Genomic DNA, 51,156 nt, shown 5'->3' with positions numbered 1-51,156 from the left:
CCACATCGGCCGCGGAGCGCCGGGCGTGGTGGACGTGCGGGCCGGCGGACACCGGCTGGCGAATCAGTTCCCCTGCTTGGGGCCCTTCGGCATCTTCACGCCCTTGGGAATGGGGCCCTTGGGCATCTGCAGGGCCGGCGGCAGCGCCTTGAGGCGGTAACGCAGCTCCGCGACCTCGGCCTTGCCCAGGTTGCGCGGGAGCTTCAGCATCCGCTTCTGCAGATCGGCGATGGGGACCTGTCCCTCACCCCGTCCGACCTGCACGTCGTAGATGGGGGTGTGGTAGGCGACGCGCGCCACCCGCTTCTTCTCCGCGGCGATGAGCCCCTTCAGCCGCTGCGGGTCGCCCTCGCCCACCAGGACCACGCCCGGCCGGCCGACCGCGCGGTGCACGATGTCCATGCTGCGGTTGCCGTTCACCCCGGCGTCCACCGACCAGTCGCCGCGCATGTTCTCCAGGACCGCCATGCCCGCGCCGAGCTGACCGTCCAGCATCTGGTACTGGATGCGCTGTGCGCTGCGGGTGAAGAGCAGGAAACCGGCGATGAAGGCCACCGGGATGCCGAGCAGGATCCAGTACAGCCAGCTTCCGGTGATGACCGCGCCCAGAACGGCCAGCGCGAGCACCAGCACCGCGGCCCCGACCGCGAGCGGGATGCTCTTGGGGCTCTGCCGGTGCACGAGCTTCGCGACCATGCCGATCTGCTTGAGTCTGCCGGGGGACTTGGGGGCCTTGTCGGCGCCACCCCCGCCCTTGGCGCTGGTCGCCGGGGTGTTCTGGGAGTCCTTGGGCTGCTTCGCCATACCCCCAAGGATATGGTGAGCGGGAGAGCATACGTGAAACGGCAGCCGTGGGCTGCCGTTTCAGGTTCATTACGTTGTCATGCGCCGTGCCGGGCCGCCGGACGCCGCCGCCCGGACTCCGCGCAGGGTCAGGCCGGCGCCGCGACGCTCTCGGACCGCCGCTGCACCGCCTGCCGGTACAGCCGGCCGGCGCGGTAGGAGGAGCGCACCAGCGGCCCCGACATGACGCCGGCGAAGCCGATCTCCTCGGCCTCCTCCCGCAGCTCCACGAACTCCTCCGGCTTGACCCACCGGTCGATCGGGTGGTGCAGCTTGGACGGGCGCAGGTACTGGGTGATGGTGAGCAGGTCGCAGCCGGCCTCGTGCAGGTCGCGCATGGCCTGGCTGATCTCGTGCCGCTCCTCGCCCATGCCCAGGATCAGGTTGGACTTGGTGACCAGCCCGTCCTCGCGCGCCCGGGTGATGACCTCCAGCGACCGCTCGTACCGGAAACCCGGCCGGATCCGCTTGAAGATCCGCGGAACGGTCTCGATGTTGTGCGCGAGCACCTCCGGACGGGAACCGAACACCTCGGCGAGCTGGCCGGGATCGGCGTTGAAGTCCGGGATGAGCAGCTCCACGCCGGTGCCCGGGTTCAGCTCGTGGATCTTGCGGACCGTCTCGGCGTACAGCCACGCCCCGCCGTCGTCGAGGTCGTCGCGGGCCACGCCGGTGACGGTGGCGTACTTCAGGCCCATCGTGCGGACCGACTCGGCGACCTTCAGCGGCTCGCGGCGGTCCAGGGCGGTGGGCTTGCCCGTGGCGATCTGGCAGAAGTCACAGCGCCGGGTGCACTGGTCGCCGCCGATGAGGAACGTGGCCTCGCGGTCCTCCCAGCACTCGTAGATGTTCGGGCAGCCCGCCTCCTGGCACACCGTGTGCAGGCCCTCCCGGCGGACCAGCGAGTGCAGCTCGGTGTACTCCGGCCCCATCTTCGCCTTGATCTTGATCCACGGCGGCTTCTTCTCGACGGGGACCTGGCTATTGCGGGCCTCGACCCGCAGCAGCTTGCGGCCCTCTGGAGCGACGCTCAACGCCTTTCCTTTCCTCATCCCTCGTGGGGTGTTGTCCCGGGTGGCCTCCGTGGCGAGCGAACGGAGGACGTCGCCGGCCGCGGGTCACGCGGACGCCGCCGCCGGTTCCGGCAGCTCGGGGACGCCCTCGGTGCGCCGGTAGGCGGACGCGCCCAGCAGGTCGGCCAGGTGGCGCTCGGTGGGCGCGAGCACGTCGGCGACCCCGACTCGGCGGCCGAGTTCCCGGGACAGCGAGGTGGTCCCCGCGTCGGAGATCCCGCACGGCACGATCCGGTCGAACCACGACAGGTCATTGTCGCAGTTGACGGCGAACCCGTGCATCCCGACCCCGCGCGCGATCCGGCAGCCGATGGACGCGATCTTCCGCTCGATCAGCCCGCGTTCGGGGTCGGCCGCCAGCCACACGCCGGTCCGGCCCTCGACCCGGATGCCGGTCAGGCCGAACTCGGCGATCGTACGAATGATCGCCTCCTCCAGCATGCGCACGTAGGCGACGACGTCGATGGGGTCGCGCAGCCGCACGATCGGGTAGGCGGTGAGCTGCCCGGGCCCGTGCCAGGTGATCTTGCCGCCGCGGTCGATGTCGACCACGGGCGCGCCCGGATCGGTCTGCGGGCGGTCCCACGGGCCGGTGCGCTTGCCCGCGGTGTAGACGGGCTCGTGCTCCAGCAGGAGCACGGTGTCGGGTACGAGGCCGGCGACACGGCGCCGGTGCAACTCGCGCTGGAGGTCCCACCCCTCCTGGTACGGAACCGGGGCGGCGCCCAGCCAGGCGAAAACGAGATCACTCACGCGTTCCACCATACGCCCCGGAACCACCGCGGATGATGTCGGATAGTGCACCCCCCAACTCCGGGTGCCGGAAGGAATAACCCGCGTCCAGCAGGCGTTGCGGCACCGCCCGCTGGCTGGGCAGGAGCACCTCCGCGGCGAACTCGCCGAGCGCGGCCCGCAGCGCGTACCGCGGGGCCGTCAGCAGCGCCGGCCGCCGCACCGCGCGGCCGAGCGCCGTGGTGAAGTCCGCGTTGGTCACCGGCTCCGGCGCGCACACGTTGACCGGGCCGGTGATGTCGGGACGCTCCAGCAGGAACCGGATGGCGGCGACGTCGTCGGCGATGGAGATCCAGCTCAGGTACTGCCGGCCGTCACCGAGCCGCGCGCCCAGCCCCGCCCGGAAGAGCGGAAGCAGGGTGGCGAGCAGCCCGCCGGATCGGCTCAGCACGACGCCGCTGCGCAGGTGAGCCACCGAGACTCCGGCGCGCTCCGCCGGGCGCGTGGCGGCCTCCCAGTCGGCCACCAGGTCGGCGAGGAAGCCGGTGCCCCGCGGGCCGTCCTCGGTGAGCGTCCGGTCGCCGGCGTCGCCGTAGCGGCCCACCGCGGAGGCGGACAGCAACCGCGCGGGCGGCTCCGCCATCTGGCTGATAGCGGTGGCCAGCGTTCCGGTGCCGATGACCCGGCTGTCCCGGATCTCCGCCCGGCGCCGCCGGGTCCACCTGGCCGGGCCCAGGGGGCGCCCGGCCAGGTGCACCACGGCGTCCGTGCCCACGAGCCGGTCGGTGTCGACCTTCTCGCCGTAGGGGTCCCACCCCGCTTCCCCCGCGGTGCGCGGGCGGCGCCGCACCAGATGCAGCACCTCGTGGCCGTCGCGGGTGAGGGACTCGCTCAGGGCCGTGCCCATCAGCCCCGAGGCTCCGGTGATCGCGATCCTCATGCCCGGATGACTACCCGGACGGGCGCGCTTGGCACCCGGCCGCGGCGGATCGCGCCCGGGCCGCGGACCCGTTCACGGGCGCGGCGGGCGGCTGTGGCCGAGAAAACCGCGTGGATTCTCGGGAAACTGGTGCGCCCACCTCAGCCGGTGCATTACTGTGAGTGGTGGGCAACGAGCCGCGTGTAAGGGTTCTCCCCGCACCTGCGGGGATGTTCCGCGGTGTTGGAACCTCCGGCGGTCGTGTACCGCCGGAAACCGACCTTGGTGATGGGGATCATCAGGGGATGGTGATTGGTGGGGTGAAGAAAGGGGCGGTATCCGGCAACGGGTACCGCCCCCTCTTCGTGTCCGGGGACGTCGGCGTCGGACGGGCCGCTGATTCGCCTCGCCGGCTCCGTCGCGGGCGCCGGGCGCGGCGTGCCGTTCCCGGCACGAAAGACGCCCCCGGCCGGTCCGGTGGGACCTTCCGGGGGCGTGCGCGGGTGCGGACGGCGCCGCGGCGGCGACTAGGCCAGGCCGAGCTCCGCCTCGAACGCGCCCTCTTCCAGACGCGCCCGGACGTCGGTGAGGAAACGCGCCGCGTCGGCGCCGTCGATCAGCCGGTGGTCGTAGCTCAGCGACAGGTACGCCATCGACCGGACCGCGATGACCTCGCCGAGCTGCGGGTCGTCGACCACCACGGGCCGCTTCACCACGGCGCCGGTGCCGAGGATGGCGACCTGCGGCTGGTTGATGATCGGCGTCTCGAAGAGCGCGCCGGCGCTGCCCGTGTCGGTCAGCGTGAACGTGCCGCCGCTGAGCTCGTCGGGGTTGAGGCCGCCGGTGTGCGCCCGCTCGGAGAGGTCGGCCACCTTACGGGCGAGTCCGCCCAGGTTGAGGTCGCCGGCGTCCTTGATGACCGGGGCCAGCAGCCCGCGCTCGGTGTCCACCGCGATACCGAGGTTCTCGATGCTGTGGTAGGTGACCTCGCGCTTGGCGCTGTCGATGACGGCGTTCAGCTTCGGGTGCGCCTTCAGGGCCTCCACCGTGGCCAGGGCGAAGAACGGGAAGTAGGTCAGCTCCACGCCCTCGCGGGCGGCGAAGTCGGCCGCCGCCTGCTCGCGGAGCCGGGCGATGCGGGTGACGTCGACCTCGATCACCTGGGTGAGCTGGGCGGAGGTGTGCAGCGACTCCACCATCTGCTCGGCGATGGTCTGACGCAGCCGGCTCATCGCCTCGGTGCGGCCGCGGAGCTTGGTGTCGGCCGCGACCACCCGCGGTGCCGCCGGAGCCGCGGGCGCCGCGGCGGCCGGGGCGGCGGGCTGCTCGCGCAGCCGGCGGGCGGCCTCCTGGACGTCCTGCTTGCGGATGCGGCCGCCGACGCCGGTGCCCTTGACCGTGCTCAGGTCGACGCCGTGCTCGGCGGCGAGCTTGCGCACCAGTGGAGTGACGTAGGCCTCGGTGTCGGTGCCGCTGGCCTGGCCGGTGCCGCTCAGCGTTTCGACGTCCACCGGCGGGGTGGTGTCCTCGCGGCTGGGGCGGGCGACGGGTGCCGGGGCCGGCTCGGGCGCGGCCTGCGGCGCGGGCTCGGGGGCCGGGGGAGGAGCCGGGGCCGGAGCGGGCTCGGGCTCGGGCTCCGGCCGGGCGGCCTCGGCGGGCGCGGGCACTTCCTCGGCGGGGGCCTCCTCGGCGCCGCCGATGAGCGCGATCTCAGCGCCGACCTCAACGGTCTCGTCCTCGGCGACGAGGATCTTGGTCAGGACACCGGCGACCGGCGACGGGATCTCCGTGTCGACCTTGTCGGTCGAGACCTCAAGGAGCGGCTCGTCGACCTCGACGGTGTCGCCCTCCTTCTTCAGCCACTGGGTGACGGTGCCCTCAGTGACGCTTTCGCCCAGCGCGGGCATGGAAATGGAAGTCGGCATGAGTTCCTCTTAGATGTTTCAGCCCGAGCGGCTGCGGAGCGGGCGAGACGTGGGACGCTGAGAGCGCTTCTAGAACTGTATGTCCAGATCAAGCCGGAGGCGGCCGGCCGGGCGGGGGCCCGTCGCCGCCCGGACCGCGTCGCCAGCCCGATCGTGGGGCCGGCGGGGTGACCGCTCTCAGCGGGTGGACGGGGGCGGTCGGGGCCGGAGCGCGGCGCGGGCCGGCGGGCCCGGCCCACGCTCCGGCGAGCAGCGGCGCGGAGCAGGAGCCGGGCTCGCTCCGCGCCGCTGCTCACGTCAGTCGTGGACGTGCAGCGGCTTGCCGGCGAGCGCGAGGTGCGCCTCGCCCAGCGCCTCCGACTGGGTCGGGTGCGGGTGGATGAGCTGCGCCACCTCCGACGGCAGCGCCTCCCAGTTGTAGATCAGCTGCCCCTCGGCCACCAGCTCGCCGACCCGGCTGCCCACCATGTGCACGCCGAGCACGGGGCCGTCCTTCTGGGCGATGACCTTGACCGCGCCCTGCGTCTGGAGGATCTGGCTCTTGCCGTTGCCGCCCAGGTTGTAGGTCATCTCCTGGATCTCGTAGCCGCGCTCCTTGGCGACCTTGGAGGTGATGCCGACCGAGGCGACCTCGGGCTCGCAGTAGGTCACCCGCGGCACACCGTCGTAGTCGATGTTGACCGGGTTCAGGCCGGCGATGTGCTCGGCCACGAAGATGCCCTCGGCGAAGCCGACGTGCGCGAGCTGCAGGGTCGGGATGAGGTCGCCCACCGCGTAGATGTTGCCCACGCCCGTGTGCAGGTTCTCGTCGACCTGGACGAAGCCGCGCTCCAGCCGCAGGCCGGCCTCCTCGTAGCCGAGCCCCTCGGAGACCGGGCCACGGCCGACGGCGACCAGCAGCAGCTCCGCCTCAAGCGACTTGCCGTTCTTCAGGGTGACCGCGACCCCGCTGTCGGTGGTCTTCACGGTCTCGAACGGGGTGCCCAGCTCGTACTTGATGCCGCGCTTGCGGAACGCCCGCTCCAGCAGCTTGGAGCTGGACTCCTCCTCCACCGGGACGAGGTGCGGGAGCGCCTCCACGATGGTGACCTCGGCGCCGTAGGACCGCCACACACTGGCGAACTCGACACCGATGACGCCGCCGCCGAGCACGATGACCGACTCGGGCACCCGGTCCAGCTTCAGCGCGTCGTCGCTGGAGATGATCTTCTCGCCGTCCAGCTCCAGGCCGGGCAGCGTCTTCGGCTTGGAGCCGGTGGCCAGCAGGATGTTGCGGCCCTGGTAGACGGCGTCGCCGACCGTGATCCGGTCGGTGCCGGTCAGCCGGCCCTCACCCTCGACGATGGTGATGCCGCGGCTCTTGAGCAGACCGCCCAGGCCGCGGAACAGCCCGCCGATCACCTTGTCCTTGTACTTGTGCACCGCCGCCATGTCGATGCCCTCGAACGTGGCCTTCACGCCGAAGTTCTCGCTCTCCCGCGCGCTCTCCGCCACCTCGGCGGAGTGCAGCAGGGCCTTGGTCGGGATGCAGCCGCGGTGCAGGCAGGTGCCGCCGACCTTGTCTTTCTCGATCAGGGCGACGCTCAGGCCCAGCTCGGAGGCGCGAAGCGCGGCCGCGTAGCCGCCGCTGCCGCCGCCCAGGACGACGAGGTCGAAGGTGCCGCCGCTCTCACTCACGGGAAGGACACTCCTTGGTTTCGTTCGGTGGGTCAGCCTGGATACCGACGTGGTCGGATATCCGGACGGCCGGGCGGTTCGCACCCGGCCGTCGTCGTTCTTCAGTTGTCGGCGTAGGACTCGGCGATGCGCACCAGCGTGCGCGTCGCGGCCCCGGTGCCGCCCTTGGGGGTGTAGCCGTGCGGCTGGCCCTGGTTGAAGGCCGGCCCGGCGATGTCGAGGTGCGCCCAGCGGACGCCCTCCTCGATGAACTCGCGGAGGAACACCCCCGCGCTGAGCATGCCGCCCCACCGCTCACCGGCGACGTTGGCGATGTCGGCGACGGCGGAGTCCAGGCCCTTGCGCAGTTCGTCGGGGAGCGGCATCGGCCAGGCGGACTCGCCGGCCGCGCCGGCGGCGGCGAGCACCTGCTCGCGGACCTCGTCATCGTTGGCCATGACCGCGAACACCCGGGTGCCCAGGGCCACCAGCTGCGCGCCGGTGAGCGTGGCGACGTCCACGATGAGGTCGGGCCGGTCCTCGTGCGCCCGGACGAGTGCGTCGGCCATGACCAGGCGGCCCTCGGCGTCGGTGTTGAGCACCTCGACGGTCTTGCCGCCGTAGATGGTCAGGACGTCGGAGGGGCGCTGCGCGGTCCCGCTCGGCATGTTCTCGGCGATGGCGAGGTAGCCGACCACGTTGACCGCGGGGCGCAGCACCGCGATCGTGCGCAGTGCGGCCAGCACCGCCGCCGCGCCGCCCATGTCCGACTTCATCCAGTCCATGGAGGCGGCGGGCTTCAGCGAGAGGCCGCCGGAGTCGAAGGTGATCCCCTTGCCGACGAACGCGACGGTCCGGGTGGCGTCGGGGTGGGAGTAGGCGAGCCGGACCAGCCGGGGCGGGTTGGCGGAGCCCTGGCCGACCCCGATGATGCCGCCGTAGCCGCCCTCGGCGAGCGCCTGCTCGTCGAGCGTCAGCACGTCGATGCCGACGTCGCGGGCGACCTCCTCGGCGACGCCCGCCAGATCCTCGGGGTGCAGGTCGGCCGGCGCGGTGTTCACGAGGTCTCGCGCCAGGTTCACCGACTCGGCGAGGACCAGCGCACGCCGGGCCGCGTCGTCCGCGCCTTCGGCCGAGCTGACGACCGTCAGCGCGCTCGCCCGCGCCGTCTCGTCGGCGTCGGTGCGGTAGCGGTCGAAGGAGTAGTTGCCGAGCAGGGCGCCCAGCGCCACGGCGGTGACCTGGTCGGCGTTCTGTGCGGGAAGCGCCAGCGCGACCCGCGCCTTGCCCTCCAGCGCCCGCAACGCCGCTCCGGCCGCGCGGGCCAGCGCGTCGGAGGAGACGGCACCGCCGTCAGCGGGGGCGTCCCCCAGGCCGACCGCGACCACCACCGGCGCCGTGACGGTGCCGAGAGCGGGAACGGTGCGGACCTCTTCGAGGGCACCGCTCGCGCCCAGCAGCGCCAGCGTCCCGGCGAGTCCGCCGGAGAACGCCGAATCGACGTCGTGAGCGCCCGACGCGGGCTCCGGTCCGTCGGCTCCGGAGTGGTAGCCGACGACCACCGCGTCGGCGTCGAGCGAACTGGGGGATTCCGTAATGACTGACAGCGACGTGCTCACGAGGTCGATGCTAGTCCTTGTGACGTGCGGGCGGGCACGTGGCTCCCGCCGCGTGGCGGTATCCCCGCGTCGCCGGGGCGGGCGGGTGGACCGCAAAGGCGTGCGTCCGCGGCGCGCGGCAGAGCGGTGACCGGCCGCCGGGCCGTCCGCGCACCGGTGCCCGGACGACCTGCGGAATCGCCCGCCACGCCGAGCCGAAGCCGCGCCGCGCCCCCGGCAGCCGCCGCCCACCGGCGGCCGTGTCCCGGCCACCCGGTCCGGTCTCCGCGGACACCGAACCCAGGGCGTCGACGCCCCGGCCCCCAGGGGCGTTCCGGAATGTGAAGAAATGTGACGATGGCGACAAAACCGCAGGCGCCTCGCGCCCACCGGACCCGGTCCCGGCGGCGGAAAGTCGGTTGCCGCGCGGAACGGGGCCTGACTAACGTCGCGCCGTGAGCTACGAACACCCGTTGGCCTACCTGCTCGGGCTGGAGGGCATCGCCCTGCTGCGCGCGTTCGCCGGAGAGCACGACCGCGACTTCGTGGCGGCCCGGATCGCCGAAGTGCGCCGCCTGCTGGACGACCCCACGCTGGCCGGGACGGGCGTGGACGTCGACCGGGTCGACACGGTCGACGGATACCGGGTGTGGTCGCGGACCTACGACGACGGCCGCAACGGGGCGTTCGACATCGACGAGCCCCTGGTCACCGAGATCCTCGACGGCCTGCCGCCCGGCGTCGCCGTGGACGCCGCCTGCGGGACCGGCCGGTACGCGGCACTGCTCGCCGAGCGAGGCCACCGGGTCATCGGGGTGGACAGCTCACCCGAGATGCTCGCCCGGGCACGCGCGCGGGTTCCGGGCGGCCGGTTCCTCGTCGGTGACCTGCACCGGCTGCCGGTGGCCGATGCCGGCGCCGACCTCGTCGTGTGCGGCCTGGCGCTCACCCATCTCCCCGAGCTCGGCCCGGCGCTGGCGGAGTTCGCGCGGGTACTGCGCCCCGGCGGCCACCTGCTGATCGCCGACATGCACCCCGAACGGGTGCTGCGCAGCTCGATCCCGACCCTGCGCGACCGGGACGGCCGCCCTGGCCGGGTGGTCAGCCATCGCCACCTGGTCGGGGACTACCTGCGCGCCGCACTGGCGGCCGGCCTGCGGCTGCGCCGCTGCGAGGAGCCCGGGCTACCGCCGGCCCCGCCGCCGGAATCGCCGGGCCCGGCGCCGGCGCTCCGGACCACCGGGCCGTGGGAACTGTGGCCGTGGTCGCTGGCCGAACTGGTACCCGAGGCCGCACGCGCGGCCAACGCCGGGGTGCCGGTGCTCCTGGTCTGGCACTTCCAGGCCGAGGAGACCTGACCCCGGCCACCTCGGGTCCGCCCGCACACCGCCGACCCCGCGAAAGCGGCGCCGTGCCGCCACGGTGACCACCCGGCCCGCTCCGTCGCCACCGGGACCGGGCGAACAGGAGCGCGCCGCGACCGGCAGCCAGAGCGAGGGGACGCCGCGCTGTCGGGAGCCGACGGTGCACGTCCACGGGAGCCGGACGCGCGCCTCCGCGGTGAATTCATCACCGGTGTCCGTGGCACCCGCGGCCCGAGCGCGAAGGCGGCGGGGCACCGCGGCCAGTGGACCCTTGCCAGCGAATGGGACCCGCTCCGTCAGCCGCCCGGAGGCCGAGGGCGGGCCGGAGACCGTCCGGGCGTGCGTCCGTGCTCGTCCGCCGAATTTCGGGCCGTCGCCCACGACTCCCGGCGCATATGGCACGGGCGATCGTCGTCTCGGTCGCCGTCTGCGGGGCGGTACGGAAGAGAACGGTCCGGTCCCGCCCGTGCAGTGGCTGCGGGCTTCTGGTTCGCCGCTGGCTCGACTATGTCCGCGAGACGGAGCGGCCGACGGGGTCGGGGCTGGGATACCGGCCGGACCGGCGAAGAGGTGGTTCAGCCGCCGCGGTGGTGACCGTCAGCGTGACCACGGTCGCGGACTCAGGCGACCGCCTCGGACGTTGCCGATCACTCCGCCGAGACGGCACATGCGGAGCAGGCACCGGCGGCTGTCCTGGCGCGTCGCCCACGTTTCCCGGCGTGCCGCGGTGGCGGTGCCTCGTCCCAGCCCCCGACGCCGCCGGGCGGGGAGCGGGAACGCGCGGCGGATCCGGTCTGCGAAGGCGGTTACGGCGCCGAACCCGCTGCGAACTTGAGCGGACTTTTTCCCCGAACCCGTGGGGGCGGGAACGCCACGCGGCACGCACACACGAAGGACTCTGGAATGCGAACCTGCCAGCGATCCCTCGCCCTCAACCCGGCACGACCGGCTGATCAACGCACCCGTCAAACGCTAGGTGGTGGCTTACGGCCACTGAACAGCGCCCACCATTACCCATCAACGATCTAGCCTCAGTGCGACTCTGGGGGTGCGATGGTGTGCCCGTCCACCGCACCGTGGTGTCGCCATCGGGGGTGACCGTGATCGCGATCTCTGCCGGTCCGCCCTGTGGTCGCTCGGCGGACGGGAGCCGGCCAGAGGGCATCAGGATGCGCGTTGCTTCGCGCGTGGGACGAGGTTCGGGGCGTCGCCCACGTTCCCCGTGGTGAGCGGCAGCGACCTGCAGAGGAGTAAGGCAGCACAGGGCGCAGGCCCGGAGCGTGCAGGTGGGGACGCCTGCGAGCCCGGGCGTACCTGGGGCTGGGCGGTGGACGGCGGATCCGGGCAGGGCCTTCCGGTCGGGCCGGTGGCCGGTTCGTTCACAGCACCGCCGTGGTGGCCACCAGCGTCACCGTGGTCGCGGTCTCCGACAGCGCGCCCAGGACGTCGCCCGTCACTCCGCCCAGGCGGCGTACCGCGTGGCGGAGCAGCAGCACGGCGACCATCAGCCCGGCCGCCATCGCCGCCAGCAGGCCCGGACCGGCGAAGGCGATCGGCAGGACGGCCAGCGTGGCGACGACCGCGGCGCCGTGCGGCACCGTGCCGGCAACAAGGGCGCCCAGCCCCTCCGGGCGGGCCGCCGGGATCGTGGGGGTGCAGGACCAGGTGATCGCCAGCCGACCGGCCAGCACCGCCGCCACCACGCCGGCCGCCGCCGCGCCCGGTCCCGCGATCGCGAGCTGGCCCAGCGCCAGGACCTGGGCCAGCAGGGTCAGCACCAGCGTCACCACGCCGAACGGGCCGATGTCGGAGCGGCGCATCACCTCCAGGGCCCCCTCCGCCGGGCGGGCGCTGCCCAGGCCGTCGGCGAGGTCGGCCAGGCCGTCCAGGTGCAGGCCGCGAGTGAGCAGGGCCAGCGCCGCCACCGCGAGCAGCGCCGCCAGGTGCGCGGACAGCCCGCCCCACAGAGCCGCCGTCAGGACAAGGGCGGTGAGCAGGCCCAGCAGCCAGCCCACCAGTGGCGCCAGCACCATCGCCCGGCCGGCCGTCCGGCGGTCCACCCTGCCCACCCGGACCGGGAACACCGTCAGGGTGCCCACCGCCAGCCGCAGTCCGGGCAGCCGGTTCCCGGCGGTCGAGGTCACGGAAGCTGCAGGACGCGACCGGCCGTCACCAGTGCGACCTCCTCGGACTCCGCGGCGAGCAGCTGGTTCGTCCGGCCCAGCCAGTCGCGGAACATCCGGCCGCTGGCGGTCGCGGGAACCACCCCGGCCCCGACCTCGTTCGTCACCGCCACCACGTAGGCCGGGCAGTTGCGCCACGCCGCCACCAGTTCGGTGACGCGGCTCCACGCGACCTCCTCGGCGTCGGGCGGCGGGACGTCCTGCCACAGCCCGCAGTCCGCCATGACCCCGGTCAGCCAGGTGCCCACGCAGTCGAACAGCACCGCGCCCGTGGCCTCGGCGAGGACGGCGGCCACGTCGCCGGTCTCGATCGTGCTCCACCACCAGGGGCGGCGCTCCTGGTGGACCGCCACCCGTTTCGCCCATTCGGCGTCCCCGCCGGGCTGTGGCCCGGCGGCCAGATAGCTGACCTCCGGTTCGCCGAGCAGCCGCCGCTCGGCCTCGGTGGACTTGCCGGACCGCGCGCCGCCGGTGAGCAGTACCCGGTACGGACCGCGAATCCGCGGCGGCGGCCAGGTCGAGGGCGGGCACTGCAGTTCCTGGCCGTCCGACGGCGCGAGCACGCCCCACAGCCGGGCCCGCCGGGCGAACTCGGCCGGCGAGTGCACGCGATGGTCTCCGCCGAGCGCCACCACGGCGGTGGTGTTGCCCACCACTCCCGCGCGGCGCAGCGCGCCGATCGTCTCGGGCGACTCCACGACGTCCACGAGGGCCAGGTCTACCTCCCGCTCCGCAGCCGCTCGGGCTGGTCCCCGCTCCGCAGTCGCTTGGGCTGGTCCCCGCTCCGCAGTCGCTTGGGACTTTTCCCGCTCCGCAGCCGCTCGGGCTGACCCCCGCTCCGCAGCCGCTCGCGTTGGTCCCCGCTCCGCAGTGACGTCGGCCGGGCCGTGTGCCGCGGACGGGGCCGGGGTCCCCGGCACCGTGGAGGCGAACCCGGGCGGCGGGTCGGCCGCCGACGGCGCGGCGTAGAGCAGCCGCCCGCCGTCCGGGCCGTCCACCCGCAGTCCGAACGGGGTCTCGGTGACGATGTAGCCCGCCGGGACGCGTGCCGGTGCGACACCGGGCGCGGGCAGGGCGAACGCGTCGTCCACGGTCACCCGGACCGGCAGCCGGCGGGACTGCGTCGCGCGGTTGCAGGAGGCGCAGCGGCAGTGCGGAGCCGGCCAGCCCGCCGGACCGGCCGTCCCCGAGAGTCGGATGTGCACGCCCGCAAGGTATCAACTGCCAGCGCAGCGGCGGCCACCTGTGGTTAGGCTCGTGCTCGTTCGAGCCGGATGCGACGGAGGGTGATCCATGGCGTGGAGTTGGCGGTACGAGAGCGCCGAAGGGACCGTGCTGCGGGACGAGGCGCTGCCGGCGGAGCTGTTCTCCTCGCGCGGCGACGCCGAGAGCTGGCTGGGCGAGTTCTGGAAGGAACTGCGTGCGGGCGGGGCGGAGCAGGTTACGCTGCTGGAGAACGACGCCGCCGTGTACACGATGAGCCTCAGCGGGGCCGAGTAGCCGAAGGGCCGGAACCGCGCGCGGTTCCGGCCCGGGAACGCACGCACCGGGCCCGGCCGGTCCGTCGCCCCGTGGTCACCCGGCCGGTGCCGGTGTCACGGACGCTGCGCGGGGCTGACCGTGAGCGTGGGATCGCGCCGGACGCTGTCGCCGAGCACCTCGTCGATGCGCCGCAGCAGGTCGGCGTCGAGCCGGACGCCGGCCGCCCTGACGTTGTCGCGGACCTGCTCCGGCCGTGAGGCGCCGACGATGGCCGCCGAGACGTTGCCGTTCTGCAGCACCCACGCGATCGCGAGCTGGGCCATGGACAGTCCGGCCTCCTCGGCCAGCGGCCGCAGCTCCTGGACGCGCCGCACCGTCTCCTCGTCGTCCAGGAACCGGCCCATCACCTGGCGGCCGGTCTCGCCGCTGGCCCGCGAACCGGCCGGCGGCGTCTGGCCGGGCAGGTACTTGCCCGTGAGCAGCCCCTGGGCGATGGGCGACCACACGATCTGGCCGATGCCCTCGCGTTCCGAGACGGGGACGACCTCGGACTCGATGACCCGCCACAGCATGTTGTACTGCGGCTGGTTGGACACGATGCGGTCCAGCCCGAGCTCGTCGGCGATCTTCACCGCCCGCTCGATCTCCTCGGCACGCCACTCCGAGACGCCGACGTAGAGCACTTTGCCCTGCCGCACGAGGTCGTCGAACGCGCGGAGCGTCTCCTCCAGCGGCGTGTGGTGGTCGAACCGGTGCGCCTGGTAGAGGTCGAGGTAGTCGGTGCCCAGCCGCCGCAGCGACTCCTCGACGCCGCGGATGATGTGCTTGCGGGACAGGCCGCGGTCGTTGCGGCCCGGGCCCACGGGGGCGAACACCTTGGAGAAGATCTCCACACCGTCGCGCCGCTCGCCCTTGAGCGCCCGCCCCAGGACCTCCTCGGCGCGGCCCTCCGCGTAGACGTCGGCCGTGTCGAACGTGGTGACGCCCTCGTCGAGCGCGGCGCGCACGCAGGCGACCGCGGCCTCCTCCTCGACCTGGGAGCCGTGGGTGATCCAGTTGCCGTAGGCGATCTCGCTGACGACGAGTCCGCTGCGGCCGAGATGACGGAATTCCATGCCCGCAGGTTATGGCCGGGCCGTCGCACCGCACCACCGGAATGCCGTGGCCGTGCGGAACCTGGCCACGTGGCCGGGGGAAGGCGCGCCCCGCGACGCGCATCCGGCGCTGAGCGGAGCGGCAAGCTCAGCCCGAGCGGCGCGGCGTGGGGTCGTCGCCCGGCTTGAGGCGCGGTTTGGGCAGCCGCAGCCGGCGGATCTGGAGCTGGCGCATGGCCGCGTACATTCCGGCGCCGCGCACCGACTCGTTCGGGAAGTGCTGCGCGGCCTGCTTCTTCACCCGGGTGGCGGTGAAGGTGCCCTCGATCACGATCGAGGCCATCATCAGCGGCCACACGATGTAGGTCACGCCGAGCTGGAACTCGGGGAAGGGCAGGAAGAGCAGCACGATGATGGCCAGCGAGAAGTAGAGGAAGAACTCGCTGACGCTGCGCCGGGAGTCGACGTAGTCGCGGGCGAACGCGCGCACCGGACCCTGGTCCTGGGGGCGGAAGTACCGCTCGTCGCCCTTGGCGTACCCCTCGCGTTCGCGCTCGGCTTGCCGGCGCTGCCGTTCACGGTACTGCTTGTAGGCTTCCTTACGGGTCTGCGGCGCATTGAGCGGTCTGCGCAGATCCTTCTCCGCCTCCCGGCGTTTGGGGGTGGGCGTCCCCTTCTTGGGGGTGTACCCCCTGCGCTCGGCGGGGTCAGCGGTGTCAGGACCGGCAGGACCGGTCATGGCCGGCTCTTCGGATGCGGGAGCGGATCGACGTCGGAACACTCCTTCAGGGTAGCCGGTTTGCGCTTCATGGCGACCTGTCGCGGTAGCGCGTAGGGTTGGATAAAGCGCCCGCTGGGAACAGCCGATACGGACCGAGAAGGGGACGGCCGCGCCGATGAGCGTGTTTCAGCGACTTTCCATGATCTTCAAGTCCAAGGCGAACAAAGCCTTGGACTCCGTCGAGGATCCCCGAGAGACCCTCGACTACTCGTACCAGAAGCAGCTGGAACTGCTGCAGAAGGTCCGGCGGGGCGTGGCCGACGTCGCCACCTCCCGCAAGCGGGTGGAGCTGCAGATCCAGCAGCTGGAGCAGCAGTCCAGCAAGCTGGAGAACCAGAGCCGCGCCGCGCTCGGCCAGGGCCGCGAGGACCTCGCCCGCGAGGCCCTGACCCGCCGTTCCGGACTGCAGTCCCAGATCGACGGCCTGCGTCAGCAGCACGAGCAGCTGCAGGGCGAGGAGCAGAAGCTCACCCTCGCCGCCCAGCGCCTCCAGGCCAAGGTCGACTCCTTCCGTACCCGCAAGGAGACCATCAAGGCCACCTACACCGCCGCCCAGGCGCAGACCCAGATCAGCGAGGCCTTCTCCGGCATCTCCGAGGAGATGGGCGACGTCGGCCTCGCCATCCAGCGGGCCGAGGACAAGACCGCCGAGATGCAGGCCCGCGCCGGCGCGGTCGACGAACTGCTCGCGTCCGGCGCCCTGGACGACGTCTCGGGCGTGCAGAAGGACGACATCCAGGCCGAGCTGGACCGCATGGCCAGCACCAGCGGCGTCGAGCTGGAGCTGGAGCGACTGAAGAACGAGCTCGGGCAGGGCGGCGGCTCGACCACCCCCCAGATCGAGGGCGGCAGCACCGGCGCCACCGGCTCCGGCAACCAGGTGCAGCCCTACCGTCAGGGGGAGGGCGCGTGATCGTCCGGATCATGGGCGAGGGGCAACTCGACCTCACCGATGCCGACCTCGAACTGCTGAACGGCTTCGACGCCACCCTGGAGCGCGCCATCGAGGCGGGCGACGAGGCGCGGTTCCGCCAAGCGCTCACCGACCTGCTGGAGAAGGTGCGCAAGGACGGCAAGCCCCTGCCGGCCGACTCCCTCGAACCCTCGCAGTTCATCCTCCCGCACGCCGACGCCAGCATGGACGAGGTCCGCGCCATGCTCGGCGACGAGGGGCTCATCCCCGACGTCGGGTGACCGGCAGCGGCACCGCCGGTGTTCCCGCCGAAACGGGGCCACCGGCGCCACGTCCCGGGCGGCCGTACACGACAGCCGCCGTGCACCCCGGTGCACGGCGGCTGTGTGCGTATCGGCGCGGGCCGGTGCTCCACCACGCCCCGCCCGTTCCTCTTCCTCTCACCCGGCTCTCACCCGGTGCACCTAAGATCAGGAGAGGAAGCGCGAAAAGCGCGAAACGCCCAGGTGGCGGCGGGGGCACCGCCCCGGATCGTCCCCGGCCACCGCCCGGAACATCGGCGAAAGGCGCCCGCCGTGGCAGGATCCAAGTTCATTCCGGACCGCGGACTCACCACCCGTATGGTCCTGACGATGTCCCTGCTGGGCATCGTGTACGTCGCGTTCATCATCGCGCTCATCCTCGTCGGCCTGCACTGGGGGCTGGTCCTGCTCGTGGTCGGCGGCGTCGCCCTCGTGCAGTACTTCGCCTCGGACCGGATCGCCCTGTACTCCATGGGCGCCCGCGAGGTCGCCCCGGAGGAGGCGCCGGAACTGCACGCCGTCGTCGACCGGCTGTGCGCCATGGCCGACATGCCCAAGCCGCGGGTGGCCATCGCCGACACCGACGTGCCGAACGCCTTCGCCACCGGCCGCGACGAGAAGCGCGCCGTGGTGTGCGCGACCACCGGCATCCTGCGCCGCCTCGACCCGGTGGAGCTGGAGGCGGTGCTCGCGCACGAGCTGTCCCACGTGGCGCACCGCGACGTGATGGTGATGACCATCGCCGGATTCCTCGGGATCGTGGCCGGCTTCCTCACCCAGATGGGCCTGCGGTTCATGGCCTTCAGCGGGGGCGGCGGCAACCGGAACAACAACGGTCCGAGTCCCGCCGTGGTCGCGCTCGCGGTCGTCGTGGTCAGTGCGATCGTGTGGGCGCTCAGCTTCCTGCTCACCCGCATGCTGTCGCGTTACCGCGAACTCGCGGCCGACCGCGCCGCCGCCTACCTGACCGGCCGCCCCTCGGCGCTGGGCAGCGCGCTCACCAAGATCACCGGCGACATGGGCCGCATCCCGTCGCGGGATCTGCGTCAGGCCGAACCGTTCAACGCCTTCTTCTTCACTCCGGCGTTCTCGCGCAGCGGGTTCAGCCTCAGCCAGCTCTTCGCCACCCACCCGCCGGTGGAGCGGCGGCTGGCCCAGCTCGCCGACATCTCCCGCCGCCTCGGCCAGGGCTGACCTGCCCCGGCCGGCCGCGCCACCCAGGCCACGACAGGGAACACGAGAGGGAAGAGGACCGACGACGATGAGCTTTCTGCGGGCTCTGCTGGGCCGCTCCAAGCCGGTCAAGCCCGACCTGGACCGGCTGTTCGGCCTGCCGTCGGCGGCCGTCACCCTTCAGGCCACCGCCGGATTCCGGCCCACCGGAACCGGGTCGGTGGCGTTCCGCGCGGTCGAGGGCCAGGCGTTCGCGACGCTGCAGCGCGACATCACCGAGCTGCTGAACGCCGATGAGGGGCCCGCGGTGCAGCCGGTCACCGACGAGTACGGCTACACCTGGCTGGTGCTGCGCGCCGACCCCGCGAGCCCGTCGGGCACCGGCGATCTGGTCACCGACCTGCACGCGGTGAACTCCTCGCTGGAGTCGGCCGGGTACGGTCCCTCGCTGCTGTGCTCGCTCATCACCTTCCGCGACGGCGCCGACGGCACCGCCGACGCGGACGGCGGCGGCCGGTCGGTCGCCCTCGTGTACCTGTACAAGCGGGGCACCTTCTACCCCTTCGCCCCGCTCGGCGGGCAGCGGCGCGACACCGCCCTCGAACTGCAGATCGCGGCGGCCATCGGCGACGATCTCCAGATCGAGGCGGACAAGTCCCGCTGGTTCCCGGTGTACGGGGCGCCCGGTCTCACCGGGTGAGCCGCCGCGCCACGGGAACGGACGCCGACGCGCTCCCGCGCCTCCGCCGGGGTGCCGGTCGCCGGCCGGAATGTGGCGGCGTGCACACTGGACGCCGTGCGCATCGTTATCGCCCCTGACAAATTCGCCGGAACGCTGACCGCGATCGAGGCCGCCCGCGCCGTCGCCGACGGCTGGCGCTCGGCCGACCCGGACGCCGAGACCGAGCTCGTGCCGCTCTCCGACGGCGGGCCGGGCTTCGTCGAGGTCCTTCATGCCGCGCTCGGCGGCACCCTGGTCTCCCGCGAGGTGACCGGCCCGCTCGGCACCGCCGTCACGGCGCGGTACCTCCTCGACGGGGAGACCGCCTACCTGGAGAGCGCGCAGGCGTGCGGACTGCACCTCGTCCCGCCCGAGCTGCGCGACCCCGGCCGGACCACCAGCCGCGGCGTCGGAGAGCTGGTCGCCGCCGCGGTGGCCGACGGCGCGCGCACCGTGGTCATCGGCCTGGGCGGCAGCGTCACCAACGACGGGGGCGCCGGCATGCTCGCCGCGCTCGGCGCCACCCCGCGGGCCGGGTTGACGGGCGGCGCCGCACCCCTGGCCGCGCTCTCCGGCCCGGTGGACCTGGAACCGGCGCGCAGGGCCGTCGCGGGGGTCCGGCTGGTCGCCGCCACCGACGTGGACAACCCGCTGCTGGGCGAGCACGGCGCCAGCGCCGTGTTCGGCCCGCAGAAGGGCGCCGATCCGGAGCAGGTCCGGCGGCTGGACGCCGCGCTCGCGGCGTTCGCCGCCGCCACGGACCCCGCGGGTCCCGACGGCGGCCTGCGCGATGTCCCCGGCGCGGGCGCGGCCGGCGGTCTGGGGTACGGGCTGCTGCTGCTCGGCGGCACCGTGGAGTCGGGTGTGGCGCGGGTCCTGGCCGCGGTGGGCCTGGCCGGCCTGGCGGCCGCCGCCGACCTCGTGATCACGGGGGAGGGGTCCTTCGACTCCCAGTCGCTGCGCGGCAAGCTCCCGCACGGCGTCGCGCGTACCGCCGCCGCACACGGGGTGCCCTGCCTGGTGCTGGCCGGCCGGGTCGCGGTGGACCGCGACGAGGCCGCGGCGGCCGGTGTGACCGGCAGTTACGCGCTGATCGACTCCGCCGGGTCGGTGGAGGCGGCCCTCGCGCGCCCCGCTGAGGAACTGCGCGCGCTCGCCGCGGACGTGGCCCGTGGCTGGCGGGCCCGGCCCTGACCGGCGCCCCGGCGCGCGCCGCCCCCGCACGTGGCGGCGCGGCCGCGGACGACCTAACCTGGAGGACAGCACCATCGGCGTTCGCCGCCGACGGGCGCCGACCACGACCGGCGGGATTCGACCGGAATACTGCTGGAATGCGATGCGGCCCTCCGACGTTGGCCACATGTTGGAGGACACGTAGGTGTCAGCAGGTCGCCCCGGCGGCCGCCACCCCGTTTATGAGGAGCTTGCACATGACGGTTCAGAGCGAGGCCATCGCGCAGGGCGTCATCCTGACCGACGAGGCCGCCGCCAAGGTGAAGGCCCTGCTGGAGCAGGAGGGCCGCACCGACCTGCGGCTGCGCGTCGCCGTCCAGCCCGGCGGCTGCTCCGGCCTGCGCTACCAGCTGTTCTTCGACGAGCGCGAGCTCGACGGCGACCAGGTGTCGGAGTTCGGCGGCGTCGAGGTCGTCACCGACCGGATGAGCGCCCCCTACCTGATGGGCGCCACGATCGACTTCGTGGACACCATCGAGAAGCAGGGCTTCACCATCGACAACCCGAACGCGACCGGCTCCTGCGCCTGCGGCGACTCCTTCAACTGACGCACGGCAGCGCCGCGGCCCCGCCGGGGCCGGGGGCGCCGCTCAGGCCCGCCGGCTCCCGCCGCGCGGGCCTGCGCCGTTACGGGAGACCGGAAGCGGGTTCGCCACCGCTTCCGATCCTTGAGGTCGCGCTCGGTAGGCTTGGCAGCCTGTTCCGCTTCCGAGACCAAGGAGCCCTCCGCCGTGCGCATCGCGGTTACCGGATCCATCGCCACCGACCACCTGATGACCTTCGAGGGGCGGTTCGCCGAGCAGCTCATCGCCGACCAGCTGGAGCAGGTGTCGCTGTCGTTCCTGGTGGACGAGCTGGAGGTGCGGCGGGGCGGGGTCGCCGCCAACATCTCCTTCGCCCTCGGCCGCCTCGGCCTGCACCCGGTGCTGGTGGGCGCCGTCGGCGCCGACTTCGACGAGTACCGCTCGTGGCTGGAGCGGCACGGTGTGGACACGTCGGGGGTGCACGTCTCGGAGATCCGGCACACCGCACGCTTCGTCTGCACCACCGACCGTGACCACAACCAGATCGCCTCCTTCTACGCCGGTGCCATGGCGGAGGCGCGCAACATCGAGCTGTGGCCGCTCGCCGAGCGCAGCGGCGGATTCGACATCGTGCTGATCGGGGCGGACGACCCCGAGGGCATGCTGCGGCACAGCGACGAGTGCCGCGACCGCGGGATCCCCTTCGCCGCCGACCCCTCCCAGCAGCTCGCCCGCATGGGCGGACCGGAGGTCCGGCGGCTGATCGAGGACGCCGCCTACCTGTTCACCAACGAGTACGAGAAGGCGCTGGCCGAGCAGAAGACCGGCTGGAGCGAGGCGGAGGTCCTCGACCGGGTCGGGGTCCGGGTCACCACGCTCGGCGCCAAGGGCGTGCGCATCGACCGCCGGGGTGAGCCGCCGCTGCACGTCGAGGCCGCCACCGTGCGCACCAAGGTCGACCCCACCGGCGTGGGCGACGCGTTCCGCGCGGGCTTCCTGGCCGGCCTGGCCTGGAACCTGCCGCTGGAGCGGTGCGCGCAGGTCGGCAACGCGGTGGCCGCGCACTCCCTGGAGGTGGACGGCCCGCAGGAGTACCACCTCACCCGCGACTCACTGCTCGACCGGATCGAGATGTCGTACGGGGCCGAGGCCGCCGGCGAGGTCGCGCCGCATCTGTGATCGCGGACGGCGCCCACCGGCCCGGCGACCGGCGGGCCGGCGGGCGTCTCCGGTCGCGTTCGGCGCTTCAGCAGTGCGGGGCGCGGTGGGTGAGGAGTTCGTGCAGCGCCCGCTCCAGCTCGCAGGTGGAGCGGGCGGGACCGCTCCACGGCAGCCGGACGAGCACCGGCCGGTCCTGGTCGTAGGGGGCGACCCACAGCGTGAGGCCGTGGCGGTCGAGCTCCCACAGCCAGGCCGAACCGACCGGAGCCGCGGGGATCTCCCGCAGTACGGCGGTGAGATCGTCACGGTGGCGGTCGTTGACGTGGCCGATGATGCGCTCGGCGGCACTGGTGAGCGGATCGGGGGTGGTGTCGCGGAAGTCCGTGCCGTCGATCACGCCCGCGCTGTCGTAGGTCTCGTACAGCACCGTGGCCGGTTCGACCCGGGCCAGCAGTGGCGCGTCCCCCTCCACGGTTGTGGGATGATGATCGACTGCGGCGAGCAGCTCCTCGTCCGGGACGCGTTCCCAGACGGCGAGGGCTGCTTCGCGGCGCTCGCCGGTGGGGACGGCCGACACCCGGCCTTCGCACCACAGACGAGCGCGTACAGTAGGTGTCCGACCCACATGTCGCAGCGCGGACAGGCCGATTCCGACCATCAGGTCGGGCCGGCCGTGCCGGGCCGTCCGCAGTGCCGAGTGCAGCGGGCTGTCGGCCTGGAGCAGCAGTACCGCGCGACCGACGTGATCGACCGCCCCACGCACGCTGAAATGCGCGGTGGGATCGTCTGCCAACGCCGCCGTGGTGGGGGTCGCCGTGGCGGCAAGGGAACGCACCCGTTCGAGTTCGGACGGGCCGGGCTGTCGCATGACACCTCCTAGACTTAGGCAAGCCTTACCTAGGATTCCCGCTTTCGCAAGTGACTAACGACGGAGGACGTGAATGCGCTACACCGGACCGAAGGTGCGGTTGTCCCGGCGCGCCGGTACCCCGCTGACCCGTAAGGCGGTCAGCTACTTCGAGAAGCGGCCCTACCCCCCCGGCGAGCACGGCCGCCGTGTGCGTCGCTCCACCAGCGACTACGCCGTCCGGCAGGCCGAGAAGCAGAAGCTCCGCTGGTACTACGACCTGTCGGAGAAGCAGCTCGCCCGCGTCTACGAGACCGCCAAGAAGCGGCCGGGACGTACCGGTGAGGAGATGATCGCCGAGCTGGAGCTGCGCCTGGTGACGGTCGTGCTGCGCGCGGGCTTCGCGGCGTCGATCTACGCCGCGCGGCAGTTCATCAGCCACGGCCACATCACCGTGGACGGCAAGAAGGTCGACATCCCGTCGTACCAGGTCAAGCCGGGCCAGATCATCAGCGTCCGCGAGAAGTCGCGGAACATGGTGCCGTTCGTGGAGGCCGCCGAGGGCGTGCACGCGGACGACAAGATCGCCGGTTTCCTGGCCGTGAGCCACCAGGACCTCCGTATCGCGGTGGTCGACCGCCCCAAGCGTGAGCAGGTGCCGGTGCCCTTCGACGAGCAGCTCGTCGTCGAGTACTACGCGCGCTGACGCGCAGACACGAAGGCCGCGCGACCTCCTCGGTCGCGCGGCCCTTTTGCTGCTCCTTCCACCCGGCGCCGGCCGGAAGGCGGCCCGGCGCTGCCTCAGCGGTCCGTCAGTACATTCGCCGAATGTGGAACGCGCTGCCGTGCTGCAGCGGGACCTCGGCGACGAACTGCTGCATCTTCAGCCGGCACCACGACGGGATGTCGCTCTTGGCCGCGGGGTCGTCGGCGGTGACCGCGATCACCGAGCCGATCGGGACCTCCCGAAGCCGCCCGGCGAGCATGATGATCGGGATCGGGCACTTGCGGCCGATCGCGTCGATGGTCAGCACTGGCTGCTCCGGCACCGGAACTCCTTCTGCACTGGGCTCGTATCCCAATCTTTACCCACGTGGGCGGCTAACCGGCACCCGGTTAAGGGCGCCGTAAAACCAGCGGTAATCTCGCTGTAGCCCGCACCGGCGACCCGAGGCCGAGCGACATGGACCGGAGGCGAGCCGGCGGCGGGCTGGGCGACACGAACGCGATACCGCGCCGCCGCGGTGGTGGACCCGAGGTGGCCGCACGTCGGCGGCGCCGTGCTGACGGCTCGACCGTGCGGAGAACGCGGGACGCCGACTCGGCGGGGCGCCGTGCCCCGGCGTCCCCCGACCCGCGCGCCGCGCCCGCTCCGCCTGGACGGGCGGCCGGACAACACGCTCACCCCGGGCGCCCGCGACCGGGGGCGCGGGCGGTTCGCGCTAGTGTTTCCCGTTGACAAGCTTTGGATATACCACCCGCCCGCGCGCCGCGCGGGCGATCACCGCTGGGAAGGCAATCCGTGAGTCCGACCCGCCATAGGAATCGGCGCAACGCGCTGCGCCGATGGGCACCACGTGGCGCCGCGCTCGCCGCGTTGGGCATTGCCGCGACCGGCTGCGCGTCGAACGAGTTCACTCGTTTGGGTGTGCCGGAGCCGATCACCGAGCAGGCCGAGCGCGTGCTGGCGCTCTGGCAGGGTTCGTGGGTGGCGGCCTTCGCGGTCGGCATTCTCGTGTGGGGACTGATCATCTGGTCGGTCATCTTCCACCGCAAGCGCTCCGAGCAGCTCCCGCCGCAGGTGCGCTACAACCTGCCCATCGAGGCGCTGTACACCGTTCTGCCCATCGTCGTGATCGCGGTGCTGTTCTACTTCACCGCCCGGGACCAGACCTATCTGCTGGAGACCGACGAGCCGGCCGACGTCAACATCCACGTGAACGCCTTCCAGTGGAGCTGGCAGTTCGTTTACGAGGGTGAGGAGGACATCAACGGCCACGACGTCTCCGTCGCCGGTGTCCCCGGCGACGACCCGGAACTGGTCATCCCCAATGACAGCGTCGTCCACTTCGACCTGGAGTCGCCGGACGTCATCCACTCGTTCTGGATCCCGGCGTTCCTCTTCAAGATGGACGTCATCCCGGGGCACCCCAACGAGTTCCAGGTCCGGGTGAACCCCGACGTCGAGGGCACCTTCGCCGGTCGCTGCGCCGAGCTGTGCGGTGTCGACCACTCCCGCATGCTGTTCACCGTTCGGGTGGTCAGCCCCGAGGAGTACGAGGCCTGGATCGCGGAGCAGCGGCAGAACCCCGAGGCGCTGCCGGAGCCCGTTCCGGCCCAGCCCAGCCCGGCGGCCGAGGAGAGCCCGGCCGGACAGCCGGCCGGCTCGCCCTCCCCGGCGGCCGGTGAGGAGCCCGGCGCCGCGGATGAGGAGCGGACCGGTGGCGACACCGGCGCCTCCGCCACCGAGGCGGAGTCGGACGAGCAGGAGGCCCGGCAGCCTGACCAGGCGGAGCGGGCCGAAGAGGAGGCGGACCAGTCATGACGGCCATCGCCGAGAAAGCGGTGCGCCCGGCCGAGTCCGGGCCGACCCGCAAGGGCTCGATCATCGTCAACTGGCTGACGTCGACCGACCACAAGGTCATCGGGTACATGTACCTGATCACCTCGTTCGGTTTCTTCATCTTCGGCGGCATCCTCGCCCTGCTCATCCGCGCCGAGCTGTTCCTGCCCGGCATGCAGATGATGACGAACGAACAGTTCAACCAGCTGTTCACGATGCACGGCACGATCATGCTGCTGATGTTCGCGACGCCGCTGTTCGTCGGCTTCTCGAACATCATCATGCCGCTGCACATCGGGGCGCCCGACGTGGCGTTCCCCCGCATGAACCTGTTCGGGTACTACCTGTACCTGTTCGGCAGCCTCATCGCGGTGGCCGGGTTCCTCACCCCGGGCGGCGCGGCGAGCTTCGGCTGGTTCGCCTACACCCCGCTGTCCGACGCGGTCCGCTCGCCGGGCCTGGGCGGCGACCTGTGGATCCTGGGTCTGGTCGTCAGCGGTCTGGGCACGATCCTCGGTGCGGTCAACTTCATCACCACGGGCCTGTGCATGCGCGCGCCCGGTATGACGATGTTCCGCATGTCGATCTTCTCGTGGAACACGATGCTGACCAGCGTGCTGGTGCTCATCGCGTTCCCGGTGCTGACCGCCGCGCTGATCGCGCTGGCCGCCGACCGTATCGTGGGCACCCAGGTGTTCCTGCCCGAGCACGGCGGCGCCATCCTGTGGCAGCACCTGTTCTGGTTCTTCGGCCACCCCGAGGTGTACATCATCGCGCTGCCGTTCTTCGGTATCGCGACGGAGATCCTCCCGGTGTTCAGCCGCAAGCCGATCTTCGGCTACAAGAGCCTCGTCGGGGCGACCATCGCCATCGCCGGCCTGTCGGTCACCGTGTGGGCGCACCACATGTTCCCGACCGGCGCGGTGCTGCTGCCGTTCTTCTCGTTCATGACCTTCCTCATCGCGGTGCCCACCGGCGTGAAGTTCTTCAACTGGATCGGCACCATGTGGCGCGGACAGCTCGACTTCAAGTCCCCGCTGCTGTTCACCGTGGGCTTCATGGTGACCTTCCTGTTCGGCGGTCTGACGGGCGTGCTGCTGGCCTCGCCGCCGATCGACTTCCACGTCACCGACACCTACTTCGTGGTGGCGCACTTCCACTACGTGGTCTTCGGCACCGTGGTGTTCGCGATGTTCGCCGGCTTCTACTACTGGTGGCCGAAGTTCACCGGCAAGATGCTGAACGAGAAGCTGGCCAAGGCGCACTTCTGGCTGCTGTTCCTCGGTTTCCACGGCACGTTCCTGGTGCAGCACTGGCTGGGCGCGGCGGGCTTCCCGCGGCGGTACGCCGACTACTCCGCCGCGGACGGCTTCACCGGCATGAACCAGTTCTCCTCGATCTCGTCGTTCGTGCTGGGCGCCTCCACCCTGATCTTCTTCTGGAACGTGTGGATCACCCACAAGAACGCGCCCAAGGTCGAGGTCGACGACCCGTGGGGGTACGGCTGCTCGCTTGAGTGGGCGACCTCCTGCCCGCCGCCGCGGCACAACTTCACCTCGCTGCCGCGGATCCGGTCCGAGCGCCCGGCGTTCGACCTGCACCACCCGCACGCGGCCGCGCCCGGCGCGGTCCCGGCCACCGTCACCGGCGACAAGTAGGGGAGGAGGAGTTCCGGCATGAAGATGCAGGCGTATCTGTTCATGGGGGTCTCGACCTTCTTCGGGGTCTGTGCGGCGCTCTACGCCTACTGGGCGTGGGCGGTCGAGGGCCACATCGAGTGGACGGGCACCGTCGCGCTGGTGGTCTCCATCGCCTTCGGGTGGATGATCGGCTTCTGGCTGTGGCAGGCCGCCCGGCGCAGTGAGCGCCACCACGGCCTGGCTCCCGAGGAGCGGCTGGACGGCGAGATCAGCGAGAACGCCGGCGAGTACGGCTTCTTCAGCCCGCACAGCTGGTGGCCGCTGTTCGTTGCGGCGTCGGTGGCCTTCACGGCCGTCGGTGTGGCGATCGGCTGGTGGATGGTGTTCATCGGCGGGTTCGCCATCATCCTCACGGCCATCGGCTGGGTCTTCGAGTACTACCGCAAGGAGTTCCAGCACTGAGCTGACCCGACCACCGAGCGGTCTCTGTCCGTTTTAGCGACAGATTGACTGATCTGTGACCCCGGTTGGGCACCTTTTTCCACGGAGATCGGTGCCTTGCCGGGGTATTCTCATTTGGGCGGTCGAGACCTCTTGATGCAGGTCGTCCCCCTTGGTCGCTCCTGGCAGTGCTTGTGGTTCTTGTCGGTTTTCTCGGAACCTGCGTGCTCGGTTACGCGTCCAACCGGACCGAAACGCACTGGTCGAGCAGATGCTGGAGGTCGCACGCGTGAACGGCAGCGCATTCCCACCGTCGCTGCGCCGGATGGGTGTCGGACTGGCCGTGGGGGGCCTCCTCCTCGCCACGGCCTGCTCCGGTACCGGAGCCGACACCACTGGCGCCGAGGGCGGCGGCGACGCGGTCGAACTCCAGATCAGCCCTGAAGACGGCGCCGCCGAGGTGCGCCCCGACCTTCCCGTCACGGTGACCGCCACGAACGGCACGATCACCGACGTGAAGGTGGAGCAGACCGCACCCGAGGGCGCGGAGCCCGCCGCCGAGCAACCGGAGCGGTCACCGGAGGACGCCGCCGGCCTGGACGCCATCACCGGAAGCCTCAACGAGGACAAGACCGAGTGGGTCAGCGACTGGACCCTCACCCCCGGCAGCGAGGTCACCGTCACCGCGACGGCCGAGGACGCCGATGGCGAGACCACCGAGGTGGTCAGCTCCTTCTCGACGCTGCCGGCCACCGAGGGCCAGCGGCTGGAGCTCGCCTCGAACTTCCCGCTCAGCGACGAGACCGTCGGCGTCGGCATGCCCATCATCGTCAACTTCGACCTGCCGGTGCAGAACAAGGCCCAGGTCGAGGCGGCCATGGAGGTCGTCTCCGAGAAGCCGGCCGTGGGCGCCTGGAACTGGTTCGGCGACCAGACCGCGGTGTTCCGCACCGAGGAGTACTGGGAGCCCGACCAGAACGTCACGGTGAACCTGCACCTGGCCGGAGTGCCGGCCGCCGACGGCGTCTACGGCGTCGAGAACTACCAGATCGACTTCCAGATCGGCCGTGAGCAGATCACCACGGTCGACAACGACACGCACCAGGCGGTGGTCGAGAGCGGCGGCGAGACCGTCCGCGAGTTCCCGATCAGCAACGGCAACGGCTCCACCCGGGCCTACACCACCACCAGCGGCGTGCACCTGACCATGGAGAAGTACCAGCACCTGGTCATGGACTCGGCCACGGTGGGCATCCCCGAAGGCCACCCGGACTACTACAAGCTGGACGTCGACTACGCGGTCCGCTTCTCCAACAGCGGCGAGTTCCTGCACGCGGCCCCCTGGAACGGCTCGCTCGGCCAGGCCAACCTGAGCCACGGCTGCACCAACGCCAGTACCGAGGACGCCCGCTGGTTCTACGAGAACTCGCTCATGGGCGACCCGTACGTGGTGACCGGCACCGACCGCGAGCTGGAGGTCGACAACGGCTGGGGCTACTGGCAGCGCTCCTGGGATGAGTGGCTGGAGAACAGCGCCGTCGGGGAGCCGGACGCCACCGACGAGCCCGGCACCCCCGGCAGCCCGTTCGGCGCCGAGGCGGACGCCCAGGTGTCCCCGGCCGCGAGCTAGCCGCAGAGCCTCTCCCGCCCTTCACGGGAGTACATCCTACGGCCCCCCGGAGCGGACGCTCCGGGGGGCCGTCCGGTGTTCTGAGGTTCCGCGCGTCCCCGCCGTCCCGCGCGGGCGGACACCGGCGAGGGGGCGCGCCGGATGCCGCGCGGAGCGGCTCGGCGTCCCGTGCCGGCCGCCGACCCGAGGACGCCCGGGCCGTCTCTCCCGAGCGTCCGGTCCGGTACGGGGCCGTCTCCGGCCGGACGGCTCGCTCTCGCCGCCGCCGGGTCCCGCCCGCACCCGTCCCACGTCCACCGTGGACGACACGAAGGCCCGGAGCCCCATGCGGGGTCCGGGCCTTCGGTGAACGGTCCTGCACGGCGCTCAGCGCGCCGCTGCGGGCCGTCAGTGGGTCTTCGCGGGTTCGTGCTCGCCCTCGTCCGCCGCGGCCGTGCTGTGGCCGTGGTGGAGGTGGTGCCCGCTGTGCGGCCGGACGCCCTCGAAGGAGATGTTGTCCTTCGTGTACCAGTGCGCCAGGCGGTTGCGGAGGCGGCCCATGATGCTGCGGGCCTCCGGCGACTCCACGCCCTCCTCGTCGGCGGCCTCCACGTCGATCCGGGGCACCGGCTGCTTGCTCTGCAGCACGTGCACCGTCTCCGGGGACGACGTCTTGTGCACCTCGATGAACTCACCGCTGGGCAGCTGCTCGATGGTGCCGCTCTCGTAACCGTGCTCCAGCGTCTCGCGGTCCCGGCGCTGCAGGCCGAGGCAGATCCGCTTGGTGACGATGAACGCGACGATCGGCCCGGCGATGACGCTCACCCGGAAGATCCAGGTGGTCAGGTACAGGTTGATCGAGAACGTCTCCGAGAGGATGTCGTTGGAGCCGGCCAGCCAGAGCAGGCCGTACACCGTGGCCGCCGCGACGCCGAGCGCCGTGCGGGTCGGGGCGTTGCGCGGACGGTCCGCGACATTGTGGTGCGCCCGGTCGCGGGTGATCCACTGCTCGATCCACGGCCAGGCGATGAGCGCGATGGCCAGGACCCCGATGCTGCCCAGACCCGGAACCAGCACGCCGACCGGCACCGCGTACCCGGCGATGTCGAAGTCGAACCAGTTCGGGAAGATGCGCAGCGCGCCCTCCATGAAGCCCATGTACCAGTCGGGTTGCAGACCCGAGGTGATGGACGTCGGAGTGAAGGGCCCGAAGAGGTGGATCGGGTTGATCTGCACGAAAGCGCTGAGGCCCACGATGACCGCGAACGTGAAGAAGAAGAACCCGCCCGCCTTGACGGCGAACGCCGGGTACATGGGCGTGCCCACGACCTTCTTCTCCGTGCGCCCGGTCCCCGGGTACTGCGTGTGCTTCTGGTGCCACAGGATCATGAAGTGCGCCACGATCAGCGCCAGCAGGATGCCCGGGATCAGCAGAATGTGCAGCATGTACAGCCGCGGAATGATGTCCTCGCCGGGGAACTCCCCGCCGAACAGGAACATCATCACGTAGGTCCCGATGACCGGGATCGACAGGATCACACCCTGCAGAATGCGCACGCCCATGCCCGAGGGCAGGTCGTCCGGCAGCGAGTAGCCGAAGAGGCCCTCGACGAAGGACAGCACCAGGATGATGGCGCCGATGGTCCAGTTGATCTCCCGCGGCTTGCGGAAGGCACCGGTGAAGAACACCCGGAGCATGTGGACCGTCATGGACGCCACGAAGATCAGCGCCGCCCAGTGGTGGATCTGCCGCATGAGCAGGCCGCCGCGGACGTCGAACGTGATGTGCAGCGTCGAGGCGTACGCCTCGCTCATCAGCACGCCGTTCAGGCGCTCGTAGGAGCCGTCGTAGACGATCTCCGTCATGCTCGGCTTGAACCACAGGGTGAGGAACACCCCGGTGAGCAGCAGGATGATGAACGAGTAGAGCGCGATCTCGCCCAGCATGAACGACCAGTGGTTCGGGAAGACCTTGCGCAGGTTCTTCTCGCCCGTCTTGGACAGGTGGAACCGGTCGTCGATGAAGTTGCCGACCGCGCGCAGCGACTTGGGTGCCGGCGTGTCACTCATTGCTAGTCACCCTTCTCCGCGTCCCAGAACGTCGGACCGACGGCGCTGGAGAAGTCGCCGGCCGCGACGAGGTACCCCTCGTCGTCCACCCTCAGCGGCAGCTGGGGGAGCGGCCGGTGGGCCGGGCCGAAGACGACCTTGGCGCCGTTGGCGGCGTCGAACGTCGACTGGTGGCACGGGCACAGGATCCGGTGCGTGGTCCGCTCGTACAGCGCCGCCGGGCAGCCGACGTGCGTGCAGATCTTGGAATACGCGACGATCCCGTCGGCCGTCCAGGAGCGCTGCTCCTCGGTCATGTCCGGGCCGAACTCGTCCATCTTGATGAGCAGGACGACGGCCTTCGCCTGCTCGTTGAGGGTCAGCCCGTGGCCGTGCTCGCCCTCATGCGGCGCCTTGGGCAGCGCGGTGATCATGCCACCGGCGCGCTCCAGGTCGGTCACCCGGATCTCGCGGTCGGTGCCCTCGACCACCATCCGCATGCCCGACTCCCACATGGTGTGCTTGAGGCGGTCGCCGGGCAGCGGCCCGGTGTCGCGCAGCAGCACGATGGGGGCGAGGCCCAGCGGCAGCATGGCGGCGATCAGCGTCCGGCGCATCAGCGGGCGCCGGGTGAAGCCGCTCTCGTGCGCGCCCTTCATGAAGAAGTCGCTGAACGACGACTTCTCCTCGGGGGAGGAGGGGAGCTCGTCGTACGGCGTGGACACCTCATAGTGCGGCATCACCTGGCGGGCCCACACGGTCATGCCCGCACCGATGGCGAACAGCGACAGCGCGAGCGTGCCGCCCATGACCATGTTGGCGAGCTGCCCCGTGCCCGGGCTGGCGATCACCGGCTCCCCGTCCGACGGCGCGAACAGGAAGTAGCTCACCAGGAAGCCGACGCCGGAGACGAACGCGATCAGGAACCACAGCGCGGCGCCCTTCTCGCCTCTGCGCTGCTGCTCCTCGGTCCGCGGGTGCGTCTCCTCGGCGGGATACGGTCCGATGTGCCGGGGGTGGGTGGACGCCGACTCCGTGGCGGCCGACACCAGCGTGTCGCCGTCCCCGGTCGGGGTGCCGATGACACGGTCGCGGCCTTCCGCACCCGCCCCGGCGCCGTTGAGGTTGTTGTTATCAGTCATGGGCTCGCTGCTTCGCGGTGATCCAGATCGCGCACGCCACGATCAGGGTGAGGCCGACGGTCCAGCCGATGAACCCCTCGGCGACCTGCCCGATCCGGTCGAGGGCGAAGATGCCACCGGCGTTCGGTTCTGCCTGCAGGTCCTTCACGTACGCGATCAGGTCCCGCTTCTCGTCGGGGGTGATGGTGGTGTCGGTGAAGAACGGCATCGCACCGGGGCCGGTGAGCATGGCCTCGTAGAGCTGACGCGGGCTCGCGTCGTGCAGCTCGGGAGCCCAGCGCCCGTCCGTCAGCGCGCCGCCGGCGCCGGACCAGCTGTGGCAGTGCGCGCAGTTGGCCAGGTAGAGCTTCATACCGGCTTCGGTGTCGCCACCGGCGATGTACTCCTCATAGGCCGCGTCGTACCGTTCCCGGGCGGTCTCGTACTCCTCCTCGCTCTCGAAGTCGGAGCGCTGCGGAGCGGTCGCCGGCACGTTCGTCGGCACGGCCGGGCCCTCGCCGAAGGTGGCGACGTAGGCCGCCAGGTTGTCGATCTCCTCCTGGGTGAAGGGGGTCGGGCGCCGGGGCATCTGCGCGTCGGGGTTCATCGACGGCATGCGGCCGGTGCTCACCTGGAAGTCGACCGCCGCGGCACCCACGTTGGTCAGGTCGGGGCCGGTCGCGGTGCCGGCGCCCTGGGGGCCGTGGCAGCTGGCGCAGCTCTCGGTGAAGATCTGCCGTCCCTCGCGCAGATCCACATCAGGAGCGTCGGCGGCCACGGTCTGCGCCTGCGCCCGCTCCGCGGTGGGCGCCACGAAGGCGTAGCCCACCCCGACGAACGCCAGCGCGAGTATGACGACGACATACCCCGCCAGGGGATGCCGTCGCCGCGCGGTAATCCATTTCACGGTTTCCCCGTTCGGGTTACTGAAGGAAGTAGATGGTTGCGAACAAAGCGATCCAGACCACGTCAACGAAGTGCCAGTAGTAGGACACAACGATGGCGCTGGTCGCCTGCTGATGAGTGAAGCGCTTCGCGGCGTACGTGCGTCCCAGCATGATCAGGAACGCGATCAGACCACCGATCACGTGGAGGCCGTGGAAGCCCGTGGTGAGGTAGAACATCGAGCCGTAGGCGCTGGACTGCAGCGTCAGTCCCTCGTGCACGATCAGCTCGTAGTACTCATACGCCTGTCCCAGAACGAAGATCAGGCCCATGACGAACGAGATGAAGAACCACTTACGGAGCTTCCGCACGTCACCGCGTTCGGCCGCGATGACGCCGGCCTGGGCGGTGAAGCTGGAGGCCACGAGAATCACGGTGATGCCGAGCGCCCACGGCACGTTCAGGTGAACGTCCGGCCACTCGCCCAGGCTGGGATCGCCCTTGGTCACCGATCGGATGGTGTAGTACATCGCGAACAGCGCCGCAAAGAACATGAGCTCGTTGGCCAACCAGACGATGGTGCCAACGCTCACCAGGTCAGGTCGCTTCGCCGCACCATGTACTGGTGTCGGTCCTGTTTCTTGGTTCGCGGTTGCTGTCGCCACGGGAGCATTATTGCGGCATCTGACGAGGGTCGTTGCACGACCCCCCGTAACGCGCCGACCGGCCGCGCCCTCGGGCCGCCGGGAGGGGCGTCCCCGCCGGATCCGCCGTGACACCTTCGCGACCTGCCGGGACCCGTGCCGTGGGCCGGTCCCCGGTGGGACGCGGCGGTCCGCCGTTTCGGTCCGCCGCCCGTGCCACCGCGGCGGTGTGCGTTATGAGTTCGTGCCGCCGGGCCCGCAACGGGCGGACGGGGGCGGGTGCTTCCCCTCGGGGAGCGCTGCTGGCATCCTGTCGTGTCGGAACCGGCAAGGCAATAGGCTCGGAGTGTGGGCGATCCGGCCTGGTGCGGCCGGTGTGGAAACGATCGCGACTGGGTAGTTACTCGGCTCCCCGCGCGCGGGGATGATCCCAAGGACGGTTCACCATGGCGGACAGCGGTACCCGGCACACCCCCAAGATGCGCGTCCTCATCTACAGCGACAACGCCGCGGTTCGGGAGAACGTGCGGCTGTCCATCGGCCGGCGGCCCGCCGCCGACGTCCCCAAGGTGGAGTTCATCGAGTGCGCCACGGCCCCCGGTGCCGTCCGCCGCCTGGAGGAGGGCGACGTCGACGTCGCGATCCTGGACGGGGAGGCCACCCCGGCCGGCGGGATGGGCGTCTGCCGGCAGATCAAGGACGAGATCTACCAGTGCCCGCCGGTCCTGCTGCTCATCGGCCGGCGCGACGACGGGTGGCTGGCCACCTGGTCGCGGGCCGACAAGGTCGTGAGTCACCCGATCGACCCCGTGGCCCTGGCCGAGTCGCTCGCCGAGCTGATGCGCCAGCGCCGCGACCGGCTGGCCGTCACCGGCTGAGCCCCCGCCCGCTCCGCCCCGCCCCGCACCGCCGGTGGCGGGGCCCGAGGACCGACAGAACGCTGCTTCCCATGACGTGTGCACTCAGACCCGGCTCCGGCACGGTGTTCGCCGTTCCGGCCACGGAGGCTGTGCTTTCCGTTCCTACGGAGACGGAGTTGTCCGTTCCCGCCACGGAGGCGGGGTTCTCCGTTCCCGCCACGGAGGCTGTGCTTTCCGTTCCCGCCACGGAGGCTGTGAACACCGCCCGGTGGCCCGGACCGCGCGGCCGGTCCGGCGGCGCTCGCGCCCGATGGCGCCGGTGAGCCGTACGCCGACCCGTCCGACGCTGCGAGACCGCACACCCGAGGAAGCGAGACCCCTGACCGTGAACACCCCTGACCGCACCTGGTCCGCCCTGATCAGCGCCCTGCTGGCCGGCCGGTCGCTGACCGCCGCCGACACCCAGTGGGCCATGAACGAGATCATGTCCGGGTCGGCGTCCGACGTGCAGATCGCCGGATTCGCCGTGGCGATGCGCGCCAAGGGCGAGACCGCCGAGGAGGTCACCGGACTGGCGCGCGGCATGCTCGACAACGCCGTCCTGGTGTCCGTGCCCGGCCCGACCCTCGACATCGTTGGCACCGGCGGCGACCAGGCGCACACCGTGAACGTGTCGACCATGGCGGTCATCGTGGCCGCGGCCGCGGGCGCCCGTGTGGTCAAGCACGGTAACCGGGCCGCCTCCTCCTCGTGCGGCACCGCCGACGTGCTGGAGCGCCTGGGCGTGGTCATCGACCTGCCCCCGGAGCAGACCGCGCGGATGGTCGAGGAGGCCGGGGTCGCGTTCTGCTTCGCGCCGCTGTTCCACCCGGCGCTGCGGCACACCGGCCGGACCCGCCGCGAGCTGGCGGTGCCCACGGTCTTCAACTTCCTCGGCCCGCTCACCAACCCGGCCCGCCCGAGTGCGGCCGCCGTCGGGGTGTTCGACCCGCGCATGTGCGAGGTCGTCGCCGGGGTGTTCGCCGAGCGCGGCGACTCCGCGCTGGTGTTCCGCGGCGACGACGGCCTCGACGAGCTGACCACCACCACCACGTCGACCGTCTGGGTCGTGCACGACGGCGCGGTCCGGCGCGAGAGCCTGGATCCGGCGGTGCTCGGCATCGAGCGCGCCGCCCCCGACGCGCTGCGCGGCGGCGACGTGGAGTTCAACGCCGCAGTGGTGCGCGACTTCGTCGACGGCCGGCCCGGGCCGGTGCGCGACGCGGTGCTGCTGAACGCGGCCGCCGCCCTCGCCGCGGCCGACGGCATCAGCGGCCCGCTGGAGGAGGCGCTGGCCGCGGGTCACGCCCGCGCGGTCGACGCCGTCGACAGCGGCGCCGCCGCCGCCACGCTGCAGCGCTGGATCGAGACCAGTCAGGCGCTCGCCAAGCAGGCGTAGTGCGGCTCCGTCACGGGACCGACCGTGCCGCCGGCCGTGGCCGGCGGCACGCCGTTACGGTCAGAGACCCAGCGAGAACGCCGCCTCCAGGTCATGCCGCGAGTAGGTGTGGAAGGCGATGTGCGTGTCGGAGGACTGCACGCCCGGCACCCGGTTGACCCGGTTCGGGATCACATCGGCCAGCTCCTCGTGCCGGCGCACCCGCACCAGCGCGATCAGGTCCACCCCACCGGTCACCGAGTAGACCTCGCTGACCCCGTCGATCTCGGCGATCGCCTCGGCGACCTCGGGGATGCGGTGCACGTCGGCCTTGATGAGAACGATCGCGGTGATCACGGGGGCCTCCTGGCGTGGGCGGGGCGGCGCCGGTGCGGCCCGGGCGGTGCTCAGTGCACGTCGGAGAGCCGGGAGCCGGCGCGCCAGCGGATCCGGTAGATGAGCAGTCCGCCGACCACCCCGGCGACGAAACCGTACACGTGCGCCGCGTAGGCCGTCTGGGTCTGCTCGCCGGGGAAGAGGGTGAGACTGACGTACAGAAAATACTGGAGGACGAAGTAGGTGGCCACGAGCGTCCAGCCGGGGAGCCGCACCGGGATGACACCGAACACCAGGGTGATGACCCGGCTGCGGAACTGCACCACCAGGTACCCGCCGAGCACGCCCGAGATGGCCCCCGACGCCCCGACCAGCGGCACCGTGGCGTCGGCGCCCTGGGCGAGCGCGAACGCGTAGCAGGCCGCGATCCCGCAGACCACGTAGAAGGCGAGATAGCGGAACCGGCCGAGCCGGTCCTCCACGCACGGCCCGAACACGAACAGGTACACCATGTTGCTGAGCAGGTGCAGTGCGCCGCCGTGCAGGAACATCGAGGTGAACGCCGACAGCACGGGGATCTTGCCGAAGCCGGCCCCCTGGCACTGCGTGGCGTCGGGGAGCTGCTGGCCGGTGAGCAGCTCCGCCGGGACCGCCGCCCACCGCAGCAGGTACAGCTCGACCGCGCACGACCGCGCCAGCGGCTCGGCGCCGTACCACACCGCCATCTGCGACAGCGGCGAGAGCAGGTACACGCCGACGTTGACCGCGATGAGCAGGTAGGTGACGACCGGGACCCGGCGAACCGGGTAGTCGTCGCTGAGCGGGATGCCGGCCATCTGCCTCGCAGTCTCCGTGGGTCGTCGCGGTCGCCTGGGCGAAGCGGGATTCCGCCCGGCCCGCGGCTCACCGCCGCGCGGGAGCGGCCTCGCGGTCCCAGTCTGTCAGGTCGCGGTACCTGTCCGCACCGTCCACCGGGCAGGTCCACGGGGTGTCGAGGTCGATCAGCCGGACGCCGGGGGAGTCCAGCCAGCGCAGCACGCACTCCATCTCGGCCGCGCCCGCGCGTGGCGCCGGGCCGGGGCCGGGCGGGACCGTCTCGGCGGTGTCCACGAGCGCGCGGACGAAGGCGTGCGGGTCGGTGCCGGGGCGCATCAGCCCGGTGCCGGCCAGCCTGCCGTGCCGGACCACGCACACCTCCCACCCGGCCGCGCCGCGGCGGCCGGCGACCAGCTGCGGCAGCCGCGCCAGGGCGGTGAGCCGCTGGGCGCGCCCGGCGCCGGCGAGCAGGGCCGCCAGCCGGTCGCGGTGGGCGGCGGCCTCCTCGTAGCGCAGCTGCGCCGAGAGTTCGCGGATGTGCCCGGTGAGCGCCCGCACGACGGACGCGGTCTGGCCGGTCAGCGCCCGCTCGGCGCGCTCGGCGTGCGCGGCGTAGTCCTCGGGCGACTCGCGTCCCTCGCACGGCGCGCCGCACCGGCCCAGTTCGGCCAGCACGCAGGCCGTGACCGGCCGGCTCGGGGAGAACCGGTGCGTGCACTGCCGCAGCGGAACGACGTGGTGCAGGGCGTCGCGGGCCAGCTCCGCCTCGCGGGCCGACCGGAACGGCCCGGAGTAGGTGGCGCCGTCGTCGAGCACGCGGCGGACCAGCGCCAGCCGGGGGTAGCGTTCCCGGGTGAGCTTGAGCCAGACGGCCCGCCCCGGGTTGCGGGACCGGCGGTTGTACGGCGGCCGCCGCTCGGCGATCAGCCGCAGCTCGCGAACCTCCGCCTCCAGCTCGGTGCCACAGACGATGGGGGTCACCCGCTCGGCCAGGGCGATCATCTCCCGGACCCGGCCGCGGGTCTCCGACGCCGTGAAGTAGGACATCACCCGCCGCCGCAGGTTGCGGCTCTTGCCGACGTAGAGGGCATCGCCCCGGGCGTCCTCGAAGACGTAGACGCCCGGCCGCTCGGGCATGTCCTCGGCGAGCCGCCGCTTGCGGCGCTGCGCGGCCGTGGGCGCGGTGCGGAACGCGCGCAGCTCCTCCAGGGTGTCCACGCCGAACGAGCCGAGCCGCTCCAGGAGCGCGTGCAGCACCCCCACGGTGGCGCGGGCGTCGTCCAGTGCCCGGTGGGTGGGCTCGTCGGGCACCCCGAAGTGCCGGGCGAGCGTGCCCAGCTTGTGGTCGCGCACCTCGTCACGGGGGACCAGGCGGCGGGCCAGCGGCACCGTGTCGACGACCGGCGGGTTCGGCCAGGCGAAACCGTGCGCGGCGCAGACGGCCTTGAGGAAGCCGACGTCGAAGGGCGCGTTGTGGGCCACCAGCACCGTGCCGCGGTCCAGCCCGGCGAACTCGAGGAACGCCGGCAGCACCTGCTCGATGCGCGGCGCGGGCGCCACCATGGCCTGGGTGATGCCGGTCAGCAGCGTGATGAACGGCGGGATCGGGACGCCGGGGTTGACGAGCGTGCCGAACTCGCCGAGCACCTCGCCGCCGCGCACCCGGACGGCGCCGATCTCGGTGATGCCGGCGCCGTCCGCTCGCGACCCGGTGGTCTCCAGGTCGACGACGACGAACGTGGTGCCGGCCAGCGGGGTCCCCAGGTCGTCGAGGGAGCCCTGGAGGGGGAGTCGCTGCTGAGCCACCCGGCCAGCGTACGGTCCGGCCCCGACAGAGACGCGGGCCGGGTGCGGCCGTACGGCCGGTGCCGCCGCAGGTGGGCGGCCCCGGGACCGGCCGCGCGCTCCGGCGCGGGGGCCGGCCGGTATTCTGGCCCGAACACCGATCCGTCGCCGATGCTCCGCAATCGGACGCCGTCGTCCCGCTACGGGCACCGGGCGACTGTGCGCACGACTGTGAGGGAGCGGTGCATGGCGAAACCTGATTCCGCGGACCGCGCCGACGGCGCCGCCGACCGGATGTGGTGGCGCGCCCTCAACGACGCGAGCGCGGGGCGGGTCGTGCTGCCCGAGGTCGAGCCCCTGGTCCGAGAGCACCTGCGGTGGCACCCCCGGGCCGACGCGGCGCTGCTGCGGCGCGCCCACGCCGTGGCGCACCACCTGCACGACGGCCAGCTCCGCAAGTCGGGCGAGCCCTACATCACGCACCCCGTCGCCGTCGCGACGATCCTCGCCGAGCTGGGCATGGACACCGCCACCCTCGTCGCGGCGCTGCTGCACGACACGGTGGAGGACACCCCGTTCACCATCGGGCAGCTGCGCGCCGACTTCGGGCACGACGTCGCGGTGATGGTGGACGGGGTCACCAAGCTCGACCGGTCGATGTACGGCGAGGCGGCGGCGGGGGAGACGTTCCGCAAGATGGTCATCGCGGCCGCCGCCGACCTGCGCGTCCTGCTGATCAAACTCGCCGACCGGGTGCACAACCTGCGCACGCTCCGGTTCCAGCCGCCGCACAAGCAGCGCAGGATCGCGCAGGGCACCCGCGACCTGCTGATCCCGTTCGCCGAGCGGCTGGGCGTCTACCACCTCAAGCGGGAACTCGACGACCTGTGCTTCGAATTCCTGGAGCCCGAGGCGTACACGGCCACCGTGGCGGCCCGGGACGCGGCCCGCGCGCAGGACCGGTCCGAGCTGGACGACGTGGTCGAGCGGCTGCGGGCCGTCCTCGCCGAGTTCCGGGTCAGGGCCGACGTTCTCGTCAAGGAACGTCACCTGTACTCGATCCACACCTCGCGCGGCGGGGACCTCGCGGGACTGGACCCGTTCGCGATCTCCCGCATCTCGGTGGTGGTCCGTGGCGACGACTACCGCGACTGCTACATCGCCTTGGGCGCCATCCACGGGCTGTGGCGTCCGCTGCCGGCCCGGTTCAAGGACTTCATCGCCGTCCCGAAGTACAACCTGTACCGCGCGCTGCACACCGTCGTCGTGCACTCCGGCGGGCGGGTCTTCGACGTGCTGGTCCGTACCGCCGCGGAGTACCGCGTCTCGGAGTTCGGCCTGATCGCCTACGTCGCCGACGCCACCTCCGCCGACGGCCGCCGGGCGGTCACCCACCGCCCCGATCTGGAGTGGCTGCGCCGGCTCCTCGCCTGGCAGGGGCAGGCCGACGCCCAGGATCTGCTGGCCGGGGTGCGCACCGACCTGGGCCCGGACAGCATGGTGACGTTCACCCGGGAGGGCGACCTCGTCACCCTGCCGCAGGGCGCGACCCCGCTCGACTTCGCCTACACGGTGGCCCCCGAGCTCGGCGACGGCTACATGGGTGCCCTGGTGGACGGACGGCTGGTGTCGGTCTCCACCCCGCTGCGCGACGGCAGCAAGGTGGAGATACTGACCGGCGGCGACAGCGGCCCGTCGGAGTCGTGGCTGAGCTTCGTCAAGACGGGGCAGGCCAGGGTCGGCATCACCCGGCGGCTGGCCCGGCGCCGCCTGGAGGAGAGCGCGGCGGACGGGCGGGACCGGGTCGCGGCGGAGCTGCGCGACCGGGGCATCGACCTCATCGAAGTGGAGAGCAGCGGCGTGGCGACCGCGGTCGCCCGCAGGCTCGGCTACCCCGATCTGGACGCGCTATATGCGGCGGTCTGTGGCGGGAAGGTGGACTTCGACGGCCTCGTCGCCGCGCTCGTCGCCGCCTGAGCCCGGCCGCCGTCCGGTTCCGTCGCCGTCGCCCGCGGGCGGGCCCGTGAACGCCCGGTGAACACCGTCTTGGCCCGGCTCCGACGCCACGTGGAAAGATGGAAACGACCATGACGGTGCCGATCGGTGGACGCGGCGTGCGGTGGCCTCGGCGCCGGGATGCCGCGACGTAAGGAGTGGATGGCCGTGAGCTTGACCGCGCCCAGTGTGAGCCAGCGGTGGCGGTGCGCGCAGTGCGGGAACCTCACCCGGTTCGACGTCACCCGCACGCGGCGGTCCCGCGACTACGTGCACGTCGACCTCTCGGGTGAGCCGCGCGTCGAGGAGAGCGAGGCGCTCAGCGAGACGATCGAGGAGGTGCGGTGCCGCTGGTGCGGCAGCGTCGAGGCCGTCGAGGTCGTCGACCGGCCGGCAGCGGAACGATCCGCGCCCGCGGAAAGCGCGTGACGCGCCATGGCCTCCGACACCTCGGATTCCGGCGCGGCGCCCCGGCCCGGGGGCGACGGCGCCGCAGCGGCTGACGCGCCCGAGACCCGTGCCGAGCGGGCGGCCGAGCCGTCCGGCGCCACCGGCGAGGACGGGCAGGTGCTGACCCGGCCGCTGCCCGGCCCGGTGCGCGAGCGCGTCATCGAGTACGGCTCGGACGTGCTCGGCGGCCTGCCCATGGCCGAGCTGCCGTCCGCCCTGCGGCGCGTCGCCCGGTTCGAGCCGCGCCGCCGTGCCCGCCTCGCCGGGCCGCAGATCGCCGCGCAGCTGGAGACCGACGCCGACTTCCGCGGCCGGGTCGGCGACCGGGTCCGCCAGGTGTGGCCGGAGCTGGCCGACGGTCTGGGCAGCGGCGTGGTGCCGCCCGCGGCCGACCCGGTCACCGTGGCGGCGGCCGCGTACCTGCTCCGCCCGGCCGGCTGGCCGGACATCGTGGAGCAGGTGCACACCGAGCTGGCGGAGCGCGAGAGCGCCAGGGAGGCCGACGAGGCCGCCGAGGCGCTCGCCGACCTGCGCCGGCAGCTCGACGCCGCCAAGTCCGAGCACCGCGAGGAGGTGCTGCGGCTGCGCTCGCAACTGCGGGAGCACCGCAGCACCATCGCGGACCTCAGGCGGCGGGTGCACGCCGAGCGGCAGCGCGCCAAGGACGCCACCGAACGCGCCGAGCAGGCGATCGCGGAGGCGGCGGACCGCGGTTCCACGGCGGCCAACCAGGTCGGCGTCGTGGAGGCGGAGAACCGCCGGTTGCGCAACCGCCTTGCCGCGGCGGAGGCCCAGGTCGAGAACGCGCGGCGCGCGGCGCGGTCGGGACGCAGCGCGGAGGAGGCCCGGTTGCGGGTCCTCATCGACGTCCTCATGGACGCCGCGCACGGCCTGCGGCGGGAACTGGCGCTGCCCAGCTCCATCGACAGCCCGGCCGACCTGGTGGCCGACAGCCGCCGCGGGCAGGGGACCGGGGTCCCGGCGCGCGGGCTGCCCGACGACGACCCCGGGCTGATCGACCAGTTGCTCAGCCTGCCCCGGGTGCACCTGCTCGTCGACGGCTACAACGTGACCAAGACGGGGTACGGCACGCTCCCGCTCTCGGACCAGCGCAGCCGGCTGCTCGCCGGCCTGGAGGGGCTCGCCACCCGCACCAAGGCCGAGATCACGTGTGTGTTCGACGGCGCGGAGGTGGACGCGCCGCCGGCGCTGTCCGCCACCCGCCGGGTGCGGCTGCTGTTCAGCGACCCGGGGGAGACCGCGGACGAGCTCATCATCGGGCTGGTGCGGGCGGAACCGCCCGGACGGCCGCTGGCGGTGGTGACCTCCGACAAGGAGATCGTCGCCGCCGTCGGCCGGGCGGGCGCGCGGACCGTCTCCTCGGTGATGCTGCTGCGGCGGCTGGAGGCCGGCTCCGGCTGATCCCGCGCGGGCGCCACGGCCCCCGGAGCCGCGGTGGCCGGATGCGGCCGTGCGCGCGTCCCGCCGTTGTTCACGCGACGGGGCGACAAGTCCACTGTGGTGGGGAATACAGGTTCCTCTGGCCGGTTGAGCGACATGGGGCGGTCCGCTAGGTTCTTCCCGGAGCTTGATCGCCTGTCAGATAGAACGGCGGACCTGTGTCCCGCCGCTGCCCTGGGCGCGCGAGCTCCCGCCGGAGTGGGACCGCGTGGTCGCGCTGCCGCGTGCACATCGACCGCGACGTGCAGCGATGCCAGGCGCCTCCCCGCTGACACGTGCGCCTCGCTGCCCGGCTCCCCCGCCCCCACTCCCTCCGCGGAGTTCGACTTAAGGAGCGTGTACCGCCCGTGATCAACCATGGTGGTCGGCGCACGGCCCGCCGGATCGCGACCGGCCTCGGCGTCGTGGCCGCCGGAAGCCTCATGCTGCCCTCGGGAATCGCCTACGCCGACCCGGAGCCCACCCGGGAGGACGTCGAGGCCGAGCTCGACGAGCTCAACGAGCAGGCGAGCGCCATCGTCGAGGAGTACAACCAGGCGAAGGAAGACTACGAGGCCGCCGAGAAGAAGCTTGAGGAGCTGGAGAACCAGGTCGGCGACGAGGAGGACCGGTACAACGAGCTGCGCTCGCAGGTCGCCGAGTTCGCCAGCGCCGCCTACCAGGGCGGCGACCTCAGCGCCGTCTCGACGGCGCTCTCGGTGGACGACCCCGATGACATCCTCAACCAGTCGGCCGACATCGGCTACCTGTCGGAGACGCAGCGGGCCGCGCTGGAGGAGTTCGCCGGTTCGTCGGAGCGCCTGATGCAGCTCAAGGACGAGGCCGAGGCCGCTGTCGAGGAGGCCGAGGGCAAGAAGGACGAGCTGGAGGAGAAGAAGCAGGAGGTCGAGGAGGCGATCGCCGAGCAGGAGGAGCTGCTCGCGCAGTTCCCCGGCTCCGACCCCACGGGCGGCGGCGAGACGGCCGGCGGCAGCTACACGGGTTCGGCCTCCGGGAACGCCCGCTCCGCCCTCGACTACGCCTACGCCCAGCTCGGCAAGCCCTACACCTATGGCGCGGCCGGCCCCGACACCTTCGACTGCTCGGGACTGACCATGCGCGCCTGGGGCGCGGCCGGGGTCAGCCTGCCGCGGACCTCCCAGGCGCAGGCCAGCGCGGGGCAGCAGGTGAGCCGCGACGCGCTGCAGCCCGGCGACCTCGTGTTCTTCTACGAGGGCCTGACGCACGTGGGCATCTACGCCGGCAACAACCAGATGGTGCACGCGCCGCGCACCGGCAAGAACGTCGAGGTGGTCTCCCTGGCCGGATACTGGGACGGCCAGTTCGTGATGGCCATCCGCCCCTAGGCCGGCCGCGTCGGCAGGGCGTTCGCCGCCCGGAACACGGTGCGTCCGTGGGCCGGGCGGCGCCGTCGTTCCGGCCGCGTGCCGCGGCGGGTCCGGGGCCGCCGGACCCCTATCCGATATGCGAATTATGCGAGATTAGTTAGCAAAATAACGAATTGGTTGAGATCGGGAGGGGAGTCCACTACTGTGCACTCCCGAGCGGTCGTCGTTCTCGCCATCACCAGGGTGGCAGCGACCGGCTCCCGCCGTTCTCCGCGCCCCCCTGCTGCGTCCCACCCGGCAGCGCGGAGGCCGGGGAAGCCAGACCGGGGCGCGCCACCCCCGTTCCCCCAAGGCGCGCGGCCGCGACGGCCTCCCAGGGTGAATCAGTGACCATCCCAGTGGCGCTGTAGGGCGATATCTTCGTGTACCCGTGTCCCCCGTGTCACCGCGTACCTCGCCCGAACCCCGCACACGCGCTGTGCCGGCAGGCGGTTCTTGGGAGAAAGGTGTGCCACAACCGTGGATAACCGCCATGATCGTGGCTCGTATCGCCGCCATTTGGCGGCCGTGGGCTTCGTCGCCGCCGGCGCCTTGGTCCTCTCGCCCGGCGTCGCCAACGCCGAGCCCACCCCGGACGAGGTCCGGGAACAGATCGAGCAGCTCGAACAGGAGTTCTCCGAGCTGAACGAGGCGTACAACGCCGCCCAGCAGGACCACGAGGCCGCCCAGAAGAAGCTGGAGGACATCCAGCAGGAGCTGGAGGACACCGAGGCCGACCTGGAGAGCCTGCGCGGCAGCGTCCGTTCCCTCGCCAACGCCGCCTACAGCGGCACGGACTACAGCTCGCCGGCCTACCTGCTGTCCAGCAGCGGCCCCGAGGACGTGCTCCGGCACGCCGCGGACGTCGGCTACCTGTCCAGCAGCCAGGAGCAGAGCCTGGTCCAGTACTCCGAGAAGCGGGAGACGCTGGAGTCGCTGCAGGACGAGGCCGAGCAGACCGAGCAGGAGGCTCAGGACCGCCTTGACGAGGCCGAAGAGGCCCGCGACGAGGGCGAGCAGAAGATGGAGGAGCAGCAGGAGCTGCTCGACTCCCTCACCGCCGAGGAGCAGTCCGACGCCACCTCCGGGGTCGGCGCGGCCGAGGAGACCTCGTCCGGCGGGGCCTCGTACCACGGCTCGGCGTCCGGCGACGCGCGCATCGCGCTGGAGTTCGCCTACGCCCAGGTCGGCAAGCCCTACATCTGGGGCGGCACCGGCCCGGACGGCTATGACTGCTCCGGCCTGACTCAGGCCGCGTGGGCGGAGGCCGGCGTCAGCCTGCCCCGTGTCTCGCAGGACCAGTTCCACGCGGGCACGCGCGTCTCCTGGGACGAGCTCCAGCCGGGCGACCTGCTGTTCTTCTACGACAGCTCGGCGCCCACCCACGTGGGCATGTACGCGGGCGACAACCAGATGGTGCACGCTTCGACATCGTCGAAGCCCATCGGCGTGGTCGAGCTCAGCGACTACTACCGCACCAACTTCGTGGGTGGGGTCCGCCCGTAGCGAGCCGTCCGCTGCCGGTCCTGCGACCGGCGTTCACGGGGGCCGCGGCGCACACGCGCCGCGGCCCCCGTCACGTTGCGGGTCCGGCCGCCGAGGGGCCGGACCCGGGCGAACCGTCAGCCGCCGTAGATGGCGTCGATCTCCGCGGCGAACTCCTTGGCCACGACGTGCCGCCGGACCTTCAGCGACGCGGTGAGCTGGCCGCCCTCCACCGTGAAGTCCTGGGGGAGGATCGTGAACTTGCGCACCGACTCCGCCCGCGACACCGCCCGGTTGGCGCGGTCCACCGCCACCTGCACCGCCGCCCGCAGGTCCGGGTCGTCGGCCAGTGCCGCGGCGGTGGCGGCGGGGTCCTTGCCGTTCTGCTGCTTCCAGAACTCCAGCGCCTCGGGGTCCAGGGTGATCAGCGCGGCGACGAAGTTGCGGTTGTCGCCGACCACGATGCACTGGCTGACGAGGGCGTGCGAGCGGATCCGGTCCTCGATCACGGCCGGCGCCACGTTCTTGCCGCCGGCGGTGACGATGATCTCCTTCTTGCGCCCGGTGATGCGCAGGTAGCCGTCGTCGTCCAGTTCACCGAGGTCGCCGGTGCGGTACCAGCCGTCCTCGTCGAACGCCTCGCGGGTGGCCTGCGGGTTGTTCCAGTAGCCGCGCATGACGTGGTCGCCCTTGACCAGCACCTCGCCGTCGTCGGCGATCCGCAACGACACCCCGGGGAACGCCCGACCCACCGTGCCGATGCGCTGCGTGGTGGCATCGTTCACCGCGGTCGGCGCGGAGGTCTCGGTGAGGCCGTAGCCCTCGATGACGGTCAGGCCGATCCCGCGGAAGAAGTGGCCGAGCCGCTCGCCGAGCGCGGACCCGCCGGAGATCGCGTGGGTGGCCCGGCCGCCGAGGGCGGCCCGCAGCCGCCCGTACACCAGGCGGTTGAACACCGCGTGCCGCAGCCGAAGCCACAGTCCTGGGCCACCGGCGTCCTGAGCCTTGCTGTAGGCCACGGCGGTGGCGGCGGCGATGGCGAAGATGCGGCCCCGTCCCTCGGCGACCGCCTTCTGCTCGGCCTTGTTGTACACCTTCTCGAACACCCGCGGAACGGCGAGCAGGAAGGTCGGCTGATAGTCGCCCAGGGTGTCGATGAGTTCCGGGCCCGTGCTGGGGAAGTGGCCGAGGACGGTGTGAGACTCCACGCAGCCGATCTGAATGACACGTGCGAAGGAGTGCGCCAGCGGCAGGAACAGCAGCGTGCGGCGGCCCTCGACCTCGAACACCTCGCGCAGCGGGGCGTGGATGATGTTCTTCAGGGTGAAGAGCAGGTTGCGGTGCGTCAGCTCGCAGCCCTTGGGGCGCCCGGTGGTGCCCGAGGTGTAGATGATCGTGGCGAGGTCGTCCGCGCCCACCGCGGTGCGCCGCTCCAGTACGGCGGACTCCTCGATCCCGGAGCCCGACTCCCGCAGCCCGGCCAGTCCGTCGCCCTCGATCGGCCACACGTGCTTGAGGTGGGGGAGTTCGCCGCGCACCGCGTCGACCCGCGCGGCGTGCTCGGGCAGTTCCACGAAGGCCGCCAGCGCGCCGGAGTCGCCGATGATCCACGCGATCTGCTCCTCGGAGGAGGTCTCGTAGATCGGTACGGTCACGGCCCCGACGGTCCAGACGGCGTAGTCGATGACGGTCCACTCGTAGCGGGTCCGCGACATCAGCGCCACGCGATCGCCGTGCCCGACACCGGCGGCGAGCAGCCCGCGGGCGATCGCCATGACGTCGCCGAGGAACTCGGCGCACGTCACGTCGCGCCACTGGCCGGACTCCTGGCGCCGGAGCATGACGGCGGCGGGCTCCTCGGTGGCGCGCGCGAAGGGGGTGTCGGTCAGTCGCGCGTCGGCGGGGGTCTCGACCTTCACTGGACGGCTGTATTCGCGCACGTGGGTCGCTCCTGGACTTACGGGGGATGACAGTGCTGTGACGACGGTAACAAGCTTCGTTACTCGCTGGTAGAACCGGTTCTTGTTCGGTATGGGAAAGTGATCCGGCCGCCGGGCGCCCGGGGGTCCAGTATGCCGCCGCGGGTCCGCCGGACGCGGCGGGCCACGGGGTTACGGGCAGGTAGGGGAGAAAGGCCACCCTCCGCCCCTGAATCCCCTCCGGGATGCCCCTGGTTCGATCGCCGCGCCGTACCCTGCCCGCCGCCCGCTGATTAATCTGGCGGTAAAGCGACGAACAGGCAGGTGAGCATGGCACGACCCAACGGTGATCCCGCGGGATCCCCCGACATCGTCGACGACGCGCTGCGGCTCGTCGGGGCGGTGCGGCGAAGACTCATCGTCGCGGGGGTGCGCCGCGGCGTCGCCAGTGCGACGGGCGGCACCCCCCGCACCCCCGACGTCTGGGAACAGGCGGTGCGCGAGGAGCAGCGTCAGGACGAGCCGGCGCTGGACCAGTTGCTCGGCATCGTCCGCACGAAGGGCCCGGAGGTGGCCGGGCACCTGGGCCGGGCCGGAGTGGTGCTGGTCGGCGCCCTCGGCGAGACGTGGACGGTCATCGGACGGTCCATCGAGCGCGCCCAGCGCGAACGCGAGGAACGCGAGCGGGCCGGTGCCACCGAGCCGACCCGCCGTCCCGGCTGACGTCCCCCTCCCCGCCTCCGCCCCCCGATTCGTCCGGCCGCCACGCCCCCGCGTCCGCCCCGTGCGGCGGAAGCGGGGGCGTCGTGTTCCCCCCGCCGTTGTCAGTCCAGCGAGCGCAGGTTAGCCTTGCCTAACCGGGTCGCCACCCCCTGGGGGCGCCGTCCGTTCCCGCCCCGGGACGCCGGACGCCGCCCGGACCCGGCGCCGTCGCGACGACGGGTGGACACGAGACCGAAGGACGTCATGAAGAGGACGATCGAGCGCCTGGGCGCGGGCCGGCCGGCCCGCGCGGCGCGGGTGCGCGCGGGAGTGGGCCGCAGAGAGCTGCTCGCCGGGGCGGGGAGCGTGCTGCTCCTCGGCGCGGCCGGCTGCGCGGGCGGACCGGAGGACACCGGCGAGGCGTCCGGCACCGGCCGCCGGATCGAGCACAAGCACGGCACCACCGAGGTCGCGGGACGGCCTTCCCGGGTGGTCACCGTCGGGCTCACCGAGCAGGACTACGTGCTGGCGCTCGGCGGAACCCTGGTCGGCGTCCGCGAGTGGTTCGGCGGCTACGACGGAGCGCTGTGGCCGTGGGCCCGGGAGGTGCTCGGCGACGCCGCCGTCCCCGAGGTGCTGCCGGTCGACGAGCTCAACTTCGAGCAGATCGCCGCCCTGGAGCCCGACCTCGTCCTCGGGGTGAACTCCGGCCTCACCCAGGAGGAGTACGACCTGCTGTCCAACATCGCGCCGACCGTCGCGCAGCCGGCCGGCCTGCCCGACTACGGGGCGCCCTGGCAGGACATCGCCCGCATCGTCGGCCGCGCGCTGGACCGCGAGGACGAGGCCGAGGCGCTTGTCGCCGACATCGAGGAGCGGTTCGAGCAGGTCCGCGCCGAGCACCCGGAGTTCGACGGGGCCACCGGCCTGCTCGCCACGTTCATCGACGAGGCGGCCTTCGTCTACGCCGAGGGACCGGCCCCCGGGTTCCTCACCCAGCTCGGCCTGCAACTGCCGGAGGCGGCCGCGGAACTGTTCACCGGCGAGAACCGGGAGCCGGTCGAGATCAGCCTGGAGCAACTGGAGGTCCTCAACTCCGACGTGCTGCTCGTGGGCCTGTACGGCGATGGGGAACGGCTCGCGCGGCGTCCGGTGGTGCGCGATCTCGACGTCGCCCGCGAGGGCCGGATGCTCACGATGCCGGAAATGAGCGACGTCAACGGGGCGCTGTCCTTCGGCTCCGTGCTGAGCCTGCCGTTCGCGCTCGACGAGCTGGTCCCGCGGCTCGCCGACCTCATCGACGGCGACCCGGAGACCGAGGCCGCGGCGGTGGAGTGATCCGGCGGGCACCGGTGACCGCCGGAACGGCCCGGGCGGTGCTCACAGCTCCAGTTCCGCGAGCACCGGACGGTGGTCGCTGGCCGCCACTACGTCCTCCGCGGCCAGCAGCTCCACCGGGACGCCGGCGCGCCGGACGGTGAGCTCCGGGGCGGTGAGCACCGCGTCGATGCGGCGCCGTGGCCGCCGGGCGCTGAACGTTCCGGCGGCGGCCCGGCCGGCCTGGGCACCGGGGTCGGCCAGCCGGGTGGCCAGCAGCCGCCACGCCGGGCCGTCCGGGCCCTCGTTGAGGTCGCCGGCCAGCACCGGCCGGGCTCCCCACTCGGTGGCGACCCGTTCCAGGACGTCGAGCGCCTCGCGCGCGTGCCGCAGCCGGGCGCCGGCGTCCAGGTCGAGATGGGTGCAGCCCACGGCAAGGCGGCGGCCGTGCGCCTCCAGCACCGCCACGGCGATCGCCCGGACCGGCAGCCCGGACAGGCGGCGCAGCACATGGTGCTCCCGGTGCACCACCGCCACCTCCGGCCGCACGAGCACCGCGAGCCCGCCCGGACGGCGGCTCACCGCCGCCGTCAGTCCGGCCCGCCGCGCCAGCCGCCGCCGCGATCCGCGCCACCCCAGCAGCCGCGGGGCCTCCTGGAGGCAGACCACGTGCGGCCGGCAGCCGCGGATGACCCGCGCGACCGCGTAAGAGTCGTCGCGCAGCGAGCGGACGTTGTAACTGAGCACACGCAGAACCGGCACCCCTGGGTGATACCCGGTGACCCGCGCTCGCGCGCAGCTGTTCGGCATGACCGGCACCGGGCGGCCGATGCCGCCTAGAGCACCGCGCCGTCGTCCGGCCCGCTGTCGCGCGGCGGGCGGTCGCCCATCCGGACGACCAGCACGACGAAGCCGGCGATGAACGCGGCCACCGCGCAGAACGCCAGCCAGCCGGGGATGTTCAGGCTGAGCATGGTCGAGGTGAGCAGCAGGACCGGGCCACCGAACAGGCCCGCCCAGGACAGGCGGCTGACGAGGTCGCCGCGTGGCAGCGGTGGCGGGGGCGGCGGGACGAAGTGGTCGTGGTCGTCGGCCCGGCCCTGGGTGGGGTGCGGCGCGGGCCCGGCCGGGCCGGGGGTGTCGCCGGTCAGGTCGTCGAGGAGGCCCGGTTCGTCGCGGCCGGTGCGGTCGGCCAGCGGCGGGGACTCGCCCGCGGACAGGTTCTCGGCGTCGGGCCACTCCGGAGCGGCGCGGCCCGGCGCGCCGGGCTCGTAGAAGCGGGACACCAGGTCGGCCCACACGTCGTCGTCGCCGGGGTCCCCGGCCGGTGCGGCGTCGTGGGCGGTACCGGCGGCGGGCGCCGTACCCGTTTCGCGGGGGTCGCGCCGGTCGGCCGGCTCGCCGCCCGGCTCGGTGTGCGCCTCCAGGTCGGGCAGTTCGGTACGCAGGATCTCCTCGGCCGCGTGCCGCTCGTTGGCGTCGACGTACAGGTGGTCGGTCGGCGGCTCCCGCAGCGCGGCGCCGCCGGGCTCCAGTACGTCCTCGTCCAGCGGGATGGCGTAGGCGGCGATCCCGGCCCGGCGGAGCGCGTCCAGCATGACGTCGGCCAGCGCGGGAGGCAGCAGGATCAGCGGGACATAGGCGTCCGCGAGCAGACCGTTGCCGCGGCGATGCGTCATGCGTCTAGTCCTTCCCCGCTCCGGCTGTTGTCGCGTACGAAGGCGAGGCTGCCGTCGAAGATCGCGGCCGCGTCGTTGTCGAGGGTGGCGA

General features: G+C 72.3%; 47 protein-coding genes (1 of these 47 running past the window's edge). 23 read left to right on the top strand and 24 right to left on the bottom strand.

The window, feature by feature from the left end; genetic code table 11:
- Positions 1–63: 63 nt before the first annotated feature.
- The 7 genes from ACFQRF_RS22020 to ACFQRF_RS21990 form a co-directional block, all read right to left on the bottom strand.
- Positions 64–804 carry a DUF4191 domain-containing protein gene (locus ACFQRF_RS22020; RefSeq protein ID WP_379873049.1) on the bottom strand — a complete coding sequence of 247 codons (741 nt, stop codon included), beginning with the start codon at positions 802–804 and terminating at the stop codon, positions 64–66.
- Between the two features lie 128 nt (positions 805–932).
- On the bottom strand, positions 933–1,877 hold the full coding sequence (gene lipA, locus ACFQRF_RS22015; RefSeq protein WP_379873048.1) for a lipoyl synthase: 945 nt from the start codon (positions 1,875–1,877) through the stop codon (positions 933–935).
- A gap of 84 nt (positions 1,878–1,961) precedes the next feature.
- Positions 1,962–2,669, bottom strand: a complete 708-nt coding sequence (lipB, locus tag ACFQRF_RS22010) for a lipoyl(octanoyl) transferase LipB (RefSeq protein ID WP_379873047.1) — start codon at positions 2,667–2,669, stop codon at positions 1,962–1,964.
- On the bottom strand, positions 2,662–3,588 hold the full coding sequence (locus ACFQRF_RS22005; RefSeq protein ID WP_379873046.1) for a TIGR01777 family oxidoreductase: 927 nt from the start codon (positions 3,586–3,588) through the stop codon (positions 2,662–2,664). The genes lipB and ACFQRF_RS22005 overlap by 8 nt, the downstream gene beginning before the upstream one ends.
- A gap of 506 nt (positions 3,589–4,094) precedes the next feature.
- The gene (gene sucB / locus ACFQRF_RS22000; protein ID WP_379873045.1) at positions 4,095–5,492 is read right to left on the bottom strand and encodes a 2-oxoglutarate dehydrogenase, E2 component, dihydrolipoamide succinyltransferase; all 1,398 of its coding nucleotides are present in this window, start codon (positions 5,490–5,492) and stop codon (positions 4,095–4,097) included.
- A 297-nt stretch (positions 5,493–5,789) separates the two neighbouring features.
- A complete protein-coding gene (gene lpdA / locus ACFQRF_RS21995; protein ID WP_379873044.1) occupies positions 5,790–7,169 on the bottom strand; it encodes a dihydrolipoyl dehydrogenase in 1,380 nt (459 codons plus the stop codon).
- 101 nt (positions 7,170–7,270) lie between these two features.
- Entirely contained in the window at positions 7,271–8,767 is a 1,497-nt protein-coding gene (locus tag ACFQRF_RS21990; RefSeq protein WP_379873043.1) for a leucyl aminopeptidase, read from the bottom strand.
- A 434-nt stretch (positions 8,768–9,201) separates the two neighbouring features.
- Between ACFQRF_RS21990 and ACFQRF_RS21985 the strand changes: the two genes are divergently transcribed.
- Positions 9,202–10,104 (top strand): class I SAM-dependent methyltransferase, encoded by a 903-nt coding sequence (locus ACFQRF_RS21985; protein ID WP_379873042.1) that lies wholly within the window; start codon positions 9,202–9,204, stop codon positions 10,102–10,104.
- 1,385 nt (positions 10,105–11,489) lie between these two features.
- On the opposite strand, the gene ACFQRF_RS21980 is transcribed toward ACFQRF_RS21985, so the two are convergent.
- Together ACFQRF_RS21980 and ACFQRF_RS21975 are read right to left on the bottom strand one after the other, a co-directional pair.
- Positions 11,490–12,254, bottom strand: a complete 765-nt coding sequence (locus ACFQRF_RS21980; protein WP_379873041.1) for an adenosylcobinamide-GDP ribazoletransferase — start codon at positions 12,252–12,254, stop codon at positions 11,490–11,492.
- The gene (locus ACFQRF_RS21975) at positions 12,251–13,390 is read right to left on the bottom strand and encodes a bifunctional adenosylcobinamide kinase/adenosylcobinamide-phosphate guanylyltransferase (protein ID WP_379873059.1); all 1,140 of its coding nucleotides are present in this window, start codon (positions 13,388–13,390) and stop codon (positions 12,251–12,253) included. The genes ACFQRF_RS21980 and ACFQRF_RS21975 overlap by 4 nt, the downstream gene beginning before the upstream one ends.
- 196 nt (positions 13,391–13,586) lie before the next feature.
- Between ACFQRF_RS21975 and ACFQRF_RS21970 the strand changes: the two genes are divergently transcribed.
- Positions 13,587–13,793 (top strand): hypothetical protein, encoded by a 207-nt coding sequence (locus tag ACFQRF_RS21970; RefSeq protein WP_379873040.1) that lies wholly within the window; start codon positions 13,587–13,589, stop codon positions 13,791–13,793.
- Positions 13,794–13,888: 95 nt separating this feature from the next.
- On the opposite strand, the gene ACFQRF_RS21965 is transcribed toward ACFQRF_RS21970, so the two are convergent.
- Positions 13,889–14,890, bottom strand: a complete 1,002-nt coding sequence (locus tag ACFQRF_RS21965; protein ID WP_379873039.1) for an aldo/keto reductase family protein — start codon at positions 14,888–14,890, stop codon at positions 13,889–13,891.
- 127 nt (positions 14,891–15,017) lie between these two features.
- Positions 15,018–15,608 (bottom strand): DUF3043 domain-containing protein, encoded by a 591-nt coding sequence (locus ACFQRF_RS21960; protein WP_379873038.1) that lies wholly within the window; start codon positions 15,606–15,608, stop codon positions 15,018–15,020.
- Between the two features lie 157 nt (positions 15,609–15,765).
- Here ACFQRF_RS21960 and ACFQRF_RS21955 point away from each other — a divergent pair, with 157 nt between their 5' ends.
- From ACFQRF_RS21955 to ACFQRF_RS21925, 7 genes are all read left to right on the top strand, one after another.
- Positions 15,766–16,563: a PspA/IM30 family protein gene (locus ACFQRF_RS21955; protein WP_379873037.1), complete on the top strand. Its 798-nt coding sequence runs from the start codon at positions 15,766–15,768 to the stop codon at positions 16,561–16,563.
- Positions 16,560–16,844 (top strand): PspA-associated protein PspAA, encoded by a 285-nt coding sequence (gene pspAA, locus ACFQRF_RS21950; protein WP_379873036.1) that lies wholly within the window; start codon positions 16,560–16,562, stop codon positions 16,842–16,844. Before ACFQRF_RS21955 ends, pspAA begins: the two co-directional genes overlap by 4 nt.
- Positions 16,845–17,138: 294 nt before the next feature.
- Positions 17,139–18,059 (top strand): zinc metalloprotease HtpX, encoded by a 921-nt coding sequence (gene htpX / locus ACFQRF_RS21945; protein WP_379873035.1) that lies wholly within the window; start codon positions 17,139–17,141, stop codon positions 18,057–18,059.
- Positions 18,060–18,126: 67 nt separating this feature from the next.
- Positions 18,127–18,738, top strand: a complete 612-nt coding sequence (gene pspAB, locus ACFQRF_RS21940; protein WP_379873034.1) for a PspA-associated protein PspAB — start codon at positions 18,127–18,129, stop codon at positions 18,736–18,738.
- A gap of 96 nt (positions 18,739–18,834) precedes the next feature.
- Positions 18,835–19,953: a glycerate kinase family protein gene (locus ACFQRF_RS21935; RefSeq protein WP_379873033.1), complete on the top strand. Its 1,119-nt coding sequence runs from the start codon at positions 18,835–18,837 to the stop codon at positions 19,951–19,953.
- A gap of 236 nt (positions 19,954–20,189) precedes the next feature.
- Positions 20,190–20,540, top strand: coding sequence for a HesB/IscA family protein (locus tag ACFQRF_RS21930; protein ID WP_379873032.1), 351 nt, complete (start codon positions 20,190–20,192; stop codon positions 20,538–20,540).
- A 183-nt stretch (positions 20,541–20,723) separates the two neighbouring features.
- Positions 20,724–21,695 carry a carbohydrate kinase family protein gene (locus tag ACFQRF_RS21925; protein ID WP_379873031.1) on the top strand — a complete coding sequence of 324 codons (972 nt, stop codon included), beginning with the start codon at positions 20,724–20,726 and terminating at the stop codon, positions 21,693–21,695.
- A gap of 67 nt (positions 21,696–21,762) precedes the next feature.
- On the opposite strand, the gene ACFQRF_RS21920 is transcribed toward ACFQRF_RS21925, so the two are convergent.
- Entirely contained in the window at positions 21,763–22,545 is a 783-nt protein-coding gene (locus ACFQRF_RS21920; protein WP_379873030.1) for a DUF2470 domain-containing protein, read from the bottom strand.
- Positions 22,546–22,618: 73 nt separating this feature from the next.
- Between ACFQRF_RS21920 and rpsD the strand changes: the two genes are divergently transcribed.
- Positions 22,619–23,230, top strand: coding sequence for a 30S ribosomal protein S4 (gene rpsD, locus ACFQRF_RS21915; protein WP_379873029.1), 612 nt, complete (start codon positions 22,619–22,621; stop codon positions 23,228–23,230).
- A 106-nt stretch (positions 23,231–23,336) separates the two neighbouring features.
- On the opposite strand, the gene ACFQRF_RS21910 is transcribed toward rpsD, so the two are convergent.
- On the bottom strand, positions 23,337–23,573 hold the full coding sequence (locus ACFQRF_RS21910) for a sulfurtransferase TusA family protein (protein WP_379873028.1): 237 nt from the start codon (positions 23,571–23,573) through the stop codon (positions 23,337–23,339).
- 473 nt (positions 23,574–24,046) lie between these two features.
- Here ACFQRF_RS21910 and ctaC point away from each other — a divergent pair, with 473 nt between their 5' ends.
- The 4 genes from ctaC (at position 24,047) to ACFQRF_RS21890 (ending at position 28,798) form a co-directional block, all read left to right on the top strand.
- A complete protein-coding gene (ctaC, locus tag ACFQRF_RS21905; protein WP_465262339.1) occupies positions 24,047–25,069 on the top strand; it encodes an aa3-type cytochrome oxidase subunit II in 1,023 nt (340 codons plus the stop codon).
- Positions 25,066–26,745, top strand: a complete 1,680-nt coding sequence (ctaD, locus tag ACFQRF_RS21900) for an aa3-type cytochrome oxidase subunit I (protein WP_379873026.1) — start codon at positions 25,066–25,068, stop codon at positions 26,743–26,745. Before ctaC ends, ctaD begins: the two co-directional genes overlap by 4 nt.
- 18 nt (positions 26,746–26,763) lie before the next feature.
- Positions 26,764–27,189, top strand: coding sequence for a cytochrome c oxidase subunit 4 (locus tag ACFQRF_RS21895; RefSeq protein ID WP_379873025.1), 426 nt, complete (start codon positions 26,764–26,766; stop codon positions 27,187–27,189).
- Between the two features lie 268 nt (positions 27,190–27,457).
- Positions 27,458–28,798 (top strand): L,D-transpeptidase, encoded by a 1,341-nt coding sequence (locus ACFQRF_RS21890; RefSeq protein WP_379873024.1) that lies wholly within the window; start codon positions 27,458–27,460, stop codon positions 28,796–28,798.
- Positions 28,799–29,185: 387 nt separating this feature from the next.
- Here the strand turns inward: ACFQRF_RS21890 and qcrB are convergent, their stop codons facing one another.
- Genes qcrB through ctaE form a run of 4 tightly spaced genes read right to left on the bottom strand, consistent with a single transcriptional unit; the run spans position 29,186 to position 33,497 of the window.
- A complete protein-coding gene (gene qcrB, locus ACFQRF_RS21885; protein WP_379873023.1) occupies positions 29,186–30,847 on the bottom strand; it encodes a cytochrome bc1 complex cytochrome b subunit in 1,662 nt (553 codons plus the stop codon).
- Between the two features lie 2 nt (positions 30,848–30,849).
- A complete protein-coding gene (gene qcrA / locus ACFQRF_RS21880; protein WP_379873022.1) occupies positions 30,850–31,968 on the bottom strand; it encodes a cytochrome bc1 complex Rieske iron-sulfur subunit in 1,119 nt (372 codons plus the stop codon).
- Complete coding sequence (gene qcrC, locus ACFQRF_RS21875; protein ID WP_379873021.1) at positions 31,961–32,854, bottom strand: cytochrome bc1 complex diheme cytochrome c subunit; 894 nt, start codon at positions 32,852–32,854, stop codon at positions 31,961–31,963. The genes qcrA and qcrC overlap by 8 nt, the downstream gene beginning before the upstream one ends.
- A gap of 16 nt (positions 32,855–32,870) precedes the next feature.
- Positions 32,871–33,497 carry an aa3-type cytochrome oxidase subunit III gene (gene ctaE, locus ACFQRF_RS21870; protein ID WP_465262338.1) on the bottom strand — a complete coding sequence of 209 codons (627 nt, stop codon included), beginning with the start codon at positions 33,495–33,497 and terminating at the stop codon, positions 32,871–32,873.
- A gap of 425 nt (positions 33,498–33,922) precedes the next feature.
- Here ctaE and ACFQRF_RS21865 point away from each other — a divergent pair, with 425 nt between their 5' ends.
- Both ACFQRF_RS21865 and trpD read left to right on the top strand, forming a co-directional pair.
- Positions 33,923–34,354, top strand: a complete 432-nt coding sequence (locus ACFQRF_RS21865; protein ID WP_379873020.1) for a DNA-binding transcriptional response regulator — start codon at positions 33,923–33,925, stop codon at positions 34,352–34,354.
- Between the two features lie 367 nt (positions 34,355–34,721).
- Positions 34,722–35,774, top strand: a complete 1,053-nt coding sequence (trpD, locus tag ACFQRF_RS21860) for an anthranilate phosphoribosyltransferase (RefSeq protein WP_379873019.1) — start codon at positions 34,722–34,724, stop codon at positions 35,772–35,774.
- Between the two features lie 60 nt (positions 35,775–35,834).
- Here the strand turns inward: trpD and ACFQRF_RS21855 are convergent, their stop codons facing one another.
- The 3 genes from ACFQRF_RS21855 to ACFQRF_RS21845 form a co-directional block, all read right to left on the bottom strand.
- On the bottom strand, positions 35,835–36,110 hold the full coding sequence (locus ACFQRF_RS21855; RefSeq protein WP_379873018.1) for an Lrp/AsnC family transcriptional regulator: 276 nt from the start codon (positions 36,108–36,110) through the stop codon (positions 35,835–35,837).
- A gap of 50 nt (positions 36,111–36,160) precedes the next feature.
- Positions 36,161–36,925, bottom strand: a complete 765-nt coding sequence (locus ACFQRF_RS21850) for a rhomboid family intramembrane serine protease (RefSeq protein ID WP_379873017.1) — start codon at positions 36,923–36,925, stop codon at positions 36,161–36,163.
- A 67-nt stretch (positions 36,926–36,992) separates the two neighbouring features.
- A complete protein-coding gene (locus ACFQRF_RS21845) occupies positions 36,993–38,711 on the bottom strand; it encodes a DEDD exonuclease domain-containing protein (RefSeq protein ID WP_379873016.1) in 1,719 nt (572 codons plus the stop codon).
- Between the two features lie 225 nt (positions 38,712–38,936).
- On the opposite strand from ACFQRF_RS21845, the gene ACFQRF_RS21840 reads away from it, so the two are divergent.
- The 5 genes from ACFQRF_RS21840 (at position 38,937) to ACFQRF_RS21820 (ending at position 45,469) form a co-directional block, all read left to right on the top strand.
- Entirely contained in the window at positions 38,937–40,667 is a 1,731-nt protein-coding gene (locus ACFQRF_RS21840) for a RelA/SpoT family protein (protein WP_379873015.1), read from the top strand.
- Between the two features lie 186 nt (positions 40,668–40,853).
- Entirely contained in the window at positions 40,854–41,114 is a 261-nt protein-coding gene (locus ACFQRF_RS21835) for a hypothetical protein (protein ID WP_379873014.1), read from the top strand.
- Positions 41,115–41,120: 6 nt separating this feature from the next.
- A complete protein-coding gene (locus ACFQRF_RS21830; RefSeq protein WP_379873013.1) occupies positions 41,121–42,557 on the top strand; it encodes an NYN domain-containing protein in 1,437 nt (478 codons plus the stop codon).
- A 386-nt stretch (positions 42,558–42,943) separates the two neighbouring features.
- Entirely contained in the window at positions 42,944–43,942 is a 999-nt protein-coding gene (locus tag ACFQRF_RS21825; protein ID WP_379873012.1) for a C40 family peptidase, read from the top strand.
- A 540-nt stretch (positions 43,943–44,482) separates the two neighbouring features.
- Positions 44,483–45,469 carry a C40 family peptidase gene (locus tag ACFQRF_RS21820; protein ID WP_379873011.1) on the top strand — a complete coding sequence of 329 codons (987 nt, stop codon included), beginning with the start codon at positions 44,483–44,485 and terminating at the stop codon, positions 45,467–45,469.
- Between the two features lie 116 nt (positions 45,470–45,585).
- Here the strand turns inward: ACFQRF_RS21820 and ACFQRF_RS21815 are convergent, their stop codons facing one another.
- A complete protein-coding gene (locus tag ACFQRF_RS21815; RefSeq protein WP_379873010.1) occupies positions 45,586–47,388 on the bottom strand; it encodes an AMP-dependent synthetase/ligase in 1,803 nt (600 codons plus the stop codon).
- A gap of 309 nt (positions 47,389–47,697) precedes the next feature.
- On the opposite strand from ACFQRF_RS21815, the gene ACFQRF_RS21810 reads away from it, so the two are divergent.
- Both ACFQRF_RS21810 and ACFQRF_RS21805 read left to right on the top strand, forming a co-directional pair.
- Positions 47,698–48,090 carry a hypothetical protein gene (locus tag ACFQRF_RS21810; RefSeq protein ID WP_379873009.1) on the top strand — a complete coding sequence of 131 codons (393 nt, stop codon included), beginning with the start codon at positions 47,698–47,700 and terminating at the stop codon, positions 48,088–48,090.
- Between the two features lie 243 nt (positions 48,091–48,333).
- Entirely contained in the window at positions 48,334–49,407 is a 1,074-nt protein-coding gene (locus tag ACFQRF_RS21805) for an ABC transporter substrate-binding protein (protein WP_379873008.1), read from the top strand.
- Positions 49,408–49,449: 42 nt separating this feature from the next.
- Here ACFQRF_RS21805 and ACFQRF_RS21800 read toward each other — a convergent pair whose 3' ends face one another.
- From ACFQRF_RS21800 to ACFQRF_RS21790, 3 genes are all read right to left on the bottom strand, one after another.
- The gene (locus ACFQRF_RS21800) at positions 49,450–50,148 is read right to left on the bottom strand and encodes an endonuclease/exonuclease/phosphatase family protein (protein WP_379873007.1); all 699 of its coding nucleotides are present in this window, start codon (positions 50,146–50,148) and stop codon (positions 49,450–49,452) included.
- A 74-nt stretch (positions 50,149–50,222) separates the two neighbouring features.
- Positions 50,223–51,065 carry a hypothetical protein gene (locus tag ACFQRF_RS21795; protein WP_379873006.1) on the bottom strand — a complete coding sequence of 281 codons (843 nt, stop codon included), beginning with the start codon at positions 51,063–51,065 and terminating at the stop codon, positions 50,223–50,225.
- A protein-coding gene (locus tag ACFQRF_RS21790) for an alpha/beta hydrolase (protein WP_379873005.1) crosses the window boundary here: on the bottom strand, positions 51,062–51,156 show its 3' end. 673 nt of this gene lie beyond the right edge of the window; only the last 95 of its 768 coding nucleotides appear in the window; its start codon lies off the right edge, out of view; the stop codon is at positions 51,062–51,064. The genes ACFQRF_RS21795 and ACFQRF_RS21790 overlap by 4 nt, the downstream gene beginning before the upstream one ends.

Origin of the sequence: Marinactinospora rubrisoli (genome assembly GCF_042664915.1) — a bacterium.
Taxonomy (GTDB): domain Bacteria; phylum Actinomycetota; class Actinomycetes; order Streptosporangiales; family Streptosporangiaceae; genus Marinitenerispora; species Marinitenerispora rubrisoli.
This window is presented reverse-complemented; position numbering and strand designations above follow the sequence as displayed.

Coding starts and splice junctions, on each gene's coding strand:
- ACFQRF_RS22020 (WP_379873049.1), bottom strand. CDS start 804: ATGGCGAAGCAGCCCAAGGACTCCCAGAACACCCCGGCGACCAGCGCC.
- ACFQRF_RS22005 (WP_379873046.1), bottom strand. CDS start 3,588: ATGAGGATCGCGATCACCGGAGCCTCGGGGCTGATGGGCACGGCCCTG.
- sucB (WP_379873045.1), bottom strand. CDS start 5,492: ATGCCGACTTCCATTTCCATGCCCGCGCTGGGCGAAAGCGTCACTGAG.
- ACFQRF_RS21970 (WP_379873040.1), top strand. CDS start 13,587: ATGGCGTGGAGTTGGCGGTACGAGAGCGCCGAAGGGACCGTGCTGCGG.
- ACFQRF_RS21965 (WP_379873039.1), bottom strand. CDS start 14,890: ATGGAATTCCGTCATCTCGGCCGCAGCGGACTCGTCGTCAGCGAGATC.
- ACFQRF_RS21960 (WP_379873038.1), bottom strand. CDS start 15,608: ATGACCGGTCCTGCCGGTCCTGACACCGCTGACCCCGCCGAGCGCAGG.
- ACFQRF_RS21955 (WP_379873037.1), top strand. CDS start 15,766: ATGAGCGTGTTTCAGCGACTTTCCATGATCTTCAAGTCCAAGGCGAAC.
- pspAB (WP_379873034.1), top strand. CDS start 18,127: ATGAGCTTTCTGCGGGCTCTGCTGGGCCGCTCCAAGCCGGTCAAGCCC.
- ACFQRF_RS21930 (WP_379873032.1), top strand. CDS start 20,190: ATGACGGTTCAGAGCGAGGCCATCGCGCAGGGCGTCATCCTGACCGAC.
- ACFQRF_RS21920 (WP_379873030.1), bottom strand. CDS start 22,545: ATGCGACAGCCCGGCCCGTCCGAACTCGAACGGGTGCGTTCCCTTGCC.
- rpsD (WP_379873029.1), top strand. CDS start 22,619: ATGCGCTACACCGGACCGAAGGTGCGGTTGTCCCGGCGCGCCGGTACC.
- ctaD (WP_379873026.1), top strand. CDS start 25,066: ATGACGGCCATCGCCGAGAAAGCGGTGCGCCCGGCCGAGTCCGGGCCG.
- ACFQRF_RS21895 (WP_379873025.1), top strand. CDS start 26,764: ATGAAGATGCAGGCGTATCTGTTCATGGGGGTCTCGACCTTCTTCGGG.
- qcrB (WP_379873023.1), bottom strand. CDS start 30,847: ATGAGTGACACGCCGGCACCCAAGTCGCTGCGCGCGGTCGGCAACTTC.
- qcrA (WP_379873022.1), bottom strand. CDS start 31,968: ATGACTGATAACAACAACCTCAACGGCGCCGGGGCGGGTGCGGAAGGC.
- ACFQRF_RS21865 (WP_379873020.1), top strand. CDS start 33,923: ATGGCGGACAGCGGTACCCGGCACACCCCCAAGATGCGCGTCCTCATC.
- ACFQRF_RS21850 (WP_379873017.1), bottom strand. CDS start 36,925: ATGGCCGGCATCCCGCTCAGCGACGACTACCCGGTTCGCCGGGTCCCG.
- ACFQRF_RS21840 (WP_379873015.1), top strand. CDS start 38,937: ATGGCGAAACCTGATTCCGCGGACCGCGCCGACGGCGCCGCCGACCGG.
- ACFQRF_RS21830 (WP_379873013.1), top strand. CDS start 41,121: ATGGCCTCCGACACCTCGGATTCCGGCGCGGCGCCCCGGCCCGGGGGC.
- ACFQRF_RS21810 (WP_379873009.1), top strand. CDS start 47,698: ATGGCACGACCCAACGGTGATCCCGCGGGATCCCCCGACATCGTCGAC.
- ACFQRF_RS21805 (WP_379873008.1), top strand. CDS start 48,334: ATGAAGAGGACGATCGAGCGCCTGGGCGCGGGCCGGCCGGCCCGCGCG.
- ACFQRF_RS21795 (WP_379873006.1), bottom strand. CDS start 51,065: ATGACGCATCGCCGCGGCAACGGTCTGCTCGCGGACGCCTATGTCCCG.